This is a genomic window from Alloacidobacterium sp. (assembly GCF_035631355.1).
GTDB lineage: Bacteria > Acidobacteriota > Terriglobia > Terriglobales > Acidobacteriaceae > Alloacidobacterium.
Window position 1 is genome coordinate 57672 of the sequence record NZ_DASQIX010000076.1, and the last position, 51439, is coordinate 109110.

Here is a 51439-nt window from a genome sequence, read left to right on the forward strand (position 1 = left end):
CGTTCCGAATTTCTGCTTGAGGTGATTGACGAAACCGGTGAAGACGTCGCTATTGGCAGCGCCATAGGACGAGGTTTCGTTGTCGATCTGCCAGCCGATAACGTTGGGATTGTTCCTGTAGTGCTGGACGAGATTGCGAATGAGGCGTTCGGCGTAGAAACGATAAGTGGGGTTATCGGTGTCCATGTTCTGGCGCATGCCGTAGAAGGGCTTTGCGCCGCCGAGCGGCTGGGCGAGGACTTCTGGGTGCTCGTGGTACATCCATGTAGGGATGGAGTATGTGGGGGTACCCATAATGACCTTGATTCCGGCTTTGCCCATGGCGTCAACGACGCGATCCATCCATGCGTATTCGAAGTGGCCGTCTTCGGGTTCCCAGAGACTCCAGGTAGACTCGCCCATGCGGACAACGGTGATGCCTGCCTGCTTCATCAACGCCACGTCTTTGTCGAGGCGGTCCGGAAGTTCCGGAGGCATGTATTCGTTGTAATAGGCCGCGCCGTAGAGAACGTTTTCCCACGGCGCCGGGGAGTAAGGCTGCTCTTTGTCCGTAGGCTGATCTGTTGATTTGCTCGTGGACTGGGCAAGAGCGGTACAACTAACGAGAATGGCAACAGCGAAGACAGCGATGTTCTTCAATCGGCTAGGCATTTGGGTTTGTCCTCAGGGATACTGTTCCCGATTATCTATCACGAATCGCGTCCGTTCCGCCTAAGACGGCTCTTCTGCGAGAATTAAGTCGGGAAAATCTATGCCGGAACTTCCTGAAGTTGAGACGGTCGCCAATGGCGTGAATCAGCGCGTGCGGGGCGAACGAATTGAGTCAGTGTGGCTGGGGTCAAAGCCAGAGCCGTTCAAGACCGGGCCGTCAGAAATGGCGAAGATCCTGACCGGGCGGCGGATCGAGCGGGTTTACCGTATCGGAAAACATATTGTTTTCGATCTCGACGGAAACGATGCGCCGCAGTGGATTGTTCACCTCGGCATGACCGGGCGATTGCTGGTTTCCGCAGCTTCAGCGTCTGTTCCGCTGCATACCCACGCAATTTTGAAATTAACCACAGGACGCGAGCTGCGGTTTGTCGATCCGCGGCGCTTCGGGCGCTTGGCGCTGCAGAAGCGCGTGAATTCCAGCGGCTTTCAGGGGCCAGGCCATGAGCCATTAACTATTTCGATTGAACAATTTACATCTTTATTCCGGGGGCGGAAGACGACCATCAAGGCCGCCCTGCTGAACCAGAAGCTGTTGCATGGCGTAGGCAATATCTATGCCGATGAGAGCCTGTTTCGGGTCGGAATCCGGCCAACGCGCATGGCTGGCCGGCTGACACGGGAGCAGCTTGCGCGGTTGCGTTCAGCCCTGCAGGAGGTTATGCAACACGCCATTGCCATGGGCGGCTCATCTGTGTCCGATTATGTAGATGCCGACGGAGTCAAGGGCTACTTTCAGCTTGAGCACCGGGTCTACATGCGCGGAGGCCAGCCATGCCTGGTTTGCGGAACTTCGATCCGGAGAATCGTATTAGCAGGGCGGGGAACGCACTTCTGTCCCATGTGCCAGAAGTAAGTCTCAAGGCCTCGCAGCCTAAAAATGTATGAATTTGTGAAGACGGGCAGGCTCGAGTTTCCATAATCTGAAGAACTTCTGGGGCTAAGTTATTGATTATAAACAGCGGAACATGCGGCACAAGAATTGCATATTGATGAAGTGCCAGCGACGTACATGTTTCCGCGATTTGAACCGGAAGCATGGCAAGGACAGACCTCGGCCTCAGAGAGATGGAGCTAGATTGAGGCCCCACCCAGCCGAGGTCAATGCCCAGATGCCTCTTGGCGGACGGGCTTTTCAGGGAGGCCAGTGATTGGCCTTTGAAAGGCAGAACGGGCCGCCCAACATGGGCGGCCCATTCCGTTTAGGCCGCGGCCTTAAATTCCTGCATCTAACTACTTGCCAGACTCGTCAATAACGAGTAGTATTGTCTTTGCCTATCGAGCGGCTGATGCCGGAGTGAAAATTCGGAAAGTTCGCCGCATTTCTCGACAGTCAAGAATTCAACTGGCGCGTATCACCTGATGCAGGTTTGCCTTCGTATTGCGGAGCAATAGCGTAAGGTGAAACACCCGAAAGATAAGACAGTAGCGAGTTGAAAGTTCATATTATTGGACTCCGTGACACAGTGACAGGTCAGGACCTGGTTCCTCCCTCGACAACCTCGTTAGCCGAAGCCTGTGCAGGGGTATGAATCAACCAATTTCCCGGCAACCCGATCAGTAGAAAGCAGCAGCGGCTTTCGGCCGGAATCTCCGCTGTAATCAAGTCAACGCACCAGGAAGTGCAAGCATGACAACAGAGCAGAACCAGCCCCAGGCGCAGCCGCCTCAGGGGCAAGCGCCGCAGGGCCAGTCTCAAGGACAACCCCAGGGGCACCGCCGCAGGCGGCGCAGACGCAAGGGCGGAAAAGGCCAGCCGAATTCTCCTCAGATGAATGGCCAGGCGAGCCAGCAAAACCAGCCACAGGGACAAAAACAGAAATTCCCCAACCAGAACCGGCAGTTCCACAAAAACGGCAACGGGCAGGGCGGAGGCCGTCGCAAGAACAAGCAGCGGCGGCAGCAGGTTTTTGTTGGGCCTATGGACCACAGCTATCGCGCGGCGAATGGCAACGTGGCGGACGGGCCTCCTTCGACGATTGAGTACCGGAACGGCAATGCACATCCGAATGGATTTAATCCTGAGGCTGTGGTGGAAGCGCCACCAGCGCCTGTGCGCGAGGACGCGCCGACGCGAATCTTCTGCTTTATTGACGATCTGTTCTTCCTGGCCAAGATCCAGGAAACAGCGCGCAAGCTTGGCATAAAGGTCGGCTTTGTAAAGGCGGACAAGGACATCGTCTCCAGACTTGCGGACGTGCCGGAAGAGTCCAGGCCTTCGCTGATCGTCTTCGATCTAAACAATGCGAACGCCAAGCCGCTGACGCTGATTCCGAAGCTCAAGACGAAATTCAAGAAGGGAACCTCGATCATCGGCTTCCTTTCACATCTGCAAGGCGATCTGAAGGTGAAAGCGCTCGAAGCCGGATGCGACATGGTGATGCCGCGCTCCGCCTTCTCGCAGAATCTGCCCAACCTTCTGCGCCGCCACGGGCTGGACGAGGAGATGGAAGCCCTCGAAGCATAAAGATTCTTTCACTCCGGCAGGCGAGGGAAATCCGGGTGTTTTCAATGATCTGGATCAAGAGTGCATTCACAGGCCTCCTGGTAACGTTCATCGGGAGCTTCCTATGCCTTGTGGTATTTTTTAACCGCATCATCGGGCAGACCGCCTGCAAGGAATGCACTGTCGGTGTGAGCTTACCCGACCTGCTGCGCGATCCAGCAGCAATGACAATTTACATTGGCTTGTTTCTGGCTGGTTCCAGTGCCGCGTACTGGTATCTAAGGAAAACCGGCGCTTTGCCGATCTGGCGACAGGCGTACCGTAGATCGCGGTAAAGAGACTCCAGCGAGACAAAACAAGAAAACTTCTTGCGCTTCATCGGAAGCACCTCTAAAGCATCATTGAAAGACTTAACAGGTCTACCCCATCTTCCGAGTCGGTTTCAGTCTGTATGAGTAGACAATTTGTTCCGATAAAAAGTTAATGCTGAAGCCCACGCGTTGAACAAGGACCGGTTGCCGACATGTGGATGTTGTTAATCCTGGGTCTATTTATGTGAACAGGCGAGTGCATCAGCGATTTGGCACTCTTTGAAGCTCAGAAGGTAACTGATCGTTTTCGACACCTGCATAGAGGACCGATAGGACCCATCTGATCCTTAAGCCACGAGGATCTCAAAGAAGTCGAAAGCGTAAGTAAATTCATTTATCAGACAAACTCAGGCCCGCAATCAGAAGCGGCCTTTTTCATTGCCCCCCAACGCCTGGTATCTTGCCGAAGGCAAAGCAGATACATGGGCAAAGTTTGAATAACTGGAGTACAATTCCTGCTCGTATCGCGTGGCAGCTTGACTCCGGTTCTCGCAACGGCCATCGATGCCTTTACCGCTGAGTGGTCAAAACGAGGGTTGGAGATTCTGGCGCGCGCAATTTCCATTTTGCGAGGTCCCTATGCAAAAAGCGCGGAAAATGCTCCTGCCGTGTATGACCATCGCAGTACTGGGTCTGCTTGCGGGGTGCGAGCGCCATTCGCACTCGGAGATGTACTACCTGATTTCCAACAATTTGAAGCTGGGATACTGGCAGACGGCAGTGGAAGGATTTAACCAGGCTGTGGCTGAGTATCATGTGCAGTCGAAGGTGACCGGCCCCGATACTTACGATCCGCAGGCTGAACTGACCGCGCTCCAGCAGGCCATTGCCGCCAAGCCCGCGGGAATACTTATCTCCGTTGCGGATGCGACAATGTTCCAGTCGGAGATTGACGCGGGCATCGACGCGGGTATTCCGATCATCACGATGGACTCGGACGCGCCGCATAGCCACAGGCTGTATTTCATCGGCACGAACAACCTGCAGGCCGGGCGCCTGGGTGGACAACAGGTAGTGTCGAAACTGCCCGGTGGCAAAGGGAATGTTGTTTTCTTCTCCATGCCAGGACAGCCGAACCTCGATGAGCGCTTCAAGGGCTATCAGGAAGTTTTCGCCGATCATCCCGGAATTAAGACTGTGGAGGTAGTCGATATCAAGGGAGAATCGACAGCCGCCTTTGACAAAACGCAGCAATATATGACCCTGACTGGCGACAAGAAAATTGACGCATTCATCTGCCTGGAGGCTTCAGCCGGAAAAGACGTGGCCGCAGTGGTGCAGAATGCGAATGCGAAAGACCGCCTCATTGTGGCGATGGATGTTTCTCCTGACACGCTGAACCTGATTAAGAGCGGAGTAATTGCCGCAACCATCGCGCAGAAGCCTTACACCATGGGGTATATCGGATTAAAGGCCCTTGACCAGATTCACCACGACGGGCCTACGACGTTCCGCAGCGACTACAGCGTCGATACGTTTTCGCCATTTCCGTCTTTTGTAGATACGGGAACAGCGGTAGTCGATAAGGCAAATGTGGATTTGTTTATGAACTCGGCCGCGCAGGCGAAGAAGTAATTGCTCTAACCGGGAGGCCAATGCATCGGGCGTCCGCCCAGCAGATGCACATGCAGATGATGGACGGTCTGGCCGCCGTCTGCGCCAGTATTGACAACCGTTCGATAGCCGCCGCTGAGATTTTGTTCAGCGGCGAGTTTTTTTGCGACTGCATGCAGATTGCCCAGCAGAGCTATGTCGGCTGTATCTATTTCCGCAAGTGACGGGATGTGCTTCTTCGGGACAATCAGCAGATGTACGGGCGCCTTGGGATCAATGTCAGCGAAGGCGTAGGCGAGATCATCTTCATAGAGCTTCTTCGACGGGATGATTCCGGCAATAATTTTGCAGAAGATGCAGTCCATCCGGTCAGGATAACCCAGTGTGAGCAGGTCAGCGAATCAGCTTTGTTGCACGGCTTCCGTTAAAATTAAAGTAACGAGCCGATTCCGACCATGCGATTTCCTTTACGACATTTTGTCTTCGGGTTTCCTGCGATTCTAATAGCTGCGATTGCTCTCTCGGCCTTGCCGGTCATGGGACAGTTCGCCGGCCCATCTTCTGCCCCCACAACGCCGGTGCACAATGCGCGGGCTTTGCATCCTCCGGCGGGAGCGCGGGTTGCGATTTTTGAGTTTGAGGACATGGAGTGTCCTGATTGCGCGCGGGCAAACCCGCTGCTCAAAGAGGCTGCGGCAAAGTACAACATTCCGTGGGTGCGGCATGACTTCCCGCTGCCCTTCCACACATGGAGCTTCGATGCCGCGGTCGACGCGCGCTGGTTCGACACGAAATCAAAGAAGCTGGGCGATGATTTTCGTGATGCCGTCTTTGCGAACCAGACCAGTATTACGACGCAGGATCAGTTGCGCGCCTTTGCGCAGAAATTTGCTGCAGACCATAAGCTGGCATTTCCGTTCGTGGTCGATCCGCAGGGCAAGCTGGCGGCTGAAGTAAAAGCGGATTACGATCTCGGCCAAAGCATAGGAATCCAACACACGCCGACGATCTGGATTGTTACGAACAGGACGAGCGGTACGCCATTCGTTGAGGTAGTGGACCGCACACGCCTGTATGAGCTAATCGATCAGGCGCTGGCAGAAACGAAGGCCGAGCCAGCATCGCATCATGCGAATGGAAAATAGTTAGCTGAGGGGGAATTTAATCCGTGCCGTTGTACGAATACAGGTGTAAAGCCTGCGGGCATCAGTTTGAGAAGATTCAAAGCTTCAGCGCTCCGGAGGAGAAGATATGTCCGGTATGCGGAGGCGAGGTCGAACGGCTTTTGTCCGCGCCTGCCGTGCAGTTCAAAGGCTCGGGCTGGTATGTGACCGACTATGCCGCCAAGAGCGGGAGCAAGACCGCGCCTGCTACGGGATCAACAGATGGCAATGCAAGCAAGACTGAGGGCAAGCCGGCTGCTTCGAGTGAGGGCGGCGCGTCCGCATCAAAATCTGAATCGGCGTCTTCACCTTCGCCTGCCTCGAAAAAGAGCGAGTAGTAGCTATTGCTGCCTCATCAGCAACTGCAAAGGATCGTTTGGACTGCGCAGTTGCCGAATGAATGCCTCGGCCCTTTTGTAACCGCCTTCGATGCCGCGAAAGACTGCAACCTCATCCTGCAATTTGTAGTAGCGATCCGGAGTCTGGCTGGCGTGCGAGTAGCAGGCAGCGCGCTTTACGGGCTCCTGGTCGCTGATGTCGATGTAGTGTGTTGGAGCGAACTGCAGCGTGTCTTCGCCATTTGAAACTTCATAGTAGTAAAGCGCGAAATGCTGCTTCGAAGTTTTCCATGCGTCATAAGTCAGCATGGTAATGGCGCGGTGGTCGCGGTGATTGTCGATGGGCCACTGAGTGAAGACGAGATCCGGCTTCTCGGCATTAATCAATTTTGCGTATGACTCATAGTGGGCATTGTCGATGACGGCGTGTCCGTTTTCCTGGTCGGCATACAGTGGGCGTGCTTTGAGGATTTCACATGCCTTCTTTGCCTCCGCGATTCGCACCGCTGCTGGCGTGGGCGGCCAGGCTCCATTGTTCAGGTAGAGCAGAACCACTTCATGACCGAGGCTGGTAAGGTGGCTTATCGTGCCGCCACAGCCGTATTCGGGATCGCCGGGATGGCCGCCGCAGACGATGGCTTTCAGCTTGCGGTCGCTCTGCGAAGGCGTATTGCTGAATGCATTCGCCGGCGATGTTCCCAGAGCAATTGCGGAAGCGGTCGCGGTGGTCAGTAAATCCCGGCGCGTCACGTTTCTCAAGCTACACCTCTTCAGAGATTCAGTTTCTTAAAAATGGAGTCTGGCACAGAGCGGATGATGAACATGATGATCGCCCACATCGGCGGTACATAGGCAACATCTTTTCGCTTTTCGATTGCTTTCAGGATGCCTCGTCCCACTGTGGCTGGGTGCGCGAACAGAGCGCTCTGAGGCAAGTGCGCGGTCATGGGGGTAGAAACGAATCCTGGCTTGATGGTGAGAATGTGAACACCGCTGCGGTCGATGCGATTGCGAACGCCGTCGAGAAACGTGTTCAGCGCGGCCTTTGATGAGCCATAGACGTAGTTGCTCTTGCGCCCGCGGTCTCCGGCAACGGATGAGATGACGGCGAGCGTTCCCTGATGAGTTGACTCGAAATAATTTGCCAGCCAGGTAATGAGCGAGACGGCGGAAAGAAAGTTCGTACGGAGGATCGCTTCGGCTGCGGCATAGTCGGCCTGGGCCTGCTCCTGCGCGCCGAGGATGCCGTGGGCGATGAGCGCCAGGTCTATCGTTTCCAGCTTGGCGGCGGCTTCAGTCAACATGGCTTCGTGCGCGGCAGTGTCGTCGAGATCCATGACGTGGGGGAAGACTGCCCCCGCGCCGCGTGTTTGCAGGTCGCTGGCGACGGCTTTTAATTTCTCAGGATTGCGCGCGACTAGGTAGATGCGAGCGCCTTGCTCCGCAAGCGGGCGCATGACTCCGGCGGCGATGGCCGAAGTGGCGCCGAGAACCAAGACACGGCTGGGAAGTTTAGCCATGGGCTGTGACCCTTTGCCAAAAAGCTGAATCGAATGCCGGATCGATGTATCGGGAGAACGATTGCCACTGCGGATAGAAGGACTGAAACTGGCCGGCGGTCATGCGCGCGTCCTTTGCGGGATACATGCGGCCACTGTGCTCCTGCGCAATGTCTGCGAGGCGATGGAGCAGGTCGAAGCTGATGTCCGAGCGGATGGGGAAATCGAGGGCGAGCGTGATTCCTGGCATCGGGAATGAAAGCATTCCCGGCGATGGCGCATCGCCGAAGACCTTGATCACTGCAAGAAATGATGCAAGTCCGGACGCGGTGATGGTCTTGAGGATCTTAATGATGCCCATTTGCTGACCATCTTCCCATGGCAGCACGCATTGGAATTGCAGCAGTCCGCTCTTGCCATACATGCGGTTCCAGTGAAGGAGGCAGTCGAGTGGATAAAAGAACGGCTCGTAGTCGACGAGTGCATTTTTCTCTTTGCTCCACTGCCTGTTGTAGTAAAGCGTGTTGAAGAGACCGATGGAGAAGCGGTTGAGCGCGAACTCAGGGACATCGAGAGGAAGCATGAGCCACGGCTCTTTGCTGCGTTTGAGAGGCTCGGGTTGCTGGCTGTGGTCGCCCTGCATGAAGATGCCGCGGGCAAAGTTGTTGCCCGTCGCTATGCAGTCGATCCACGCAATGGTGTATTCAGAGTGCGCGGCGGCTTTGGAGAGCGCGACGAATTCATCGATGCCGACGAATTTGGTTCCCTTGTATTGAATTTTGCGGGAGACGATGGGGCGCAGGCGGACTTCTGCCCAGGTGATTAGACCAGTCAGGCCCATTCCGCCGACAGTTGCCGAGAACCAGTCGGCATTTTCGGTGGGGCTGCACTCGAAATGTGCGCCGTCAGAGCGGACCAGCTCAAAGCGCGGGACGTGGCAGCCGAACGTTCCGGCGATATGGTGGTTCTTGCCATGAATGTCATTGGCAATGGCTCCGCCTACGGTTACATACTTCGTTCCGGGTGTGACCGGCAGGAAGAATCCGCGCGGCACGGCGAAGTCGAGAATTTCCGCAAGGGTTGCGCCGGCTTCGCAGCGGAGGACGCCGGTTTCAGGATTGAAGTGGAGAAGGCGATCCATGCCCCGCGTTTTTAACAGGGTGCCGTGTTCGAGCAGGCAGACATCCCCATAGCTGCGTCCTGCGCCTACGGGGAGAATCTTCGTGGTGGGCGAATGCCGGAGGGGGAAATCTGTGGTCCAGTGGAGCGGGACCAGATCGGCTTCGAGTTTCGGATAGCGTCCCCAGGACTCAAACTTAGGCTGCGGATTGCGTGGCATTCTTCTCCATCGTAAAGGATGGGCAACTGTGCATTTTCAGAAGGCGGCGAATATGGCGATCGCGACAACGGCCAGTCCAATGAGCAGACTCATACGGTCCGTAACGGCGAAGATGACCGGATCTTCGTGCATTTCTCCGCGCGAGGCGAGCAACCAGACCCTGCTGATCCAGAGGAGCATAAAGGGTACGATGAGCCACATGCGAACGGGGTGATGGTAGAGTTTGGCGACATTGCTTCCGCTGATGTAGAGCGAAAAAACGACAATTGCTGCATAGCCGCTGGCTGTGCCGAAGCTGCGTAACTGCTCGATGTCGGCCACCAGGTACCCGCGTCCGTTGGACGGGACATGCCCGCGCTCGCGCAGGTTCTGCATCTCGCTGAACCGCTTGACCAGAGCAAGGCTGAAGAAGAGAAAGACTGAAAATCCTGCAAGCCATGTGGAAATGGGCGTCGCGGTGGCTGCTCCGCCAGCCAGTATGCGAACTGTATACAAGCCGGAGAGCACAATCACATCGACAAGAGCTACTTTCTTGAGCGCCAGTGAATAACTGAGAGTAACGACGATGTAGAGCGAAAGCCAGGCGAGAAATTTATCGGGCAAGAAGTATGTTCCCAGCAATCCCGCGGCGAGCAGGATGATGACCATGATGATTCCGGTTGAGGCCTGCAGGTCACCTGCGGCAAATGGACGCAGGCGCTTTGTCGCATGACGACGGTCGTTTTCGATATCGAGAAGGTCGTTGACGATGTAGGTCGCTGAGGCGCAGAAGCTGAAGCAGAAGAACCCGAAGATGGCATCAAGGATGAGCTGAAGCTTGAGCGCGTGGGCCAACAGCAATGGCACGAAGATCAGCACATTTTTTGCCCATTGATGCAGGCGGATTGCCTTTAGCAAGGACTTCCGCCGTGAGGAGCGATCTTCAAAATGCCTGTGGACTTTGATTTTGCGCGACTTGACCAGAGACCGCAGCGATGCGTTGGGATTGGCCAGCATTGCGGTACCTGCGTGTTCAAGCAGCAGTAGGTCGGGCCGCGCATTTCCTATGTAATCAAAATCTTCGCCGTTGAATTCCAACCTTAGACTGTCGAGTTTGTTGTCCCCAGTGAGGTTAGTACTGCCGTTACTGGCTAGGACGCCATCGAAGATTCCCAAATGAGCAGCGATTCTCTCAGCGAGGCGCGCGTCGGCGCCGGTGGTGAGATAGATGTGGCGACCTTGTCCCCGTTCCTGTTCGAGATATTCAAGGAGCGGACGATTGTAGGGGAGATGTGCTGCATCGAGCGAGACTATGCTGGCGACCTGCGCTTTGAATGCCGCCTTTCCATTGAGCAGTGAATGGAAGGTCCCAAGTGCGCTACGGGGATGCGCGCGCAGGAGCGTCAGCACGGAGTCGGCCAGCGTGTCGCTCTTAACCAGCGTACCGTCCAGGTCTACACACAATGGCCGCATCAGGTCGGAGCTAACCTGCGCATGGATCTGCGTCTGCTCGTGCAAATGGTTCTCCTGTCTCGATTATCGCCTGCGCATCGATGGATGCAAGCTTTTCCAGTGGCTTGCGCGAGCCCCCTGTATGGGGCACTTTGCCCTGCGTAATCTGGAAGCGGTAAAGTGTTCAACAGGAAACCTTTCGGCCCCTTCATCCGTCGGATAGATTACTGTCCGGAGCTGCCGCTCTGCGCCGATGAAAGCATTTAACATTTTCCTATTCAGGAAAGTATTGGAATCATATGTCGTCAACGCAAATCAGCCAGCCCCCAACGGGAGCGGCGCCTGTCAATCCACCGCCGCAGCCTAAGCGCCATCGTTTGCGCACCACCGTTATTTTTCTGGTGGCTGTAGCTGTTGTAGCTTTTTTTATCTGGCGCATTATCACGGCGAACGATCAGGCGAATAAGAAAGCGGCCCAGCAGGCTGCGGCCATGGCAAACCGTGCTGTTCCCGTCCAGGTGGTGACAGTACAGCAGAAGCAGATGCCGATTTATGTCACCGCTCTTGGCACGGTGACCCCCTATTACACGGTGACCGTAAAGGCGCGCGTCACTGGCGAGCTGACCCGGGTAAATTTCACGGAAGGGCAGGAGGTCAAGCAGGGCGAAGAGCTGATGACGATTGACCCGCGTCCTTATCAGGCGACATTGGATCAGGCGCGCGGGCAATTGGCGCGAGACCAGGCGCAACTGCACGATGCCGAGGCCGAATACAACCGTTACAAGGCCCTTTACGATCAGGGGGTGGTTTCCAAAGAGCAGCTTGATACGATGCAGGCTAACTTCGGCAATTACCAGGGCGCAATCAAGGCAGACCAGGCGGCCATCGACGCCGATGCCCTGAACGTGACGTATTGCCACATTACATCGCCGATTAACGGCAGGGTCGGCCTGCGCCTGGTCGATCCCGGCAACATTATTACCGCGAACACAACGAACCTGATCGTCGTCAATCAGTTCCAGCCTATTGCTGTTGTCTTTACCGTTCCCGAAGATCAGTTGTTCCGCATCTTCGAAAAAATGCGCGGGAGCAAGAGCCTGCAGGCTGAAGCTTTTGACCGCTCGGACACGGAACACATCGCGAGTGGACAACTGCTGACCGCAGACAACCAAATTGATACAACAACCGGCACGAACAAGCTGAAGGCTGTTTTCCAGAACACCGACGAGGTGCTCTTTCCCAATCAGTTTGTGAACATCCATCTGATTCTGGAGCAGCGGCCGAATGCCATTACTGTTCCGTCGGCTGCCATTCAGCACGGCACAGAAGGCGATTTTGTCTGGGTGGTGAAACCGGACAAGACGGTCGCCATCCAGCAAGTGAAGGTGGACCTGACGGAAGGCACCACGACGATTCTGGACGGCGGCGTTTCGCAGGGCACGTCAGTAGTGACTGATGGAGCCGACAAGCTGCGCGCGGGCATGAAGGTGGATGCCCGGTCGGCGACACGGAACAAGCCGGCGCAACAGCAGAGTGAAAGCAATAACGGAATGATGGGGCAGTAGGTCCCGGCATGAGTCCGTCAAGACCATTTATTCTCCGGCCTGTGGCGACGTCGCTGCTGATGGCGGCGATTCTGCTGGCGGGCTTTGTCGCTTACAGACAACTCCCTGTCTCGGCCCTGCCTGAAGTCGATTACCCCATCATTCAGGTGGTGACGTTCTATCCAGGCGCGAGTCCGGATGTGATGGCCTCCTCTGTCACTGCGCCGCTTGAGCGTCAGTTTGGACAGATGCCGGGCCTCAACCAGATGACTTCTACCAGCTCTCAGGGCGGATCGGTCATCACGCTGCAATTCAGCTTGGACGAGAACATCGACGTTGCCGAACAGGAAGTGCAGGCCGGCATCAATGCGGCACAGAGCTACCTGCCAACCGGTCTCCCGAACCCGCCCATCTACAGCAAGGTCAATCCCGCTGACCAGCCGATCCTGACACTGGCGCTGTCCTCAAAGACAATGCCATTACAAAAAATCGAAGACCTGGCTGACACGAACCTGGCACAGAAGATTTCGCAGGTCACGGGCGTAGGGTTGGTCTCGATTGCCGGCGGACAGAAGCCTGCGGTGCGCATCCAGGCAAATCCATCGCAGCTTGCCGCTTATGGCCTGAGCCTTGAGGACGTGCGCACGCAGGTTGCCGCCAACAACGTAGACCAGGCGAAGGGCACGCTGAACGGGCCGCGACAGGCTTACACAATCGGCGCCAATGACCAACTGCTGACCAGCGCTGATTATGGCCCAGTGGTGATCGCGTATCGCAATGGCGCGCCGGTACGCGTACAGGATGTAGCCAACGTCGTGGATGGCGCGGAGAACACGCTGCAGGCCGCATGGATGAACGAAGTGCCCGCGGTGATCGTGAACATTCAACGCCAGCCAGGCGCAAACATCATCGGCGTGGTTGACCGCATCGAGAAGCTGCTGCCTCAGTTAAAGGACAGCCTGCCCGCGTCGATTGACGTAGTAACCCTGACCGACCGCACCATCACCATCCGCTCTTCCGTGGAAGACGTGAAGCTGGAATTGATGCTGACCATTGCTCTCGTAGTGATGGTGATCTTCCTCTTCCTGCGCAATCTTGCCGCCACGATCATTCCCAGTGTTGCGGTGCCGCTTTCGCTGGTGGGCACTTTTGGCATCATGTACCTGCTGGGGTACAGCCTGAACAACCTGACATTGATGGCGCTGACGATCTCGACCGGGTTCGTTGTCGACGACGCCATCGTCATGATCGAGAACATCAGCCGATATCTTGAAGAAGGCGATTCGCCGCTTGAAGCCGCGCTCAAAGGCTCTGAGCAGATCGGCTTCACCATTGTTTCGTTGACGGTTTCGCTGATCGCCGTGCTGATTCCGCTGCTGTTTATGGGCGATGTTGTCGGACGGCTCTTCCGCGAATTCGCAATTACGCTGGCGGTCACGATTCTCGTTTCCGCTGTCGTTTCGCTCACGCTGACACCGATGATGTGCGCGAAAATTCTGCGTCACAAGGAAGCCGCGCAACAGGGCTGGTTCTATCGCTGGACTGAAGGCATTTTCGACCGTGTCATTGCTTTCTATGGGCGCACGCTGCAGGTTGTTCTGCGCTTCCGTTTCACCACGTTGATGGTGACCATCGGCACGCTGGTCTTCACCATCCTGCTCTACATCATGGTTCCAAAGGGGTTCTTCCCCATAGAAGACACAGGCGTTCTGCTCGGTATATCTGAAGCGCCGCAGACCGTGTCCTTCAACGAAATGGGACGCCGCCAGCAGGCACTCGCCCATGTGATTCTGCAAGACCCCGATGTCGAAAGCCTGTCGTCATTTATCGGAGTGGATGGCGTAAACACCACGATGAACAGCGGGCGCATCCAGATCAATCTGAAGCCGCTGGCGCAGCGCAAGAGCAGGGCTGAGGACATCATCCAGCGCCTGCAGCCGCAGCTGGCCAAAGTGGAAGGCATCACTCTTTATCTGCAGGCGCTGCAGGATTTGACGGTCGCCGACACCGTGAGCCGGACGCAATATCAGTACACGCTTGAAGACGCAAACGGCAGTGAGTTGAGCGCCTGGGTGCCACGCATCGTGGCCGAGTTGCAGAAACAGCCTGAGCTTCGTGAGGTCGCGAGCGACCTGCAGGACCAGGGCCTGGAGACGGACATCGATATAGACCGCGATACGGCATCGCGTCTCGGCGTTTCCATGTCCTCCATCGACAACACGCTGTATGACGCATTCGGGCAGCGGCAGATATCCACCATGTTCACGCAGCTCAACCAGTATCACGTTGTGCTGGAAGTGCAGCCGGAGTTTCAGCGCACGGCGGACGATCTGAGTAAGATTTATGTTCCATCGTCGACGGGAACGCAGGTCCCGTTGAGCGCATTCGTAAAGGTTACGCAGAGCCATACGCCACTGGCGGTCAACCATCTGGGTCAGTTTCCGGTGGCAACCATATCATTCAATGTTGCTCCCGGCTCGTCACTGGGAGATGCGGTCAAGGTTATCAACCGCGTCGAGCAGCAGATGGGTATGCCCATCAGCATCAACGCCAGCTTCCAGGGGACGGCAGCCGCTTTCCAGGCCTCGTTGAGCAATGAGCCTATTTTGATTCTGGCCGCGCTGATCACGGTTTACATTGTGCTGGGCGTTCTTTACGAGAGCTACATTCACCCCATCACAATTCTTTCAACGCTCCCGTCAGCAGGCGTCGGCGCGATTCTGGCTCTGATCATGTTCAAGCTCGACCTCAACGTGATAGGCATTATCGGCATTATTCTGCTGATTGGCATCGTGAAAAAGAACGCCATCATGATGATCGACTTTGCCATCGAGGCCGAGCGTAAGGAAGGCAAATCGCCGGATGATGCCATCTACCAGGCGTGCCTGCTTCGGTTCCGGCCCATCATGATGACAACAATGGCGGCGCTGCTCGGCGGCCTGCCTCTGGCGTTGGGCACGGGGATGGGCGCGGAGCTTCGCAGGCCGCTGGGCATTACCATCGTGGGCGGATTGATCTTCTCGCAGGTGCTCACGCTTTACACCACACCTGTTGTCTACCTCTATTTTGATCGTCTTGCGCAGCGGCTCTCACGCCGCCGCGAAGGACGCATGATTGAGGAGCGCGCGGTCCACGCGGATTGAGGGCTGACTCATGCATCTTTCCGCGCCATTTATCCGCCGCCCGGTAGCCACTTCGCTGCTGAGTCTCGCCCTGCTGCTTGGCGGAGCGGTGGGCTACACATTGCTGCCGGTAGCGTCTCTGCCGGAAGTTGAGTTCCCAACAATCTCTGTGTATGGCGGTCTGCCCGGCAGTAGTCCGGAGACGGCGGCATCGTCGATTGCAACACCGTTGGAGCGGCAGTTCGGAAGAATCGCGGGCATCACCGAGATGACGTCTTCGAGCTCGCTTGGCGGCAGTTCAGTCACGATGCAGTTTGATCTGTCGCGCGACATCAACGCCGCTGCGCGTGACGTGCAGGCGGCTATCAATGCGGCCCGCAGCCAATTGCCCGCTGATCTTCCATCGAATCCGTCGTACCGGAAAGTGAACCCGGCGGACGCGCCGATCATGATCATCGCGTTGACCTCCGACGTTCTGTCGAAGGGCCAGATGTACGATGCCGCGGATTCGATCCTGGCACAGAAGATTTCGCAAATTTCAGGCGTGGGGCAGGTATTCGTAGGCGGAAGCGCCCAGCCAGCTGTGCGTGCTGAACTGAATCCCATGCAATTGAGTTCCTATGGTATGGGGCTTGAGGCCGTGCGCACCGCGCTCGGGGCGGTCAACTTCAATTCGGCTAAAGGCTATCTCAAGGCCGGCGGCCGGCTTTCGACGATTGCCGACAATGACCAGCTGATGCACGCGAGCGAATACGCGCCGCTCATCGTCGGCTATAACTCCACAACTGGCGCGGCGGTCCGGCTCTCCGATCTTGGAGAAGTGGTTGACTCGGTTTCCGACGTTCACACTGCCGGTCTAGCGAATGGCAAGCCAGCTGTTCTGATCATCGTCTTCAAAGTGCCTGGGGCGAACATTATTGACACCATCGACCGCGTGTATGCGGACATCCCCGCACTTAAGGCGTCGATTTCTCCGCTCATCGATTTTCACGTCGTGCTGGACCGTACCACCACGATTCGCGCCGCCGTGTTTGATGTTGAGATTTCGCTGCTCATCAGCATCATACTGGTTGTGCTGGTGGTGTTTCTCTTCCTGAGAAATATCTGGGCGACGCTCATTCCCAGCGTGGCCGTCCCTCTCTCGTTGGTGGGGACCTTCGGCATCATCTACCTGATGGGCTACTCGCTCGACAACTTGTCACTGATGGCGCTGACCATCTCGACCGGGTTTGTGGTGGACGACGCGATTGTTGTCATCGAGAACATCACGCGTTATCTCGAAGTCGGCATGTCTCCTTATGAGGCGGCCATGAAGGGTTCGCGGGAGATCGGATTTACCGTACTTTCGATGAGCACTTCGCTTATCGCGGTATTTATTCCCATTCTCCTCATGGGCGGCATTGTCGGGCGCCTCTTCCGGGAATTTGCCGTAACACTCAGCGTAGCCATCGCCGTCTCGCTACTGGTTTCACTCACAACGACGCCGATGATGTGCGCGAAATTCCTGAAACCGCACAATCAGGAGAAGCATGGGCGGATCTACAACGCCAGCGAACGCTTCTTTGACGGTATGCTCACCCTCTACGATCATGGCCTGCGCTGGGTGCTTGCGCATAAAGTTCCTGTGCTGCTCATCACAATCGGAACTTTCTTTCTGAATATCTATCTTTTCGTTCTCGTCCCGAAAGGGTTCTTCCCGCAGCAGGACACGGGCCGCCTGTCCGGCTCGGCGCGCGCTTCGCAGGACATTTCCTTTGAGGCGATGCAGATAAAACAGGCCGAACTTGCGCAAATTGTGCAGGAAGACCCTGGTGTGCAATCGGTGATGGCATTTGCCGGCGGCAGCGGCGGCGGCGCCACGACAAATGTTGGCCGTATGTTCATCACGCTCAAACCGCTCAGCGAGCGGCATAACGTCTCCGCCGATGAAATTATTAACCGGCTGCGTCCCAAACTTGCGCACGTACCAGGCATGACTCTCTTTCTTCAGGCCTCACAGGAAATCAGGGTGGGAGGGCGGTCGAGCGACGCGGAATACCAGTACACGCTGGAAGACGAGAACATTGAAGAATTAAACGAGTGGGCGCCGAAGCTTCTCGAAAAAATGCGTACCATGCCCGAATTGCGCGATGCCTCGACCGACCAGCAGGATCAGGGGCTTGCTGCCAATCTGGTCGTGGACAGGGATACGGCCGCACGTCTTGGCATCTCGCCACAGCTGATTGACAACGTGCTGTATGACGCCTTCGGCCAGCGTGAAGTATCGACGATGTACACGTCGCTGAATCAGTACCACGTAGTGATGGAAGTGGCGCCCCAGTATCAGCGCGACCCGGATTCGTTGAAGAGCATCTATGTGAAATCGAGCAACGGTACAAACGTTCCGCTTACGGCAGTCACGAAGTATCAATCTGCACGTACAGCGCTCGCGGTTAATCACCAGGGGCAGTTCCCTGCTGTCACTCTGACTTTCAATCTCGCTCCGGGCATTTCGTTGGGTCAGGCAGTGACAGCGCTGCAGAGCGCCGAGGCCGATATGGGCATGCCCAGCACCGTTCACCCCAGCTTCCAGGGAACGGCGCAGGCCTTTCAATCATCGCTGGCCAGCGAGCCATTTCTTATCCTGACGGCCTTGGCCACGGTGTACATCGTGCTGGGCATGCTTTACGAAAGCTACATCCATCCCATCACGATTCTTTCCACGCTGCCTTCAGCGGGTGTTGGCGCGATCCTCGCCCTCCTGGTCACGCACACGGACCTCAGTGTCATTGCCGTGATTGGGATAATTCTGCTGATCGGCATCGTGAAAAAGAATGCGATCCTGATGATTGATTTCGCGCTTTCGCAAGAGCGCAATGAGGGCAAGAGCAGCGAAGACGCCATTTATGAAGCATGCCTGCTGCGCTTCCGGCCAATTATGATGACCACCATGGCGGCGCTGCTCGGCGGCCTTCCGCTGGCCCTGATGACAGGAACCGGATCGGAACTGCGGCGTCCGCTGGGCATCACCATCGTCGGCGGGTTGATCGTTTCGCAGATGCTGACGCTCTTCACCACGCCGGTGGTTTATCTCTTCTTCGACAAGTTACAACTGCGTGTGCAGCGCTTTGGCAAGCGCTTTGAAAAAGGCGAGACCACACCCTCGCGGCACGCTCCGGCGACCGGCGACTAAGCGGCCTGCGCTTGCTGTCGCGCGGGAACCAAGCAGATACTGAATTTATCGCCAATGACAGATGAACAGTCTCAACAACACACTGGTCTTTCCTGGGGAATGATGCTTGCCATTTTGTTCGGAGCGATTCTGGTTGCGGCCGGCATCGCTTTCTGGGCGGTCTATCCCTTCTTCCATCAGCATCCGCGCTAGGATGCCTGCTGCGCGCGGTCTGCCAGCAAAATGGGAATTCCATCTTCAATCGGATACCGGCGCTGACACTGGAGACAGAGAATCTGAGTGTCTTCTGCCGTCAGCTTGCCGTGACATACAGGACAGGCCAGCATGGCGAGCATGTCTGGAGAAAATCCCTCGACTTTCATGTCAACAGTGTACGCATCCTTTACCATGAGTTTTAACAAACCCTCTAAGATCACTTGCATAGCAACTAGTGAAGCGGAGCCCGTTTCTATAATGAGTAGACGAGGTAAAAGTCGATGCATCTAGCATATTTCGTGAACGTGACCTGTCCAAAATGCGGATTCGCAAATGAAGGGGTCGAAGATCTTCCCGCCCCAACCACGCAAGATGTGTATTTTAGATGGGGGAATTGTAAGGCAGAGATACCAAGGCCCATTGCGACGCCGAAGCCCGAGAACTAAATGATGCCTAGATCGCACGTCGCGTCTGAGTAAATGCTCGTCGAAACTGCGGACTAACAAAGCAGTGGTGAAACGCAATTCCTCCCGCGAACCGCTACGCTTTCGGTACAACCATAGGCATCCTTTACCATGAGCAGAGATGACAACACCACGCATACTCAATGGAAATGCAATTGCCGCGCAGATCAAAGCAGAAGTTGCTGCGGAAGTGGAGCAACTGGCTGCGCAGGGCATTCGCCCCGGACTGGCGGCGGTGCTGGTGGGCAATGTACCTGCTTCTGAAATTTATGTGCGCAGCAAGGTCCGCACTAGCGGACAGCTCGGCATTTATTCCGACTTGATTACGCCTCCGGACACGGTGACGACGGAAGAGATGCTGGAACTGGTTGCACAGTTGAATGCGCGTGAGGACATTGACGGCATCCTCATCCAGCTTCCGCTGCCGAAGCAGGTGAACGCGAAGCTGCTGCTTGAGGCGGTTTCTCCGGCGAAGGATGTTGACGGGTTTCATCCGGTAAATGTGGGACGCCTGCAGGCAGGCCAGCCGGCGCTGGCTCCTTGCACTCCGGCGGGCATGATCCAGATGCTCAAGCGCAGCAATCTGCCGATTGCGGGGAAGAATGCGGTCGTGATTGGACGCAGCGACATCGTCGGCAAGCCGATTTCGATTCTGCTGCTGCATGAGAACGCGACGGTCACCATCTGCCACAGCAAGACGCGCGACCTGGGCAGCTATACGCGCAATGCAGACATTCTGGTGGCGGCCATTGGCAGGCCGGGATACGTGACGCCTGATCTGGTGAAGCCGGGCGCGACGATTCTCGATGTCGGAATCAATCGCATCACATCGCGCGAAGAGTTCGACAAGTATTTCGCCGGCGACAAGAAGCGCGAGGAAACGTTTGTGCTGAAGGGATCGACGATTGTCGGCGATGTGCATCCGGAGGCGTTCAAAATCGCGGGCGCATACACGCCGGTCCCCGGCGGAGTGGGACCTCTGACCATTGCCATGCTGATGGCGAACACGGTGCGCGCGGCCAAGCTGCGGCGCGGGTTGGCAGTCTGAGACGCCGATGTTGCGTGTTGGGCTTACAGGCGGATTAGGCAGCGGCAAGAGCACTGTCGCGCAGATGTTTGCCGCGCGCGGCGTTCATGTCATCTCCGCAGACGAGGTGGGCCGCAGGCTGATGCAACCGGGGGAGGAAGTATTCCGCCAGATTATCGAGCACTTCGGACCAGAAGTGGTTCGCACTGACGGCATGCTGAATCGCGTGCGGCTGGCTGATCTCGCCTTCCGCCAAGGCAGGCTGGATGAGCTGAACAGGATCGTGCATCCCGCTGTGATCACCGCGCAGGAGAAGTGGGCTGATGAGTTGTTTGCCGGCGATCCGGATGCAATTGCGATGATCGAGTCTGCATTGATCTTTGAGGCCGGAGCTTCCGGCAGCGTACCGGGCTGGCGCGACCGCTTTGATCGGGTTGTGCTGGTGACTGCTCCTGACGAGTTGAAGATCGAACGTTTCCTGAAGCGGCTTGATGACGCAGCACAGATGAGCGCAGAGCAACTGACAACTCTGGAACAGGATGCGCGCTCACGTCTTGCCGCACAGATTTCCGACAGAGAAAAAATTCCTCATTCCGACTTTGTCATCGACAACGGCGGAACATTGGAAGCAACGCAGCGACAGGTGGACGAGGTCTTCGCCAGCCTACAGCGAGCAGCGAAATCGCTAAAATAGAAGCAGTGCAACAGCACTAAGTTAAACGGATACCGAATGATTTTTCGCAGGATTGTTTTAGTGCTTGTGCTGGTCGGGGGCTTCTGGCTGGTCATCAACCGGACCCGGTCGGCAAACCAGTTTCAACACGCGATTGCCCCCAGTTCGCTGCATTTGACCGAAGCGCATGCCGCGCCGGAATACGACTCCGAAGAGTTGAACAACATCTCGGTTTATAAACGGGCGCTGCCGTCGGTTGTGAACATTACCTCATCGGCGGTTTCCTACACTTTTTTTTGGGGTGCCGTGCCGCAGCAGGGGCAGGGTTCGGGGTTCATCCTGAATAAAGAAGGCCAGATTCTCACCAACTACCATGTCATCGCGGGCGCCCAGCAGGTGGAGGTGACCACCTATGACAAGCACCGCTACAAGGCGCGCATCATTGGCAAGGACCAGCATCATGACCTGGCGTTGTTGCAGATCAATGCGCCTAACCTTGTCCCGGCTGTGCTTGCCGACTCGCGCAATCTGGTTGTGGGGCAGAAGGTCTATGCCATTGGCAACCCGTTCGGCCTGAGCGGCACTATGACAACCGGCATCATCAGCGCGATGCGTTCGATTCGCGGACCGACAGGCGATCTGATCGACAATGCCATTCAGACGGACGCTGCCATCAATCCCGGTAATTCGGGCGGGCCGCTGCTGAACTCGCGTGGCGAAGTCATTGGTATCACTTCGCTGATTGCCACGAACCCGAACCAGGACGTGGAGCAGAACGCTGGCATCGGGTTCGCCATTCCTATTGATACGGCAAAAGCAGTGTTGGGCGACTTTGCGCGTTATGGCCGTGTGCGGCGACCGTCACTGGGCATTCTTTCTTATCCCATCGGGCCCGATCTCGCGGACCAGATGGGGCTTGCCGCCGATTATGGCGTGCTGATCCAGCGCGTTTTACCCGGCGGACCTGCAGAGCAGGCCGGACTGCGCGGCGGGAACCAGACTGCTTATCTCGGCAATATGCAGATTTACCTCGGCGGCGATCTGATTGTCGGCATTGATGACCAGCAGGTGACCAGCACGCAGGATATCGACAACATCATGGACCATCACCAGGTGGGCGATACCGTGACCATCACGTTCTTCCGCGGACGCCGCAAGATGACAACGCGTCTGACGCTTGGCGAAGCGGGCGAACGCACAGCATAGGCAGTTTATGACGCCGTACGATCAGCTCGATATTACGAAGCTCCGCATTTTGGATGGCGGCATGGCCACCGAACTTGAGCGGCACGGATGCAATATCAGTGGTCCGCTGTGGTCTGCCCATGTATTCGCGGACAGTCCTTGGACCATCGAAGATGTTCATCTCAACTATCTGGAAGCGGGGGCCGATTGCATCCTTACCGCCAGCTATCAGGTGTCGGCAATGGGCTATGCCGAACTTGGACAGCCGCCGGAAGCCGCTGCAGATGCGCTGCGGCAGTCCGTCGATCTGGCGGTCACCGCGCGTGAACGCTATCGCAAAGTGTCCTCGCGTCCAGTCTGGATTGGCGTTTCACTGGGACCTTACGGCGCTGTCTTGCACAACGGATCGGAATACCACGGTAACTATGATGTCAGCTTTGCTGATCTGGTCCGCTTTCACGCGGAAAGGCTGGCAGTCATTGAAACGACAGAAGCTGATTTCGTTGCACTCGAATCTGTGCCCTCGCTCGAAGAAGCGGAAGCCATCGTCGAGGCACTGCATCAACATCCAGACGTTCACGGCTGGGCTTCCTTTACCTGCAAGGATGAAGAACATGTCTCGCACGGAGAGCAATTGGCGCGCTGCGCGGAATTTCTCGACAAGCAAAAACAGATCATCGCCGTGGGCGTCAACTGCACGCAGCCGAGGCTCATTCTGCCGCTCATTGGCGAGTTGAAGCGTGCGACGCGGAAGCCCCTCGTCGTCTACCCCAACTCAGGCGAAGGTTGGGACGCGGAGCATCACTGCTGGACTGGGGCATCCGACGCAGGAGACTTTGGCAGACTTGCACGCGAATGGGCCGAGGCCGGAGCGCAGATTATCGGCGGTTGCTGCCGCACCAGGCCGGGGCACATTCGCGCCATTCGAGAAAGCCTGTCAGAAATCCCCGCAGCGCATTGATGGCTTTTTAAGCCCCGGCGTAAGCATTCTTCAGTGCATTAATATCAATCTTGACCATCCTCAGCATGGCCTTCATGACGCGCTGCGATTTATCCGGGTCAGGATCGCTGAGCATCTCTCCCAAGATCCTGGGAATGATCTGCCACGATAGCCCATACTTGTCAGTAAGCCAGCCACAACGGTCTTCATTCCCGCCTGCAGAAAGCTTTGCCCACAGTTCATCCACTTCCTGCTGCGTTTCGCAATCCACGAAGAGTGATATAGCGGGAGAGAACTTGAAAAGCGGGCCACCATTGAGCGCCATAAATTGCTGCCCTTCCAACTCAAATGTAACGGACATGACGGAGCCCTTTGGTTCGGGTCCGGCATCTCTAGACCTGCTGACCTGTTTGATTCTTGAGTTCTTGAAGATGGAGACATAGAAGTGCATTGCCTCCTCTGCTTTGTCATCGAACCATAAGAATGGCGTGATCTTCTGCATGCGCTTTCCCCTCGGATGATTTGCTTCTCGAAGCTCTGATGCTTTGAGGCGGATTTCGGAATGCCTTCTGGGCCGTTCTAATATCTACTCCACCATGCGACAATAAAGGAGTAGCCGCCATGAAATCTTCGTCTGTCCCTGTAGCTCCACAGGCTGTCTCTGTCACCCCTGAGCTTCTGGCCCAGCACAGTATTACATCAGAGGAATACGAGCGCATCCTGACCGCTTTAGGGCGCACTCCGAGCCTTACGGAGCTGGGCATTTACTCCGTCATGTGGAGCGAGCATTGCTCCTACAAGTCTTCACGGGTGCATCTGCGGCGGCTGCCAACCAGGAGCGACCGCGTGGTGCAGGGACCAGGCGAGAACGCCGGCATTATCGACGTGGGCGATGGCTGGGCCTGCGCCTTCAAAATTGAATCGCACAACCATCCTTCGTATATTGAGCCGTTTCAGGGAGCGGCCACCGGCGTTGGCGGCATTTTGCGCGACATCTTTACTATGGGCGCGCGTCCGCTGGCGGTGATGGATTCGCTTCGCTTCGGTCCGATCACGGAAGACGAAAACACTCCGCGGGAGATCGTGCATAAAAACCACTCCATTGTTGAAGGGGTGGTGCATGGTATTGCCGGATACGGTAATTGCTTCGGCGTGCCGAATCTTGGCGGCGAGACACGCTTCGAAGAGTGCTATTCGGGCAATCCGCTGGTCAATGCCTTTGCGCTTGGCCTTGTCCGGCGGGACGAAATTTTCTACGCGAAGGCCACAGGCGTTGGCAATCCGGTGATTTACGTTGGCGCAAAGACCGGGCGGGACGGCATCCACGGGGCGACCATGGCCAGCGAGGAGTTCAAGGAAGGCTCGGAGCAGAAGCGGCCAAATGTGCAGGTGGGCGATCCGTTCATGGAAAAGCTGCTGCTGGAAGCCTGTCTGGAAGCGATGAAGACCGGAGCCATTGTCGGCATTCAGGACATGGGCGCTGCCGGACTGACCTGCTCTACCTGCGAAATGGGCGCGCGCGGCGGCGTTGGGCTCGAAGTCGAACTGGACAATGTGCCGCAGCGCGAGACCGGCATGAGCGCCTACGAGATCATGTTGAGCGAATCGCAGGAGCGCATGCTGCTTGTCGCCGACAAGGGACGCGAGCAGGAGGTGCTGGACGTTTTCGCGAAGTGGGGACTGGACGCGACCATCGTTGGCACCGTAGTTCCGGAACCGCGATTGCGCATCCTGCACCATGGCGAGCTGGTGGCGGACATTCCGAACCAGTCGCTTACCGATGATGCTCCGGTATATCACCGTCCGGTGGGCGAGTGGAAAGCGCGGGTATCTGCTGAACCGACTCGCAGTGCGCTCGATAAGCTGAATTACGAAGACAGGACCTCGACGCGCGACTATACCGATGATCTGCGCCAGTTGCTGGCCTCCTCAAACATCTGCTCCAAGCGTTGGGTGCATGAGCAGTACGACTCGATGGTGCAGACCAACACGGTGCAAGGGCCGGGAGGCGAGGGCGGCGTAATGCGCATCAAGGGCACCAGGCGCGGCTTGTCTATGGCCCTTGATGGCAATGGCCGCTGGTGTTATCTCGACCCGAAGCTCGGCGCGAAACATGCGGTCGCCGAGACGGCGCGCAAAGTCGCCTGCACGGGAGCTACACCGATTGCAGCGACGAATTGCCTGAACTTCGGCAATCCGGAAAAGCCTGAAATCATGGCGCAGTTGTCAGCTGCTATCGACGGTATTGCGGAAGCCTGTACGGCACTTAGCACTCCCATCACGGGAGGCAATGTGTCTCTCTATAACGAAACGCGCGGCGAAGGCATTTATCCGACGCCAGTGCTCGGAATCGTCGGCCTGCTCGAAGAGGTGACGAAGACTGTTTCAAGCTCTTTCCAGAAAGAGGGCGATATCGTCCTTGCGATCGGCCCGACGAGACTGTCCACGATTGAAGAGCGCCTGCGAGAATTTGGCTCCTCTGAATACGCCAAAACCATTCTTGGTGAGCTATGGGGTACTCCACCTATGCTCGACCTTGATGTGGAAGCATCTTTGCACAAATGTCTGGCAGAACTTGCAGATGCCGGATTGCTCCATTCCGCGCGCGATATCTCAGATGGCGGTATCACAGTAACGCTTGCAGAGAGCGCCTTCGGCAATGGCATTGGCGTAAGCGCGCATCTTGAGGAAGGCTCCGATCTTCCACTCACATGGCAGCTTTTTGGTGAAACGGCGACGCAGGTGGTAGTCAGTTGCGACGCAGGAGCCGCGAAGAAAATAGAGCAGGTTATCGGCAAGTATCCGGAACTGACCGTGAAGTACATCGGCGAAACAGAGAAGAATTTTTTCCGCATCCAGGTAAACGGCAGAACAGTGATTGACGAAAGCGTTCAAGGATTGCAGCATATATGGGCCAATGCTCTTGAAGCGAAGCTCTACGATGAGGTGCTCGCGTGAGCCGTTTGCTGATCGAAGGCGTTCCCGGAGAAGAAACTCGGGTGCCCCATCCTGAGCGAACGCGAAGAGTGGGAGAAGACGATAAGCTTCGCGAAGAGTGCGGCGTCATGGCCATCCATGGGCATCCGGAAGCAGCGCGTCAGGCGTATCTCGGACTTTACGCTTTGCAGCATCGCGGACAGGAGTCCGCGGGAATTGCCTCTGCTGACGGCACGAATCTTTCGAACATCAAGGGCATGGGTCTTGTCTCCGATATCTTTACCGAAGAGGTGCTGGCAAAGCTCAATGGAGATATGGCCATTGGGCATACGCGCTACTCAACAACAGGAGATTCGGCGCTGCTCAATGCGCAGCCGATTCGCGTTGACTCCACTAAGGGCCTCATCGCCATTGCCCACAATGGCAATCTTGTAAATCTCGGCAATGTGCGGGCAAAGCTCGAACGCGAAGGCGCGTTCTTCCAGACCACGAGCGACTCGGAGATTATCGTTCAGCTAATCGCGCACTCGAAAGAAGGCACGCTGGTTGACGCTATCGCTGATTCACTGCGGCAGGTAGATGGCGCATTCTCCATCGTGATGATGACGCGCGACCGCATCTTTGCCGCGCGCGATCCTCGCGGCTTCCGTCCGCTCTCAATGGGCAGGATCGAAAACCCTGACGGGCCGGACACGATTGTCTTTGCTTCGGAGACATGCGCCTTCGATCTACTGCGCGCCAAATTTGAGCGCGACGTGCAACCAGGCGAACTCGTCATGGTCACGCGCGACGGCGTGACCTCGCGGCAGTATTCAACTGGTGTGCCGCAATCAAGCTGTATCTTCGAGCACGTCTATTTCGCGCGGCCTGACAGCAAAATCTTTAACCGCTGGGTGCAGGAGAGCCGCGAGGAGATGGGTCGTCAACTGGTACGCGAGTCGCACGTCGAGGCCGATCTTGTCGTTCCTGTTCCGGACAGCGGCGTGACTGCGGCAATCGGCTATGCCGCTGAAAGCGGGCTGCCTTTCCGGTTCGGGCTGATCCGCAACCACTATGTCGGCCGCACATTTATCGAACCGGAGCAGCGCGTGCGCGACTTCGGCGTGAAGCTCAAGCTGAATCCCGTACGCAATCTGCTGGAAGGCAAACGCATCATCCTGATTGACGACTCGATCATTCGCGGAACGACTAGCCGCAAGATCGTGCGCATGGTGCGCTCGGCGGGCGCAAAGGAAGTGCATCTGCGCATCAGTTGCCCTCCGACCATCTCGCCCTGCTTTTATGGCGTAGACACGCCGCGCAAGCAGGAGCTGATTGCGGCCAACAACTCGATTGAAGAAATTCGCCAATTCATTGAAGCCGACTCGCTGGCTTATTTGTCACTGGAAGGGTTACAAAAGGCATGTGACGGCGGCGAGGGTAATCACTTTTGTGTGGCTTGCTATACGGGCGAGTATCCGACGCAATGGATTGACGTGAAAGACATCCTCCCCGCGGCAGTAGCGCAATAATCGCACAACCTGCATCATCTCGATTGCTTCCCACTTACGAGAGGTGTGCCATGCCGACAAAAAAGAAATCGAGTTCCCGCAAGTACGGAAAGGCGGCTTCGAAGTCCGTGGAGCGCGAGATGCGTGCCATGAAGCAAGGCAAGCTGAAGAGCGGCCGCAGCGGAAAGAAAGTCACGAGTCGCAAACAGGCCATTGCCATTGGCTTGTCGGAAGCGCGCAAGTCTGGCGCGAAGGTCCCGAAAAAGAAGAGTGCTACGAAAAAGAAGAGCACAAAAAAGAAGATCTCCAGGAAGAAGTCTTCCAGCAAAAAATAGATTGTCCTTGGCGGCTGTGAGCGCGGCGCTGAAAAGCTGAAAAATATCGCGCAACTTCTCATCACAGGCGGGGTCTGGAAGAGCAGCGTTGTCGTTCCGCGGCGCAAAACTATATCTCGGCAACATTCTGCGGCGTTGGCGTTGTTCAATCGATTCGAGATGGCTGCTGGTCTTTCTTCAGGTTCCGGGGAAAGGGTGGTTTCACGGTCACACATAGTTTGCGTCGACGGCGCGAGACGTGTGCGCGTGGGAAATACCCGGCTTGCGCAGCCATATTCATTTGATTGAGATTGCATCGCCATCGGCGGGTCATGTGCGGAAAGAGAAGACCCACCCATGTCCTCCACATCTCACGACAAATTTGCATTTTCTCTTGTGCCAGTTGCGCTGATTGCTCTTCTGGTTAGCGGTTGCGGCACTACCAGTAGCGGCTCCTCTTCAAATACCACCTCTTCTTCAATTCCTTCGGCCCCGGCATTCATTATCGGCACGGATGCCCCTCTGGCAGGCGTTGTTTCCTTTGCGGTGCAGGTCCAGAGCGTGGACGCGATTGATGTAAACGGCAATCAGGTGCCTTTGCTCAGCGGCTCGCCGACAGTTGATTTCGCGCGTTACAACGGTCTGCAGACTCTGCTCGATATGAACGACGTGCCGGTCGGGACCTATAACAGCATCGCGGTGACGCTGGGCAGCGCAACCATCGGATACCTGCAGACGCAATCCGGCGCCGCGCCCACGATTCAGACGATGCCCGCGATGTTGACGCAGGCAACGTTCACCACTCAGCTCAAATCGCCTTTGGTAGTCGCCCAGTCAGAGCCTGTCGGCATCCATCTCGATTTCGATCTCAGGCAATCGATTCAGGTAGACAGCACCGGACAAATTACGGGACACGTGACGCCGACATTCGATATCAAAGCCATCACTCCCAGCGACCCAGGCGCGTATATCGATGAATTTGATACCGGCGTCGTGAGCGTGAACGCTTCAGAGCAATCGTTCGTGATTCAGGGTTCACACGGACGGCAGTTCACTGTGAACGTGAATGGGCAGACTGAGTGGGACAACAATGAAAGCATAAGCAGCCTGACCACCAGCAGTATTGTGCAGATTTCCGGCACGCTGGACCGCGCTGATTCCACAATCGACGCCGATGAAGTGGCAATCTTGTCGCAGGACGGCTTCTACGCCGCCGGCCAAATCACATACGTGCAACCGCCATCGGGCACAGCCTCGAGCTTTGATCTCTATGTGCGCGGCCTGCTTCCAACATCGACGGGACTGTCTATCGGCCAGATTGCGCAAATCAATCTGAGCGGCAGTGAGAAGTATTTCATTTACTGGATGCACAACCCTTTGACACAATTCCTGTTCAACTCCGGCGCGCTGGTTCCGGGGCAGCATGTGTCCGTCGGAGGTCCGGCAAGCGGAGCTTCAAATCCACAGGCGGTCACGGTGAAACGCGTGGTATTGCGGCACTGGGGTTATGTGGGAACTGTCGTTCCGGGAAGCATCAACGACAGCAATCACACCTTCCAGATGAACGTGAAGGGGTTCGCAGGATTGCTGGTGCCCGGTACGGTGACGGTGTTTATCGCGGACGGCACACACTTCCGCGATGGGTTGACCAAGCTTGACGACGTAAGCTCATTGAACAGAATCAGGGTGGTTGGCCTGCTGATCAAGGACCCGTTCTCCGGGAACCTGGTATTACTGGCTCACTATGTAGACGATCTGGATTCCTGAACTTAGCCTCAATTGCGGCGGCGAGGGGGCGACAAATGCCGTTCCCTCGTTTGCTTTTTGTGGCCAGACGGTTCGCTTTTTGCGGCTAATTTGCGCTAAAATCCTTAGCCAAAGGCCGGGTCTACCCGGACACCACACCGTGCCGCCTTTCAGCCGAAAGGCGAGATGGCTGCGGGCCCCCAGTTCTGGGCGTGCCTGGCCGGATGCAATTGGTTCATTGCATCTTGAGGAGGCAGTCATGGTAGACCTTCGTTCCTCGCTGACTTCACGCACATTCGCCGGGCTGGCCCTTGCTTCCCTTACATGCGTATTTACTCTACAGCCCATGGCGCAAACGCCGGCCTTCATGGCATTAGGCAGCTATGCCCAACAGCCTCCAATGAAAGCTGTGGACGAAACACCGCATTTTGCGATTACGCCCGAGGTGCAGGGCGACATACTGATGGCGCACCAGCGTTACGTTGCCGCGCTTGATGCTTACCGGCAGGCGCCGCTCGATTCAGCCGTGTTATGGAACAAGATGGGCATCGCCAACCACCATATGTTCAATTTGCGAGATGCGCAGAAAGATTATGAAAAGGCCATCAAGCTGAATCCCAAGTATTCTGAAGCGTGGAATAACATGGGTGCGGTTTATTACGGACAAAAGCTCTTCCACGAATCAGAAAGGGCTTACAAGAAAGCCATTAAGCTGAACCCTAAGTCAGCGATGTTCTACAGTAACCTGGGCACAGCCTATCTGGCGGAAGGTAAAACCAAGAAAGGCGCTGAATGCTATCGCACGGCGCTGTCGCTCGATCCCAATGTCTTTGAAAGCGACCCCGCTGCAAGGATTGCCGAAACCGGACCTACACATGAGATCGCAACCCTCAATTATCTGCTGGCCAAAGTCTATGCCGAAGCGGGCAGAAAGACTGAAGCGCTGGTATACCTGCGAAAAGCGATCGATGAAGGGTTCACCGACCGTAAAAAAATCCTTGACGACAAAGAATTTGCGATCCTTCATGATGTACCCGAATTTCAGCAATTGATGTCGGACAAACGCCAGTAGCTTCTCGAATTGCATTCGCCCAAAGCATTTCTCCACCTTTTGATGGAGTGTGTTCCCCCCTGTTGGGTGTGTATATTCCTGTTAAACGCACTACATGCCCATTCCTCGCCATTTCTGGAGCATCTGCTGCACCGGACTGCTTCTTCTGGCAGGCCACCCCGCTGCCGGGCTCGATCCAAACTATCCGCTCCGGCATTATGGCTACCAGTCATGGCAGACCGATGATGGCCTGCCCGAGAACACCGTCCATGCCGTATTGCAAACGCGCGACGGCCATCTCTGGTTCGCAACTGAAGACGGGCTTGTGCGTTTTGACGGCGCGCAATTCGCCATTTTCGACAAGAAAAACACTCCGCAGCTTGGCAGCAACCTGATTTACAGCCTCTTTCAAGATCGACAAGGCGCTCTGTGGATCGGCGCTTCCGGCGGCCTTACCCGGTTTCAAAATGGCGTGTTCAAACTGTTCACGACAAGCGAAGGACTCCCTGCCAATTCAGTCTGGTCTGTATATCAGAGTCGCGACGGGCGTCTGTGGGCGCTGACCACGTCAGGTCTGGGCAAATTTATCGATGGACATTTTCAGCCGATTGAATTTCCGCAAGGATTGTCAGCTACGAGCGCGATTGCCGAATCTTCTGACGGTTCGCTATGGGTGAATTCCGGAAACAGCCTGCTGAAGATCGGTCCCGGCAGTGGCGCTGTTACAACAGCCATCGCGGGAGGAGAGCCGATCCAGGCACTGGCCTCAGATGCTTCTGGCCGCATATGGATCGGGACACATGCCCGATTGAGGGTCATTTCTTCCAGCGGTGGGCCAACTGAGTTTCATCTGTCCAACGGGTCGGGTGCAGACATTACCTGCCTGCACAGCACATCGGACGGTCATCTCTGGATCGGCACGGCAAACGGGCTTGATGAGTATGATGGCAAAACGACGCGCACCTTTACTGAGCACGATGGATTGCCGGGAAACCGCATCACGAGCTTGTTTGAGGATCGCGAACATGCTGTATGGGCGATTACAGATCGCGGGGCCGCCCGCGTCTTTGGCGGTCATATTTCCGCTCTCACTCCTAAAGAAGGCCTTTCGAGCAGTCTGGTGCTGGCTTTCTATGAAGACCGCGAAGGCAGTGTATGGCTTGGCATGGATTCAGGCGGCGTTGCCGTCCTGCGTGATCGAAAATTCACAACATACACGACGCAGGACGGATTAACAGACGACCTGGTGCGATCTGTTTTTGAGGACCATCGTGGTGAAATGCTGGTGGGTACCAACAATGGCGGCGTCAGCAAGCTTGCGAATGGAAAATTTTCGACGCTGACTACCGCCAGCAACCTGTCGAGCAACGTGGCCCTTGCTTTGGCCGACGATGCAAGCGGCGGCATCTGGATCGGAACCCCTGATGGCCTCAATCGCGTGAGAGGAAACCAGGACACGGTATTCACTTCTGCCGACGGACTCGCCGACGATTTTGTCCGCTCACTCTACACCGACCGCAACGGAGCTCTCTGGGTCGGCACCCGTCATGGGCTGTCCCTCTATCAGAACGGAAAATTTACTTCGTATTCCGCGATGGACGGCCTGGGCAGCGACTTGGTAGGCGCTGTGATTGAGGACCGGGACAACAGCTACTGGATTGGGACGCTCGGCGGCCTTACCCACTATGCGAATGGCAGCTTCACGAACTACACCACGCGGCAGGGGCTTTCGAGCAACGTAATCACCGCGCTTTATCAGGATGCGGATGGAACTCTCTGGATCGGCACGAATGGCGGCGGACTGAATGCGAGAATCAACGGTAAATTTGTGAATTTCCTGGCGGCGAAAGCATTGCCGCAGGACATCTACGGAATCCTCGATGACAGCAATGGAAACCTCTGGCTTGGATCGAGTAAGGGTGTTTTTCGCGTCAGCAAAAAGCAGTTTCACGCCATGGCGGCAGGTCAAGCTGGATCAATTTCTCCCGATGTCTATGGCACCGCGGACGGGATGCGCATCAGCGAGTGCAGCAGCGGCGGCCACCCCGCGGCATGGAAAGCGAAGGATGGGACGTTGTGGTTTGCAACGCTGCGCGGAGCTGCCACCGTCGATCCCGCGCACATGCCGGTGAACCATGTACCTCCGCTGGTGGCCATTGAGCAGGTGTCAGTGGACGATGCTGTGCTGCCGATGCAAAGCGAAACGAAAATTGCGCCCGGACACACGCGTATCGCGTTTCAATATGCGGGGTTGAGCTTCGTTGCACCACAGAAAGTCCGTTTCCGTTACAAACTTGACGGGCTGGACCGAGATTGGGTGGACGCAGGTTCGCGCCGTGTGGCCTTCTATACCAACATTCCTCCCGGACGCCACACCTTTCATGTGATGGCCTACAACAATGACGGCGTATGGAGCGAGCAGGATGCCGCCTTCAGCTTCCAGCTTCTCCCGCGCTTCTATCAGACATACTGGTTTTACCTTCTGCTTGCGGCATGCGCATCGCTCCTGGCTTATGCCATTTACCAGTGGCGAGTGCGGACTGTCGAAGCGCAGTTCAGCGCTGTATTGGCTGAGCGCAGCCGCATCGCGCGTGAGATTCATGACACATTGGCGCAGGGCTTTGTCGCCGTCTCGGTGCAGTTGGAGGTGGTAGCGCGGCTGCTGACTACTTCTACTGACGCGGCAAAGGATCATCTGGAGCAGGCGCGCGCATTGACGCGCGAGTGCATCGCTGAGGCCCGCAGTTCGATCTGGAACCTGCGCTCACAAGGAACTACGCAGAACGATCTGGCTTCAGCTCTTACTCGTTCCGCCGAACGGATTACGGCAAGCAGCGGCGTGAAGGCACGCGTGCAGGTGAGTGGAACATTCCGCCCCATTGACGCGCGTGTTGAAGCGGAGATGCTGCGCATCGGCCAGGAAGCGATCACAAATGTCGTGCGCCATGCGCAGGCCCGGACTGCCAATATCACCTTGTTATTTGAGGACAAGTTGCTGCGCATGACCATTCAAGACGACGGTCATGGCTTTGATGGTGATCCCAACGAGCTTTTAAAGAACGGACATTTTGGACTGACAGGTATGTGCGAGCGCGCGGAACAGATCGGCGCGCGCTTCACCGTTGTGAGCGCAAAGGACAAGGGAACAGAAATCCAGGTTGAAGTCGCAATTTGAAAAGGAGCGTATGGCTGAATTGATTCAGATTATGGTGGTGGATGACCATCACATTGTGCGGCAGGGGCTGGTTGCCCTGATCGCGACGCTCCCCGACATGAAAGTCGTCGCTGAGGCGGCAGACGGTGTGCAGGCTGTGGAGCTATACCGCAAGCATAGCCCAGACATTACGCTGATGGACCTTCGCTTGCCTAACAAAAATGGGGTTGATGCGATTACCGAGATCCGCCATGAATTTCCTGCCGCGCGCATCATTGTGCTGACGACATTCGATGGCGATGAAGACATTTATCGCGCTCTGCAAGCCGGGGCCAAGGGATATCTGCTGAAGGGCATGAACGCGGACGAACTGACCGACGCAATACGCACTGTTCATGCTGGCAAAACGCGCATTCCCGCGGTGGTGGCCGAGCGTCTCGCCGAGCGCATGGGCGGCCCATCGCTCACCATTCGCGAACTGGACGTGCTGAAGCGGATTGTGGCTGGACGCAGCAATAAGGAAATCGCCGGAGAGTTATTCATCTCCGAAGCGACGGTGAAAACGCATATCAACAGCATTCTCAGCAAACTGGGAGTGAACGACAGAACGCAGGCCGCAACCACGGCCCTGCAACGGGGGATTGTTCACCTTGACTGAAATCAGAACCACAATCACGAAGCTGTTTTTTTTACTTTTGTTCATGACAGCTGTTGTCGGGATATCGGCCCAGGAGACCAAGAGCGGGGCGTGGCGTATTGCTACAGACTCAGAATTGAAGGCGTTGATCCCACCCCGCGCGCCGGTCATTCAGGAGCGCATCGAAACAGAATTGCGGACGGCTTCTGGGATCACCGATGGCAAGGGAAAATATGTTGCCGGCGTGGTTTTGATTACGGCTGGATATTCCGCTGAAGGCAAGTACTCGCACTTCTTCATCGCCCAGACGCCGATGAAAATTGGCGATTTCCAACTGAATGCGGGCGAGTACCTGATCGGCTGGAAACACAATACTGAAGATTCGCTCGCCGTCAGCTTCTATGAAGCCGCCAGCGGAAAGCCTGTCGGCAGCGTGGAAGCGGTCAGAAACGCGTCGATAACGCGAGTTGAGTCATTCCGCATCTGGCCCCCGGGAGACAAGTCCCTGATTCAGATCGGGCGGTTCACGTTCTCCTATCAGATAGGAAATTGAAGCGGATGTGGTGCGGGTGTCCCAGGTCTCGATTTTGAGACCTGGGATCGATCTGTTGATTTACTGCTGAGGCAGGACCAGCACTTCTACCCCTGACGCTGCACCCTGATCGTGAAAGACCGTCTCGGTTGCTTTCTTGAAGTCTGCTGGCATCGCATGGGGAATGTCAGTAAAGGTTTGCGGATTACGGTCCACCAGCGGGAACCATGAGCTCTGCACCTGCACCATGATGCAGTGTCCCTTGCGGAAGGTGTGATTGAGGTCGGGCATGGTGAAATCCACGTCCGTCATTTTTCCCGGAACCATGGCTTCGGGCTTCTCCCAACTGTTGCGGAACTTTGCGCGCATCGGCTCGCCGCGTAGTAGTTGCTGATAGCCACCCATGCGCAGCGGAGGCGCATCCAGAACGCGCTTGCCCGGATGGCTGTCTTCCTCCGGATCAGGATAGTCATTGGGATACACGTCGATCAGCTTGACCACAAAATCAGAATCTGTGCCTGTGGTTGCTATTTTTAGTTTGGGAGAAATAGGTCCGGCAATCGTCACATCTTCCGTCAACGGATCAGTCTGATAGACAAGTACGTCAGTTCGTGTCGCGGCAAAGCGCTGGTCATCGACCATATAGCGCTGCGGCACAGTGTCGGTCGTGTATCCGACGAACGGAACCGGATGGGCTGGATCGCTAACGTATTCATCTGAGGATTCTTTCGCGGCAGGCGGATCAAAAGAGAGCTTGCCGTCCGAGTGGAAATAGAGCATCTTCGGCTTTGCCTGCGGCGGAGGCCACGAATCATAAGTCCGCCAGACATTGGTTCCTGTCTCGAAGACGTAAGCCTTCGGCATTGGCGAGCCTTTGCCCTTCAGGTAGTACTCGAAAAACGGGAACTGAATGTTTTTACGGAAGAATTCGGCCGTCTTCGCGTTAAACTCCGCGTCGCCAAGATGGTCACCATCGCTGCGCGCCCATCCGCCGTGCACCCATGGGCCTTCCACCAGCGTCGTGGGCGTTTCGGGATTGAACTTGTTGATCGCGTAGAAGGTCTTATATGGGCCTGAAAGGTCTTCCGCGTCGAACCATCCGCCGACGACCAGCACAGCGCACTTCACGTTCTTCATGTGTGGCGCGAGATCGCGCGCCTTCCAATAGTCGTCGTAGGTGGTGTGATAAAGCTGGTCGTTGAAGAGAGGGTTCGAACCCTTCAGATATTTCTTGTCAAGGTTTTCCGTCGGGCCGGCCTGCAAGTAGAAGTCATAGGCGTTAGGAGTGCCCATGCTGAAGGGAACCTCACGCTTCGGCAATGAAGGCTCGGCAAATGGCTTGAAGAAAGTGTAGAAGCCGAAGTTGGCATCCAGCATGAATGCGCCGCCGTGATAGGCGTCGTCACCCATGAAGAGGTCGGTCATGGGCGCTTGCGGCGATGCTGCCTTCAGCGCTGGATGAGAGTCAATAATGCTGGCCGATGTGTAAAAGCCCGGATAGGAAATTCCCCAGATGCCTGCCTTGCCATTGTTGTTCGGCACGTGCTTCAACAGGAACTCGAGCGTGTCATACATATCGGAGCTGTCATCCACGTCCTGCGGTGACTTCTTGTCGTCGATGTGCGGGTGCATCTCGACGAACTTTCCCTCGGACATATAGCGCCCACGCACGTCCTGGTAAACGAATATATAGCCGGCCTTCTCGAATTCGTCGGATGGCCCAAGGTTCTTCTTGTATTGATCTTCGCCATAAGGGGCAACGCTATAGGGCGTGCGGTCGATCAGGAACGGGTAGCTCTGCGATGTGTCCTTTGGCACATAAACAGACGTGAACAGATGCACGCCGTCGCGCATTGGAATGCGGTATTCGTGCTTGGTGTAATGGGCCTTGACGTAATCTTCTTCGGGAGTAGCAGGCTTTTCCTGCGCCGTTGCTTGAATAGAAAGCGTGATGAGAGCAAGGCACAGCAAAATTAAGTGAGTCAAACGGGCTTTCTTCATGACACCTCGGTGATGGACGAATCGGAAAAAGACAGTCTAACGGATAACTAGCTGACAGCCCAGAACGGATGAAAAAACACACTTGGCGCAATATAACGCTCTACAGCCTGTTTTCATAGACGTAGAGTTGGATGTTTAGGATAAGGCCGCGCATGCATGATCCGCGACCATGGAACAGCAAATCCTATCGCGCTAAATGAACCACCTGGGAGTCGCCTTGAACCAGCAGATCATTCTCGTTTCCAGAGATGAGAGCCTCATTGCGGCTAGGCTTCGCGGGGAGATTCTCAGAACCGCGGGTTTTCGAACAACATATGCAGAGAGTCTGGGTCGAGCTGTCTCCCTGACCTTTTCCATGCAGCCCGACCTAATCATTTTGGAGCAATCGTTCTCCGAACGTGAAAGGTCCGCATTCATCGACTGTATACACGGTTGCTATCCCAATATCCCCGTGCTCTACCTTCAATATGGCGTAGCGCGTCCAAGTCTGCTCATCAATGCTTGCAAGAGGATCTTAACGACGCAGGCGGGAGATCCAACAGTTCATACTGTTTCCAGGATTACTCCAAAGATGGCTTAAATCATGCCACATTCATATTCAGCCAGTATGGAATACAATCCCCATTTCGTGATTAGAGGGAACCAGGACGGAAGCTCCGATAGCATTTGCCTCCTATGCTTCCACAGCTGGAACTGCATCGTCTCGAGCAGAATTGTCAAGATTGGAACGTTCCCACAGATGCCATGTTGCTCATCTCCCGCCTCAAAGCGCGCTCCCTGCAATCGATCGCGGGGAGCGCGGCGATGACGATCGGCGTACATAATCAAAACTGGTGCCGCATGAACGGCAACCGTAAAATTCGCATTGTACTTGCTGACGATCACGAAGTAATTCTGAATCGTGTGCGCGGAGCGCTTGACCATGACTTTGAAGTTGTGGCCGCTGTAAGCAATGGGCAAGATGCGGTGTCGGAGGTGCAGCGCCTCGACCCTGACGTCCTTGTGACCGATATCTCCATGCCCATTCTCGACGGACTACAGGCAGTCCACCAATTGCGCGGGATCAACTGCCGGACCAGAGTCGTGTTTCTGACTGTACATGCGGACAACTATTTTGTTGCTGCTGCATTTTCCGCTGGGGCTTCTGGTTACGTCACCAAGTCACGCGTTTTAACTGACCTCATCCCGGCTATCCGCGAAGCTGTCCAGGGACGAACCTATGTCTCGCAGTCAATAAAGCTGTAGATCACGTCCAAGTGTTCTCAAAAGCGCCTCTAAAGCACAAAAACCGCGCTAATTTCTTTCATTTTTGGCATAAATTGCGGCTGAAATTGCGCAAAAAAGCGGCGCTTTATGGCTTTCGCGGGCCGCCCAGTCGAAAACGGTTGGCCTGTTCGAATTCATCGCGCAGCTCAGCGGTCTTCAGATGCTCGCGCAGGTGTGTTAGCCGCTGTTCCAGAGCCAGCAAGGTTGCTGCAACCGCTTCTGTGTTTGTGTGCGCAATGTCGCGCCACATGGAGTATGGACTCGCGCCGAGCCGTGTCATCTCCCGCAACGCGCGGCCGCCAATGGCGCGCAGTTCTTCATCGTGGGGGAATGTATCTTCAAGTAGAGCGCTCAACGCCGTCGAGACAAACTGCGGCAGATGGCTCACCCATGCACAGAGTTCGTCGTGCCTCACAGGATCGAGGTCGACAGTTCGGCTGCCAAACTTCTGCGCCCACGCACGCCATTCTGTCGCTTTCGCGCGTGCTTCCGGCGATATGCCGGAATCGTTCGCACATTCAGTAAACAGCCATACCGCACCGCGGAAAATCTCATCATCGGCATTGGCCGCCCCGCTCACTTCGCGACCCGCCATGGGATGTCCGGGAAGAAATCCCGCCTTGCCTGGCTGGTTGTAGAGTCCAGCAGCGCGCTCGCAGAGAATGCGCTTAACGCTGCCAACATCGGTGACAAGTTGATGTGGCTGCAGAATTGGAGCCAGTTGTTCCAGCCATTCCAGAATGCTGAATACCGGACCGCTGAGCAGGACCACGTCGCTCTGTTCCGCTGCCGTTTCCGGGTCATTGGCAATCTCGGTAATTGCTTCGCGGCCTAGAGCGATAGCGGCCTGGACGACCTCACGGTCCCAACCGAGAATGGTCCCGGTAAATCCGTTCCGGCGCAGCGCCATTCCCACTGACGTGCCAATCAGTCCTGTGCCGAGAATGGCAATGCGCTCGATGGGCATAACTTACTCGATGGTCCTTTCGACAGCGAAAGCAATCACCCTCAGCTCCTGCATCAGTTTGGCGAACTGCTCGGGATAGAGCGTCTGCGCGCCGTCGGAAACGGCCTTTTCAGGATTAGGATGGACTTCAATCAGCAGACCGTCCGCGCCTGCTGCAACTGCGGCGCGCGCCATGGCCGGGACTTTATCACGAAGACCTACGCCATGCGAGGGGTCGCCGAGAATCGGCAGATGTGAAAGCTTCTTGATGACCGGGATCGCAGAGATGTCCATCGTATTGCGTGTATAAGTTTCAAATGTGCGAATACCACGTTCGCAGAGCATCACTTCGTAATTGCCGCCGGAGAGAATATATTCCGCTGAGAGCAGCAACTCTTCAATCGTGGCTGCAATGCCGCGCTTGAGAAGCACCGGCTTGCGCACCTGCCCCAGCTCACGCAGCAGATTGAAATTCTGCATGTTGCGCGCACCTACCTGGAAGACGTCAACGTAAGGCATCATCAGCTCAATCTGTGAAATCTCCATCACTTCGCTGATGATCAGCAGTCCGGTCGCGTCGCCCACTTCGCGCAACAGCTTAAGTCCTTCGAGTCCCATTCCTTGGAAGGAGTAAGGGGAGCTGCGTGGCTTAAAAGCGCCTCCGCGGAGGAATTTGGCACCTGCAGCCTTCACCTTTTCAGCGGCGGCAAAGATCTGCTCGCGGCTTTCCACTGAACACGGTCCAGCCATTACGACAACTTCTTTGTTGCCTACGGTAACTCCGTTGGGAAAGCGAATGACTGTGCCTTCCGGGCGAAACCCGCGGCCTGCAAGCTTGTATGGCGACGAGATGCGATGAGCGTCAGCTACGCCATCCAGCACCTGGAAATCTTTTACGTCGAAAGCCGTCGGCGTTCCCACCCCGGCAAGGATGGTCTGTACAGCGCCGGTAGTGCGATGGACTTTGAAGCCCAGTTCCAGAAGGCGCTCCGTTACATGCTGTATCTGTTCCTCGGACGCATGCTCCTGCATGGCAACGATCATGATTACTTTCCTGTCTCCCCTGCGCGCGCGTTCTGCCCTTGGGCGGACGCCGATTTTTCTGAAGCCAATTCCTCCGTTTGCAGCGCCCGCATTACATCAATAATGCGCTCGTAGATATGCACCAGCTCAATGTCAGGCAGGGGGCCCTTGTTGGCTGCGCGCACACGGTCGAAGATGATGCGCTCACGGTTCGGTTCATACACGGGCAGATGGGTGGCCTCTTTCAGCTTGCCGATGGCATGAGCCGCAACGGCGCGCTCGCTGAGGAGCGCCACGATCTGCAGGTCGATTGCGTCGATTTTTCTGCGCCAGTCTTCAATGTCCATGTATGCCCTTCCATCGAGCGCATATTATGCGCCTGTGCGGAGTTGAATTGCCTGGAAATTCTGAAGCGGAATTAATGGGCCAGCGCCACAGGTTGACGCAGACCCCTGATAAATCGCCCGATTGAATTTGGCGCTTCTTGCGGCGTGGATTTTTCAATCAAGGCAACGATCGCGCTGCCGATGGCCGCCGCATCCGCGAACTCGCCCACGGTCGCGAAGTGTTCCGCATTCGAGATGCCGAAGCCGACCGCGATAGGCAAATCAGTAAATTTGCGCAGCCTCTTGACCAGTTGTTCAGCATCAGAAGCAAGTTTCTGCTGCGTGCCCGTGATGCCGGTGCGCGAGATAGCGTAGACGAATCCCTTTGAAGCTTGTGCGATACGCTGCAGGCGCTCGTCCGGGCTGGTGGGCGCGGCCAGAAAGATGGGAGCGATGCTATGGCGACGCAGTTGCTCCAGGTATTCGTCTGCTTCCTCGACAATCATGTCGGTGATGAGCACGCCATCCACACCTGCTTCCTTCGCGGTAGCGCAGAAGCGCTCAAGTCCGAAGCGCAGAACAGGATTGAAATAGGAAAAGATAACAAGCCCTACGCTGGGACGCTCGCGGCGGACGTCGGCAGCCAAAGCGAGAACATCTGACAGCTTTGTGCTATTCTTCACGGCGCGTTCGCTGGCGCGCTGAATCACCGGGCCGTCGGCAAGCGGATCACTGAAGGGCACACCCAACTCAAGCACGTCCGCGCCCGCGTCAATCGCGGCGAGGGCAATCTCGCGCGTGGTTGGCAAATCCGGGTCGCCAGCCGTCAGATAGACTACCAGTCCCGGCTTGCTGTTGAAACGAATCGGCATGACTTATGCGCCCTTGAGCTTCAGTTCGCGCGCGAGTATGCCCATGTCTTTGTCGCCGCGTCCTGAGAGATTGACTATTAGTATGTCATGCCGCGCCAGCGTTGGCGCGAGCCGGATGCACTCGGCAACTGCGTGCGCACTTTCAAGCGCGGGCAGAATGCCTTCCGTGCGCGCCAGCGTTACAGTTGCGTTCAGCGCTTCCGCGTCCGTGGCCGATGTATATTCGGCGCGTCCGGTGTCATGCAGCATCGCGTGTTCCGGACCTATCGACGCATAGTCGAGTCCGGCGGAGACAGAATGTGTCAGCGCAATCTGACCGGCTTCATCCTGAAGTACATAGGAATAGGTTCCCTGCAGCACACCGGGCGATCCGCCCTGAAAACGCGCGGCGTGCTCGCCAAGCGCCGTGCCGCGTCCACCGGCTTCTACGCCTATCAACCGGACATCCTTGTCTGCAATGAACTCATAGAATGCGCCGATAGCATTTGATCCGCCGCCCACGCAGGCAATGATCGCATTTGGCAGACGGCCTTCCTTTTCGAGAATCTGCTTACGCGCCTCTTTGCTGATAACGCGATGAAAATCACGCACCATCATCGGATACGGGTGCGCGCCCAGCACGCTGCCCAGCAGATAATGCGTCGTGCGGACGTTCGTGACCCAGTCACGCATCGCTTCGTTGATGGCATCTTTCAGTGTCTTCGATCCGGAACTGACGCCGCGCACTTCAGCGCCCAGCAGTCTCATGCGATAGACATTCAGCTCCTGCCGCCGCATGTCTTCTTCGCCCATGTAGACAACACATTCGAGTCCGAAGAGTGCACAGACGGTCGCTGTCGCTACTCCATGCTGCCCCGCTCCGGTTTCAGCAATGATGCGCTTCTTGCCCATGCGCCGCGCGAGCAGACCTTGTCCGATGCAGTTGTTGATCTTGTGCGCGCCGGTGTGCAGCAGGTCTTCGCGTTTAAAGTAAATTTTCGCGCCGCCAAGCTGTTCCGTCAGACGAGATGCGAAGTAAAGCGGCGTCGGGCGTCCCGCATAGTCACGCAGCAGCAAATCCAGCTCCGCATGAAAAGCGGGATCGGCCTGTGCCTCCGCGTAGGCGTGATCGAGTTCTTCAAGCGCGGCCATCAGAGTTTCCGGCACGTAGCGTCCACCATACGCGCCGAAACGGCCGATTACATTCGTAGCTGGTTGTGTCGCCGTGCTCATAAACACCCTCCTATGCAGCTTACGTTGTCATCGTGGTGAGGCCGTGATCTCATCTGCTGCCGCCTTTGCCGAATTGACAAATGCTTTCACTCGGAACGGGTTTTTTTTGCCTGGAGCGGATTCGACGCCGCTCGATACATCCACGCCCCATGGCTGTAGAGTGTGAACCGCCGCGGCCACGTTCTCCGGGCTCAATCCACCTGCTGCAACTAACCGAAGCTGCGATTCCCGAAAACTGCGTCGCGCGGTCTGCCAGTTAAACTGAATCCCGGTTCCGCCAACCATCGTGGCCGTGCGCGAATCCACCAGCACACCGTCAATACTCAGATCAGCCTGCGCTGCCTTCAACTGCGCTCCCAGGTCACCGGCATAGTGAATCACACGCAGAATCTTCAGCGCATCCCCGAAACGCTCCCGCAATTTCGGAGCTAACAACGGATCGCGGCTGGCATGCAGTTGTACCCCAGTCAACCCGCCTTTCTCAACCGCGCGCACGATCTGTTCAAAATCCCAATTGACAAACACGCCATATTTTTCCAGCGTCTCGGGCAGATGTGGCGTAATTGTCCTCACCTGTTCCATCGTTACGCGCCGCGGGCTTTCCGCAAACACAAAGCCGATGGCGTCGGCGCCAACTTCAGCCGCCACCAGAGCGTCTTCGAGATTTGTGTTGCCGCAAATCTTGATCCACATGGCATTACACCCGCGCAGCCGCAGGATGAAGCAGTTGTGCAAGCGCCGCGCCCGGCGATGGCTGCCGCATCAGCGATTCGCCAATAAGAAACGCATGATATCCAGCCGCGCGCAGGCGTTTTATATCGTCTGCTGTATGAATGCCGCTCTCGGCCACCCGCACTGCATCGGCTGGCATATTTTCAGCAAGATCGATTGCGTTTTCCAACCGCACTTCAAATGTCTTCAGATTGCGGTTGTTTACTCCATACGCTTCACACCCTAGATCGCGTGCCCGCGCCAACTCTTCGGCTGAATGCGCTTCGCACAAAACATCAAGGTCATAACGACGAGCGGCGTTTTTGAGGGTCCTCAACTCAGAATCCGTCAGCGCCGCGACAATCAGCAGGATCGCATCCGCGCCATGCGCCCGTGCTTCCACCATCTGGTATTCATCCACCATGAAATCCTTGCGCAGGCAGGGAATCGTAACCGCGACAGATGCAATTTCCAGGTTCATGAGGCTTCCCTGGAAGAAAGGCGCATCGGTCAGCACCGACAAAGCCGCCGCCCCCGCCCCCGCCAGTTCCACAGCGAGACTGCGAGGATCAAAATCTGCACGGATCAGCCCTTTCGATGGCGAAGCCTTCTTCAGCTCCGCAATAATCGCGGGCGCTTCCTGTGCCTTTTCCCGCAAAGCTCGCGCAAATCCTCGCGGCGTGTGCCGCGTAGCGCGCTGCTCCAGTTCGCGCAGAGACACGCGCTGCTTGCGCTCGGCAACCGTAGCGCGGGTCTGAGCGAGAATGCGTTCGAGATGCACGGTAAATACTAGTATAACTTTTGACAGAGGATTTCCTTTAATGCCCAGGTTCTCTGTCGCGCATATGCGCTGCGCTCTTCTTCTGAACGCATTCCTGCTGACAACCACGTTCGTTGCCTTCGCCGCCGCACCCATCACCATCACGGCTGATCTTTCTGAAGCGCCGCGCAAATTGTGGCATGCGGACCTCACGATCCCGGTCCAGCCCGGAGCGCTCACACTCACTGCGGTTAAATGGGTCCCCGGCAACCATCGCCCCACAGGGCCCATCAGCGACCTGACGGGAATCGTCTTTCGCGCAAATGGCCAGGCGCTGCCGTGGCGCCGCGACGATGTAGATCTCTACGCCTTTCACCTGACGATACCGCAAGGCGTCTCGACCCTCGAAGTCCACGTTGACGCCATTGTGACCGCGCGCGTTTCCGACAAGCTGGCCATGCTGGAATGGGAAAAATTTCTGCTCTATCCCGCCGGCATCCCTGTCCGGGAAATCCAGATTCAGCCGTCGGTCAAGGTCCCCGCGGGTTGGGGCGTGGGCACCGCGCTTTCACCGACCGGCACTGATGGGAACACTACGCACTTCGCGCCTCTCACCGTCGAGATGCTCGAAGACTCGCCCGTTCTCACCGGCAAGTATTTTAAGGAAATCCCGCTGGCGCCAGACATCACACCGAAGCACTTTCTTGACGTGGCCGGCGACGCGCCTGAAGACGTTGATCTGCGCCCGCAATTCCTGACCGCGATCAACAACCTCGTTCATGAAGCTGCGGCCATGTACAGCTCCCATCACTACAACAGCTATCACTTCCTGCTCACGCTATCCGACTATGCCGGCGGCGAAGGCCTCGAGCACCACCAGTCTTCAGACAACGGAGTAGGCGAAAAAGGCTATGCCGACGACGAGCATGCGATGCTGGAAGCCGACCTCCTTCCGCACGAGTTCACGCATTCGTGGAATGGCAAATACCGCCGTCCCGAAGGCTTGGCCACGCCGGACTATGCCACCCCTATGCAGGGGAAATTGCTCTGGGTCTATGAAGGCATGACGCAGTATCTCGGCAACGTGCTGGCGGCACGATCGGGCTTCCTCACGCCGGAGCAGTACCGCGAATCGCTTGCCCTTGTCGCAGCGACCTATGACAATCGCCCTGGCCGCACCTGGCGCAATACTGAAGACACAGCGGTTGCAGCATCCATCCTGCGCGGCGGCAATCCCGCGTGGTCGAACTGGCGGCGCGGACAGGACTACTACGACGAAGGCGAACTGCTCTGGCTCGACGTAGACACGACGATCCGCCAGATGACCCACGACAAGAAGTCCCTGCACGATTTTTGCGTGCTCTTTTTGGGTAAAGGCAGCAATACCGGGCCCATGGTTGTGCCCTACGACTTCGATGAGCTGGTGAAGACGCTCAATGAAGTCGTGCCCAATGACTGGGCAAGCTTCCTGCATGAACGCATCACTACGCTGAGCCCGCACGCCAACCTGGCCGGCATCGAACACGGCGGCTATAAGCTCGTCTATACCGATAAGCCGACAAGCTACGAGCGCGCGCAACTGTCGATCAGAGGCAATGTCGACGCGTGGTTCTCCGTCGGATTGCATCTGCGCCATGACGGAACGATTTCAGACGTGCGCGTCTATTCCGCTGCGGACGAGGCGAAGCTCGCGCCGGGCGAGAAAGTGATTGCCGTGAATGGACGCATTTTCTCAACCGATGACTTCCGTGACGCCATCAAGCAGGCGAAAGGCAGCTCCGAGCCAATCCACCTGATCGTCCAATCGGATACATATATCTACCCAATCGATGTGAACTATCACGACGGCGAGAAGTATCCCGAATTGCAGCGGGTAGAAGGCACGCCCGCGCTGCTGGACGACATCACCAAGCCCATGACAGCCGTGCAGCCGATTGCGGCAAAGAAATAGATTGCGGATATGAATGAGCTGAAATTATTGTAGGTTTGAGTTGTGCCCCGTCGACAAGGATAAGGATGCAGGTACGTACAGAAATTACACCGGACGAATTGACACAAGCGATAAGGCTAAACCGTAGCAGGATGTATTGGCCGAAAGTCTTCTTAGCTAACTGGTATGCAACTCTCTTACTTATTGTAATTTTATCGGCCGAAGGAGCGCGATTAATTGCCGGTAAGCCCATCCAACCTGCCTCGTTAGGCCTGCTACTGATCCCAGCTTTCTTGCTCTGGCTCTATTGGTTTCGTACGCAGGGTGCTGTGCGAAAAGCCGCTTTAGAGCTGAGCGATACAAAGGGCTCTGCATCCATCGATGGGAAAGGAATCTCCGCAAGCTTTTCTACAGGGGCGACCAGCTTTATGCCATGGAGTGAATATAGTGGCTGGAAAGAAGGGGAGGAGGTTTTCACTTTAACGAAAGGAAAGTCGTTCCGCGTTTTTACAAAGCGTGGCCTTGACGAAGCCGAATTGGAGCAACTGCGAGGGATTTTTCGCACTCAGATTAGCTAGTTATTTAACAGGGCTTTCGCTCAGCTTCACGAGCTGATACTAAACGGGCTCAGTGCTATGAGCAGAGACTTTTTAGCTATACAACCCGCTAGTAGAATCAATAAGGTGAGATTTATTTATTTGGTGCCGAAGAAGGGACTCGAACCCCCACACCCTTGCGAGTACATGGACCTGAACCATGCGCGTCTGCCAATTCCGCCACTTCGGCACGGGAAGAAGTCCAGCGCGAACGGCTGGACGAGCAGCAATTTTTAGATTACTTTGCCGCTAAAATTGTGTCAACGCAACTGCCGGGGCGCTGATTGTCGCCCCTCACTGCGCTAATTTCCCCGCAGGATCCGCCATGACCGACCATGAAAAACCGCAAATGATTCCATCAGCCCAGGCGCTCGAATTGCGCCGGCTATCCCACGATCTGAGCAATGCCCTTGAGGTGATCCTGCAGACAAGCTACCTGCTTGGCATGGTGAATCTGGATGAGAATGCGCGAAAGTGGCAGCAGATGCTGGACGATGGCGTGAAACAGGCGACGAGCATCAATCGCGAGATGCGCGATTACATTCGCTCCCACAGTGAAAACGCCACAGCCTGAGCTGTGGCGTCGTTGCGGATACGAATTCAGACCAGCTTAACGTCAAGCGTAATCTCCGTGTTTCCCTTGAAGAGGCGTGAGATCGGGCAGCCGTTCTTGGCATTCTGGGCGGCCGTCTCAAAAGCTGATTCGCTTGCGCCGGGCACTTTGGCGTGCGTTTTAAGATGGATAGCGGTGATGGTAAAGCCCTCATCCGTTTTCTCGAACTTGACCGAGGCAGACGTCTCAAGCGATTCAGGCGTCAGGTTTGCATTGCTCAACTGGGCGCTCAGCGCCATGGTGAAGCAGCCGGCGTGGGCCGCTGCAATCAGTTCCTCGGGGTTGGTGCCGATGCCGTTCTCAAAACGGGTGCTGAAGGAATACTGCGTTTCTTTCAAAACGCCGCTCTGCGATGAAATCACGCCCTTGCCGTCTTTCAGTCCGCCCTTCCAGACGGCGCTCGCTGTACGTTCCATGATTGCTCCTTTCACTCAGAAGGAAATTAGTGCGCTTTTATGTGCGTCGTAATTTCTTCGATGCAGCTTCGAGCATATCAATCCATACTGCGAGCGTCGAATGTGCGTCTTTGGTTCATAAAACGGAAGGCGCTGTCATCTTTGATGAATTTTCTGTAACCTTGCCGTGTGTATCCGCAGTTGCCGGAACCCGAAGCACACGTTACTGAGCCCCAGGCACAGAGTGACCCGATGCAGCATCATTCTGTCTATTGCCCCAACTGCTCGACGCAGTTGACGGCGTACCGCTGCAAGCTCATCTGCGAGTGCTGCGGCTATTACCTCAGTTGTGCGGACTACTACTGAGATAAAGCCTCAGCCACTTTGCGGCGCAACTGCTCGTTCTTGTCCAGCAGTTCTACGATTAACGTTTGCAGGTGCAGGTTTCTGGCCTCAAGCTCTGCGATCTGGTCCTTCAGGCTCATGCCTGCATCTTCCTGAACAGGCTGCGGTTCAAATGGACTCAACTTGCTTGGCGGCAGCATCGATAATCTCCGCAATTTTGCTTATCTGCTCCTTGGTTAGGTCTCCCTGCGCGAAACGCAACTTGAGCGCGAGCTTGAAATTGTGCATGGCCCGCATGATCTGCGGCGAACGTCCTCGGCCAAAAGCGGTGCCAACCTTCTCGATGCGGGCAAAGATAGCATCCACCAGCGGCTTATTGGCTTTCAGTTCCTCCTGGCCTGCTTCGGTGATAGCGTAGAGCTTCTTCCCGCCTTCAGTTGATGTGACAGTGGCAAAGCCCTCTTCCTCCAGCATGGTCAGCGTTGGATAGACCACGCCGGGGCTAGGCGCATAGACGCCAGACAGGCGCTCGCCGATGGCCTTGATGATTTCGTAGCCGTAGCTCGGCTTCTCGGCGATTAATTTCAGGATCACAAAGCGAAGGTCACCGGTGTCAAACAGCCGTCCGCCAAATTCGCCGCCGAAGCGGTGCCCCTGGCGCCCCCAGGCCTCGCCCATTTCGCCGAACCAGCCATGGCGTCCGCGAAAGTGTTTCCAGTACCGCGGCCCGCAGGCTGCATATCCTTCGTGTTCACTGCATTTTTGTTGAAACATAAACAATCCTCTTTAGACTTTCTAAGATATATCTAAAAATATATCGGATATTCTGCACTGTCAAGCTATTTTAGATATATCTAAATAAAGCAGGGCAACCGCTGCAATGTGACCATACTTCTCAAAGAAGATGATGGAGCGAATTGATTATTGGCGTGGATTTACAGGCGGCTTGATTGCTGGAGTGGCAATCGGAGCGTGGATTTATTTTTCTCCTCGCGTAAGCAAGGAAGTAGATGATTTAAAAGAACTTGCGGAGAAAGAGCCAGGCAAATTTTCTCTGGATCGTGAAGCTCAGAAGATAGTCCATTCGCAATCCATGTGAGCTCTATCCCAGCTGCCGCCCGGATTTCAGGCTGACCGTCCTGCGTGACTCGGTCTTCTGGGCGTTGTCATGCTCGACCAACTCTCCGCTAAGCAGGTAGTAGCCGTCTTCCTCGCGTGTTTTGCCAGAGCCGCGGACTATGGTTCCCTGAAACGAATACCAGACGCCGTGAATTTGCCGTGTGGTGAATTTCAGATCCTGTCTTTGAAGCGAGGTCTTGTCGAAGAAGAAGGTCAGTGGTGTCCCGTTGTCGCTTTCCTCATCGCCTCGACGTGAGACGTAGCCGCTCAACTCGCCAAACTGCATGGTGATTTGAATCAGTTCACCCGGACGGCCCAGCATGTATTCACCGGAGGCGTCCTCGGGAATCAAAGAATTCGTCTTGCCCTGCCGCACAACCACGGGATGGTCGGTCGTGCTGGGATCGCCGCGATGGTGCAGCGCCGGCTGCGTGGTGCTTTGCGCGCGCCCGCCAAAAGCGAAGAGAAGCAGCAGGGCCATGACAACAACGCCATGCCGTAACTGCCGCTTCATCTTGCCTCCTTAACAGGACCTAATTACCCTTCTTGCGGGCCGCTTCAAACTCGTCGCCCGGCTGCCATCCGATTGTATGCGTCAGCGACGAGGCTTCCCACCCAAGAATGAACCCGAATTGCGCCATCTTTGCATCGCCACGGAAGTCCATGTCCGGCCTGTATTCGTCAGAGGGCTGATGGTAGCGATGGGCGGTGAAGTCTTCCATCTGTTGTTTGCCCCATTCGGGTGGATGGCCCTCGAAAGTGGTTCCCTGACCGATGGAGAACGCAGGTATGCCAACTCGGGCGAAGCTGAAATGGTCGGAACGGTAATAGTGTCCCGCGCCGGGGAACTGATCTGGCTCAATGGCCAGGTTGAAAGCCTTCGCTGTCTTCTCCACTTCAGGGTAGAAAGTTGTGCGCTCAGCTCCGCCGAGTTCTGTTGCCGTGGGAATGCCGATGGGGTTCAGCATGTCGTAGTTCAGGTCGAGAGTGATCTGCGATGCGGGAACCGGTGGGTGCATGCCGAGCCATTGCGAGCCGAGCAGTCCCTGCTCTTCGGCAGTAACCGAGGCGAAGTAGATGCTGTGCGGCGGCTTCGTTTCGGAGAAAGCCCGCGCAAGCTCCAGCAGGATGCCGCAACCGGTGCCATTATCCGCCGCTCCGTTGTAAATCTGGTCGCCCTTCGCGTCAGGATCGATGCCGAGATGGTCGTAGTGCGCCGAGTAGAGGACAGCTTGTCCCGATTGCGCGCCGGGAACCTCGCCGATTACATTGTCGGATTCGTAGTGACGAACCTTGCTGGCAATATGCGCTTTGAAGCGTACCGGCAATTCAACTGCGTGGAAACCGCGCTTGCCGGCGGAATCGATGACGGCATCGACGTTGCCCAGTCCCGCGGCGGTCAGCAGTTTCTGGGCTACGTCGTGCTGGATCCAGCTTGCCGCCTGCAGCGTTGCTGTCGGATCGCCCTGCAGATACGACTTTTCAATGGCCTGTGAGTCGCGAACAACGTGCCACGGATAGCTGGCCAGGTCTTCGCGGTGGATGATGAGCACGCCGAGTGCGCCTTTGCGCGATGCTTCTTCATACTTGTAAGTCCAGCGGCCGTAGTAGGTCATCGTTTTGCCCTTGAAGAAGCTCTCATCTGTTGAAGGCGGCTCGTTCACAATCACCAGCAGGACTTTGCCCTTCACGTCGACGCCTGCGTAGTCATTCCAGTGATATTCGGGCGCGTCGATGCCGTATCCGACGAAGACGATGGGCGCGTCTATCTCAGCGGACGCTGTTCCGGTCTGGTCTTTGGTGACATAGTCTTCGCTGTACGTGAGAGGGATCGGCTGACCGTTTTGCGGAACGAAGGACGCCGTCGTCTGGTCTTCGACGGTGTGCACGGCATAGAGCGGTACTTTCTGAAAGTACGTCCCGTTATCGCCTGCGGGCTTCAGTCCGTCGAGCGCGAACTGCGTCGCGATGTATTCGGCGGCGAGCTGCCCTCCGCGCAAACCGGGCCCACGGCCTTCCAGCAGATCGCTTGCAAGGAAACGGACATGCGCGCGTATCTTCTCGGGGTCGATGCTGTCGGCAGCATTACGCGCGGCGTCGGGAACTCCGGGAATGACGGGAACCTGGGCCTGACCCGCAGCAACTGCTGCGGAGAGGATTGTAATGACGCAGATCAGATGAAGAGATCGAGCCAAAGACTGAGTCATGGATGCTCCTTGGAAGCGACGAAAACAGCGTGGGCTTTCTCGATAACCGTAGAAATAACTATTCTGCTACAGAATGGCTACG

Annotated in this window: 47 protein-coding genes and 1 tRNA gene (1 of these 48 running past the window's edge); 26 read left to right on the forward strand and 22 right to left on the reverse strand. The window is 56.2% G+C overall.

The window, feature by feature from the left end:
• A protein-coding gene (locus tag VEV40_RS14430) for a beta-galactosidase (RefSeq protein ID WP_324833293.1) crosses the window boundary here: on the reverse strand, positions 1–651 show its beginning. The gene continues 1521 nt to the left of window position 1, outside the view; the window shows 651 of its 2172 coding nt (coding positions 1–651); the start codon lies at positions 649–651; its stop codon lies off the left edge, out of view.
• Positions 652–751: 100 nt separating this feature from the next.
• Between VEV40_RS14430 and mutM the strand changes: the two genes are divergently transcribed.
• The 3 genes from mutM to VEV40_RS14445 all read left to right on the forward strand — a co-directional run bounded on the left by mutM (position 752) and on the right by VEV40_RS14445 (position 5103).
• Positions 752–1567, forward strand: a complete 816-nt coding sequence (gene mutM, locus VEV40_RS14435) for a bifunctional DNA-formamidopyrimidine glycosylase/DNA-(apurinic or apyrimidinic site) lyase (protein ID WP_324833295.1) — start codon at positions 752–754, stop codon at positions 1565–1567.
• Positions 1568–2341: 774 nt separating this feature from the next.
• Complete coding sequence (locus VEV40_RS14440) at positions 2342–3178, forward strand: response regulator (RefSeq protein WP_324833297.1); 837 nt, start codon at positions 2342–2344, stop codon at positions 3176–3178.
• Positions 3179–4140: 962 nt separating this feature from the next.
• Positions 4141–5103 (forward strand): substrate-binding domain-containing protein, encoded by a 963-nt coding sequence (locus VEV40_RS14445; protein WP_324833299.1) that lies wholly within the window; start codon positions 4141–4143, stop codon positions 5101–5103.
• A gap of 5 nt (positions 5104–5108) precedes the next feature.
• On the opposite strand, the gene VEV40_RS14450 is transcribed toward VEV40_RS14445, so the two are convergent.
• Positions 5109–5447, reverse strand: a complete 339-nt coding sequence (locus tag VEV40_RS14450; RefSeq protein WP_324833301.1) for a histidine triad nucleotide-binding protein — start codon at positions 5445–5447, stop codon at positions 5109–5111.
• 90 nt (positions 5448–5537) lie between these two features.
• Between VEV40_RS14450 and VEV40_RS14455 the strand changes: the two genes are divergently transcribed.
• Together VEV40_RS14455 and VEV40_RS14460 are read left to right on the forward strand one after the other, a co-directional pair.
• Positions 5538–6227, forward strand: a complete 690-nt coding sequence (locus VEV40_RS14455; RefSeq protein WP_324833303.1) for a DsbA family protein — start codon at positions 5538–5540, stop codon at positions 6225–6227.
• Positions 6228–6250: 23 nt separating this feature from the next.
• Positions 6251–6583 (forward strand): zinc ribbon domain-containing protein, encoded by a 333-nt coding sequence (locus VEV40_RS14460; protein ID WP_324833305.1) that lies wholly within the window; start codon positions 6251–6253, stop codon positions 6581–6583.
• Positions 6584–6586: 3 nt separating this feature from the next.
• Here VEV40_RS14460 and VEV40_RS14465 read toward each other — a convergent pair whose 3' ends face one another.
• The 4 genes from VEV40_RS14465 to VEV40_RS14480 are packed head-to-tail and all read right to left on the reverse strand — an operon-like array spanning position 6587 to position 10918.
• Positions 6587–7333, reverse strand: coding sequence for a PIG-L family deacetylase (locus VEV40_RS14465; RefSeq protein WP_324833364.1), 747 nt, complete (start codon positions 7331–7333; stop codon positions 6587–6589).
• Between the two features lie 20 nt (positions 7334–7353).
• Positions 7354–8103 (reverse strand): SDR family oxidoreductase, encoded by a 750-nt coding sequence (locus tag VEV40_RS14470; protein WP_324833307.1) that lies wholly within the window; start codon positions 8101–8103, stop codon positions 7354–7356.
• Positions 8096–9421, reverse strand: a complete 1326-nt coding sequence (locus VEV40_RS14475) for an FAD-binding oxidoreductase (RefSeq protein WP_324833309.1) — start codon at positions 9419–9421, stop codon at positions 8096–8098. The genes VEV40_RS14470 and VEV40_RS14475 overlap by 8 nt, the downstream gene beginning before the upstream one ends.
• Before the next feature lie 36 nt (positions 9422–9457).
• Positions 9458–10918, reverse strand: coding sequence for a UbiA family prenyltransferase (locus VEV40_RS14480; protein WP_324833311.1), 1461 nt, complete (start codon positions 10916–10918; stop codon positions 9458–9460).
• 233 nt (positions 10919–11151) lie between these two features.
• Here VEV40_RS14480 and VEV40_RS14485 point away from each other — a divergent pair, with 233 nt between their 5' ends.
• From VEV40_RS14485 to VEV40_RS14500, 4 genes are read left to right on the forward strand one after another with little or no spacing between them, the layout of a single operon-like run.
• Positions 11152–12417 carry an MdtA/MuxA family multidrug efflux RND transporter periplasmic adaptor subunit gene (locus tag VEV40_RS14485; protein ID WP_324833313.1) on the forward strand — a complete coding sequence of 422 codons (1266 nt, stop codon included), beginning with the start codon at positions 11152–11154 and terminating at the stop codon, positions 12415–12417.
• An 8-nt stretch (positions 12418–12425) separates the two neighbouring features.
• Complete coding sequence (locus VEV40_RS14490; RefSeq protein WP_324833315.1) at positions 12426–15539, forward strand: MdtB/MuxB family multidrug efflux RND transporter permease subunit; 3114 nt, start codon at positions 12426–12428, stop codon at positions 15537–15539.
• 10 nt (positions 15540–15549) lie between these two features.
• Complete coding sequence (locus VEV40_RS14495; protein ID WP_324833316.1) at positions 15550–18690, forward strand: multidrug efflux RND transporter permease subunit; 3141 nt, start codon at positions 15550–15552, stop codon at positions 18688–18690.
• Positions 18691–18744: 54 nt separating this feature from the next.
• Complete coding sequence (locus tag VEV40_RS14500) at positions 18745–18882, forward strand: hypothetical protein (RefSeq protein WP_324833317.1); 138 nt, start codon at positions 18745–18747, stop codon at positions 18880–18882.
• On the opposite strand, the gene VEV40_RS14505 is transcribed toward VEV40_RS14500, so the two are convergent.
• Positions 18879–19052 (reverse strand): Trm112 family protein, encoded by a 174-nt coding sequence (locus VEV40_RS14505; protein ID WP_324833318.1) that lies wholly within the window; start codon positions 19050–19052, stop codon positions 18879–18881. The two genes, VEV40_RS14500 and VEV40_RS14505, sit on opposite strands and share 4 nt — an antisense overlap.
• Before the next feature lie 418 nt (positions 19053–19470).
• Between VEV40_RS14505 and VEV40_RS14510 the strand changes: the two genes are divergently transcribed.
• Genes VEV40_RS14510 through mmuM form a run of 4 tightly spaced genes read left to right on the forward strand, consistent with a single transcriptional unit; the run spans position 19471 to position 23195 of the window.
• The gene (locus VEV40_RS14510) at positions 19471–20397 is read left to right on the forward strand and encodes a bifunctional 5,10-methylenetetrahydrofolate dehydrogenase/5,10-methenyltetrahydrofolate cyclohydrolase (protein WP_324833320.1); all 927 of its coding nucleotides are present in this window, start codon (positions 19471–19473) and stop codon (positions 20395–20397) included.
• A 7-nt stretch (positions 20398–20404) separates the two neighbouring features.
• The gene (coaE, locus tag VEV40_RS14515) at positions 20405–21070 is read left to right on the forward strand and encodes a dephospho-CoA kinase (protein ID WP_324833321.1); all 666 of its coding nucleotides are present in this window, start codon (positions 20405–20407) and stop codon (positions 21068–21070) included.
• Positions 21071–21106: 36 nt separating this feature from the next.
• A complete protein-coding gene (locus VEV40_RS14520; protein WP_324833322.1) occupies positions 21107–22255 on the forward strand; it encodes a S1C family serine protease in 1149 nt (382 codons plus the stop codon).
• 7 nt (positions 22256–22262) lie between these two features.
• Positions 22263–23195: a homocysteine S-methyltransferase gene (gene mmuM, locus VEV40_RS14525; RefSeq protein ID WP_324833323.1), complete on the forward strand. Its 933-nt coding sequence runs from the start codon at positions 22263–22265 to the stop codon at positions 23193–23195.
• A gap of 7 nt (positions 23196–23202) precedes the next feature.
• Here the strand turns inward: mmuM and VEV40_RS14530 are convergent, their stop codons facing one another.
• Positions 23203–23676 (reverse strand): VOC family protein, encoded by a 474-nt coding sequence (locus VEV40_RS14530; RefSeq protein ID WP_324833325.1) that lies wholly within the window; start codon positions 23674–23676, stop codon positions 23203–23205.
• Positions 23677–23795: 119 nt separating this feature from the next.
• Between VEV40_RS14530 and purL the strand changes: the two genes are divergently transcribed.
• The 8 genes from purL to VEV40_RS14570 all read left to right on the forward strand — a co-directional run bounded on the left by purL (position 23796) and on the right by VEV40_RS14570 (position 35056).
• Positions 23796–26132 carry a phosphoribosylformylglycinamidine synthase subunit PurL gene (gene purL / locus VEV40_RS14535; RefSeq protein ID WP_324833326.1) on the forward strand — a complete coding sequence of 779 codons (2337 nt, stop codon included), beginning with the start codon at positions 23796–23798 and terminating at the stop codon, positions 26130–26132.
• Positions 26133–26239: 107 nt separating this feature from the next.
• On the forward strand, positions 26240–27622 hold the full coding sequence (gene purF, locus VEV40_RS14540) for an amidophosphoribosyltransferase (RefSeq protein WP_324833365.1): 1383 nt from the start codon (positions 26240–26242) through the stop codon (positions 27620–27622).
• Between the two features lie 50 nt (positions 27623–27672).
• The gene (locus VEV40_RS14545; protein ID WP_324833327.1) at positions 27673–27936 is read left to right on the forward strand and encodes a DUF6496 domain-containing protein; all 264 of its coding nucleotides are present in this window, start codon (positions 27673–27675) and stop codon (positions 27934–27936) included.
• 336 nt (positions 27937–28272) lie between these two features.
• A complete protein-coding gene (locus tag VEV40_RS14550; protein ID WP_324833329.1) occupies positions 28273–29682 on the forward strand; it encodes a DUF4382 domain-containing protein in 1410 nt (469 codons plus the stop codon).
• 238 nt (positions 29683–29920) lie between these two features.
• The gene (locus VEV40_RS14555) at positions 29921–30733 is read left to right on the forward strand and encodes a tetratricopeptide repeat protein (protein WP_324833330.1); all 813 of its coding nucleotides are present in this window, start codon (positions 29921–29923) and stop codon (positions 30731–30733) included.
• A gap of 94 nt (positions 30734–30827) precedes the next feature.
• The gene (locus VEV40_RS14560) at positions 30828–33887 is read left to right on the forward strand and encodes a sensor histidine kinase (RefSeq protein WP_324833332.1); all 3060 of its coding nucleotides are present in this window, start codon (positions 30828–30830) and stop codon (positions 33885–33887) included.
• A gap of 10 nt (positions 33888–33897) precedes the next feature.
• Positions 33898–34524, forward strand: a complete 627-nt coding sequence (locus VEV40_RS14565) for a response regulator transcription factor (protein ID WP_324833334.1) — start codon at positions 33898–33900, stop codon at positions 34522–34524.
• Positions 34525–34567: 43 nt separating this feature from the next.
• Positions 34568–35056, forward strand: coding sequence for a hypothetical protein (locus VEV40_RS14570; protein ID WP_324833336.1), 489 nt, complete (start codon positions 34568–34570; stop codon positions 35054–35056).
• 60 nt (positions 35057–35116) lie between these two features.
• Here the strand turns inward: VEV40_RS14570 and VEV40_RS14575 are convergent, their stop codons facing one another.
• Positions 35117–37036, reverse strand: a complete 1920-nt coding sequence (locus VEV40_RS14575; protein ID WP_324833338.1) for a CocE/NonD family hydrolase — start codon at positions 37034–37036, stop codon at positions 35117–35119.
• A 675-nt stretch (positions 37037–37711) separates the two neighbouring features.
• Here VEV40_RS14575 and VEV40_RS14580 point away from each other — a divergent pair.
• Complete coding sequence (locus VEV40_RS14580) at positions 37712–38281, forward strand: response regulator transcription factor (RefSeq protein ID WP_324833340.1); 570 nt, start codon at positions 37712–37714, stop codon at positions 38279–38281.
• 106 nt (positions 38282–38387) lie between these two features.
• Here VEV40_RS14580 and VEV40_RS14585 read toward each other — a convergent pair whose 3' ends face one another.
• The 7 genes from VEV40_RS14585 to trpC form a co-directional block, all read right to left on the reverse strand.
• Complete coding sequence (locus tag VEV40_RS14585; protein ID WP_324833342.1) at positions 38388–39269, reverse strand: prephenate dehydrogenase; 882 nt, start codon at positions 39267–39269, stop codon at positions 38388–38390.
• A gap of 3 nt (positions 39270–39272) precedes the next feature.
• Positions 39273–40292, reverse strand: a complete 1020-nt coding sequence (aroF, locus tag VEV40_RS14590; protein WP_324833343.1) for a 3-deoxy-7-phosphoheptulonate synthase — start codon at positions 40290–40292, stop codon at positions 39273–39275.
• A 2-nt stretch (positions 40293–40294) separates the two neighbouring features.
• Complete coding sequence (locus VEV40_RS14595; RefSeq protein WP_324833344.1) at positions 40295–40618, reverse strand: chorismate mutase; 324 nt, start codon at positions 40616–40618, stop codon at positions 40295–40297.
• Positions 40619–40689: 71 nt separating this feature from the next.
• A complete protein-coding gene (trpA, locus tag VEV40_RS14600; RefSeq protein ID WP_324833345.1) occupies positions 40690–41469 on the reverse strand; it encodes a tryptophan synthase subunit alpha in 780 nt (259 codons plus the stop codon).
• 3 nt (positions 41470–41472) lie between these two features.
• Complete coding sequence (gene trpB / locus VEV40_RS14605; RefSeq protein WP_324833347.1) at positions 41473–42681, reverse strand: tryptophan synthase subunit beta; 1209 nt, start codon at positions 42679–42681, stop codon at positions 41473–41475.
• Positions 42682–42708: 27 nt separating this feature from the next.
• Positions 42709–43374 (reverse strand): phosphoribosylanthranilate isomerase, encoded by a 666-nt coding sequence (locus tag VEV40_RS14610; protein WP_324833349.1) that lies wholly within the window; start codon positions 43372–43374, stop codon positions 42709–42711.
• A gap of 4 nt (positions 43375–43378) precedes the next feature.
• On the reverse strand, positions 43379–44173 hold the full coding sequence (gene trpC, locus VEV40_RS14615) for an indole-3-glycerol phosphate synthase TrpC (protein WP_324833350.1): 795 nt from the start codon (positions 44171–44173) through the stop codon (positions 43379–43381).
• A 40-nt stretch (positions 44174–44213) separates the two neighbouring features.
• Between trpC and VEV40_RS14620 the strand changes: the two genes are divergently transcribed.
• The gene (locus VEV40_RS14620; RefSeq protein WP_324833351.1) at positions 44214–46103 is read left to right on the forward strand and encodes a M61 family peptidase; all 1890 of its coding nucleotides are present in this window, start codon (positions 44214–44216) and stop codon (positions 46101–46103) included.
• Positions 46104–46168: 65 nt separating this feature from the next.
• Positions 46169–46660 (forward strand): YcxB family protein, encoded by a 492-nt coding sequence (locus tag VEV40_RS14625; RefSeq protein ID WP_324833352.1) that lies wholly within the window; start codon positions 46169–46171, stop codon positions 46658–46660.
• A gap of 121 nt (positions 46661–46781) precedes the next feature.
• On the opposite strand, the gene VEV40_RS14630 is transcribed toward VEV40_RS14625, so the two are convergent.
• Positions 46782–46868 (reverse strand) — tRNA-Leu (locus tag VEV40_RS14630).
• A gap of 135 nt (positions 46869–47003) precedes the next feature.
• Here VEV40_RS14630 and VEV40_RS14635 point away from each other — a divergent pair.
• Positions 47004–47252: a hypothetical protein gene (locus tag VEV40_RS14635; RefSeq protein ID WP_324833353.1), complete on the forward strand. Its 249-nt coding sequence runs from the start codon at positions 47004–47006 to the stop codon at positions 47250–47252.
• 26 nt (positions 47253–47278) lie between these two features.
• On the opposite strand, the gene VEV40_RS14640 is transcribed toward VEV40_RS14635, so the two are convergent.
• The 3 genes from VEV40_RS14640 to VEV40_RS14650 form a co-directional block, all read right to left on the reverse strand.
• Positions 47279–47707, reverse strand: a complete 429-nt coding sequence (locus VEV40_RS14640; RefSeq protein WP_324833354.1) for an OsmC family protein — start codon at positions 47705–47707, stop codon at positions 47279–47281.
• 338 nt (positions 47708–48045) lie between these two features.
• Positions 48046–48171: a hypothetical protein gene (locus VEV40_RS14645; RefSeq protein WP_324833356.1), complete on the reverse strand. Its 126-nt coding sequence runs from the start codon at positions 48169–48171 to the stop codon at positions 48046–48048.
• 28 nt (positions 48172–48199) lie between these two features.
• Positions 48200–48805, reverse strand: a complete 606-nt coding sequence (locus VEV40_RS14650) for a PadR family transcriptional regulator (RefSeq protein ID WP_324833357.1) — start codon at positions 48803–48805, stop codon at positions 48200–48202.
• Positions 48806–48935: 130 nt separating this feature from the next.
• Between VEV40_RS14650 and VEV40_RS14655 the strand changes: the two genes are divergently transcribed.
• Positions 48936–49130 carry a hypothetical protein gene (locus tag VEV40_RS14655; RefSeq protein ID WP_324833358.1) on the forward strand — a complete coding sequence of 65 codons (195 nt, stop codon included), beginning with the start codon at positions 48936–48938 and terminating at the stop codon, positions 49128–49130.
• Positions 49131–49133: 3 nt separating this feature from the next.
• Here VEV40_RS14655 and VEV40_RS14660 read toward each other — a convergent pair whose 3' ends face one another.
• Both VEV40_RS14660 and VEV40_RS14665 read right to left on the reverse strand, forming a co-directional pair.
• Positions 49134–49664, reverse strand: coding sequence for a hypothetical protein (locus tag VEV40_RS14660; RefSeq protein ID WP_324833359.1), 531 nt, complete (start codon positions 49662–49664; stop codon positions 49134–49136).
• A gap of 19 nt (positions 49665–49683) precedes the next feature.
• Entirely contained in the window at positions 49684–51357 is a 1674-nt protein-coding gene (locus tag VEV40_RS14665; RefSeq protein WP_324833361.1) for a M28 family peptidase, read from the reverse strand.
• Positions 51358–51439: the final 82 nt, after the last annotated feature.

What these genes read in the sequence shown, in the direction of transcription:
- coaE (WP_324833321.1), top strand. Translation starts at nt 20,405, where the DNA reads ATGTTGCGTGTTGGGCTTACAGGCGGATTAGGCAGCGGCAAGAGCACT.
- VEV40_RS14450 (WP_324833301.1), bottom strand. Translation starts at nt 5,447, where the DNA reads ATGGACTGCATCTTCTGCAAAATTATTGCCGGAATCATCCCGTCGAAG.
- VEV40_RS14610 (WP_324833349.1), bottom strand. Translation starts at nt 43,374, where the DNA reads ATGTGGATCAAGATTTGCGGCAACACAAATCTCGAAGACGCTCTGGTG.
- VEV40_RS14475 (WP_324833309.1), bottom strand. Translation starts at nt 9,421, where the DNA reads ATGCCACGCAATCCGCAGCCTAAGTTTGAGTCCTGGGGACGCTATCCG.
- VEV40_RS14545 (WP_324833327.1), top strand. Translation starts at nt 27,673, where the DNA reads ATGCCGACAAAAAAGAAATCGAGTTCCCGCAAGTACGGAAAGGCGGCT.
- VEV40_RS14655 (WP_324833358.1), top strand. Translation starts at nt 48,936, where the DNA reads ATGATGGAGCGAATTGATTATTGGCGTGGATTTACAGGCGGCTTGATT.
- VEV40_RS14510 (WP_324833320.1), top strand. Translation starts at nt 19,471, where the DNA reads ATGACAACACCACGCATACTCAATGGAAATGCAATTGCCGCGCAGATC.
- VEV40_RS14645 (WP_324833356.1), bottom strand. Translation starts at nt 48,171, where the DNA reads ATGAGCCTGAAGGACCAGATCGCAGAGCTTGAGGCCAGAAACCTGCAC.
- VEV40_RS14560 (WP_324833332.1), top strand. Translation starts at nt 30,828, where the DNA reads ATGCCCATTCCTCGCCATTTCTGGAGCATCTGCTGCACCGGACTGCTT.
- VEV40_RS14500 (WP_324833317.1), top strand. Translation starts at nt 18,745, where the DNA reads ATGACAGATGAACAGTCTCAACAACACACTGGTCTTTCCTGGGGAATG.
- VEV40_RS14495 (WP_324833316.1), top strand. Translation starts at nt 15,550, where the DNA reads ATGCATCTTTCCGCGCCATTTATCCGCCGCCCGGTAGCCACTTCGCTG.
- VEV40_RS14520 (WP_324833322.1), top strand. Translation starts at nt 21,107, where the DNA reads ATGATTTTTCGCAGGATTGTTTTAGTGCTTGTGCTGGTCGGGGGCTTC.
- trpB (WP_324833347.1), bottom strand. Translation starts at nt 42,681, where the DNA reads ATGAGCACGGCGACACAACCAGCTACGAATGTAATCGGCCGTTTCGGC.
- VEV40_RS14485 (WP_324833313.1), top strand. Translation starts at nt 11,152, where the DNA reads ATGTCGTCAACGCAAATCAGCCAGCCCCCAACGGGAGCGGCGCCTGTC.
- VEV40_RS14625 (WP_324833352.1), top strand. Translation starts at nt 46,169, where the DNA reads ATGCAGGTACGTACAGAAATTACACCGGACGAATTGACACAAGCGATA.
- VEV40_RS14585 (WP_324833342.1), bottom strand. Translation starts at nt 39,269, where the DNA reads ATGCCCATCGAGCGCATTGCCATTCTCGGCACAGGACTGATTGGCACG.
- VEV40_RS14570 (WP_324833336.1), top strand. Translation starts at nt 34,568, where the DNA reads ATGACAGCTGTTGTCGGGATATCGGCCCAGGAGACCAAGAGCGGGGCG.
- VEV40_RS14490 (WP_324833315.1), top strand. Translation starts at nt 12,426, where the DNA reads ATGAGTCCGTCAAGACCATTTATTCTCCGGCCTGTGGCGACGTCGCTG.
- VEV40_RS14440 (WP_324833297.1), top strand. Translation starts at nt 2,342, where the DNA reads ATGACAACAGAGCAGAACCAGCCCCAGGCGCAGCCGCCTCAGGGGCAA.
- VEV40_RS14595 (WP_324833344.1), bottom strand. Translation starts at nt 40,618, where the DNA reads ATGGACATTGAAGACTGGCGCAGAAAAATCGACGCAATCGACCTGCAG.
- VEV40_RS14665 (WP_324833361.1), bottom strand. Translation starts at nt 51,357, where the DNA reads ATGACTCAGTCTTTGGCTCGATCTCTTCATCTGATCTGCGTCATTACA.
- mutM (WP_324833295.1), top strand. Translation starts at nt 752, where the DNA reads ATGCCGGAACTTCCTGAAGTTGAGACGGTCGCCAATGGCGTGAATCAG.
- aroF (WP_324833343.1), bottom strand. Translation starts at nt 40,292, where the DNA reads ATGATCGTTGCCATGCAGGAGCATGCGTCCGAGGAACAGATACAGCAT.
- VEV40_RS14550 (WP_324833329.1), top strand. Translation starts at nt 28,273, where the DNA reads ATGTCCTCCACATCTCACGACAAATTTGCATTTTCTCTTGTGCCAGTT.
- VEV40_RS14445 (WP_324833299.1), top strand. Translation starts at nt 4,141, where the DNA reads ATGACCATCGCAGTACTGGGTCTGCTTGCGGGGTGCGAGCGCCATTCG.
- VEV40_RS14455 (WP_324833303.1), top strand. Translation starts at nt 5,538, where the DNA reads ATGCGATTTCCTTTACGACATTTTGTCTTCGGGTTTCCTGCGATTCTA.
- VEV40_RS14640 (WP_324833354.1), bottom strand. Translation starts at nt 47,707, where the DNA reads ATGGAACGTACAGCGAGCGCCGTCTGGAAGGGCGGACTGAAAGACGGC.
- VEV40_RS14565 (WP_324833334.1), top strand. Translation starts at nt 33,898, where the DNA reads ATGGCTGAATTGATTCAGATTATGGTGGTGGATGACCATCACATTGTG.
- VEV40_RS14555 (WP_324833330.1), top strand. Translation starts at nt 29,921, where the DNA reads ATGGTAGACCTTCGTTCCTCGCTGACTTCACGCACATTCGCCGGGCTG.
- VEV40_RS14580 (WP_324833340.1), top strand. Translation starts at nt 37,712, where the DNA reads ATGCTTCCACAGCTGGAACTGCATCGTCTCGAGCAGAATTGTCAAGAT.
- VEV40_RS14620 (WP_324833351.1), top strand. Translation starts at nt 44,214, where the DNA reads ATGCCCAGGTTCTCTGTCGCGCATATGCGCTGCGCTCTTCTTCTGAAC.
- VEV40_RS14635 (WP_324833353.1), top strand. Translation starts at nt 47,004, where the DNA reads ATGACCGACCATGAAAAACCGCAAATGATTCCATCAGCCCAGGCGCTC.
- mmuM (WP_324833323.1), top strand. Translation starts at nt 22,263, where the DNA reads ATGACGCCGTACGATCAGCTCGATATTACGAAGCTCCGCATTTTGGAT.
- VEV40_RS14530 (WP_324833325.1), bottom strand. Translation starts at nt 23,676, where the DNA reads ATGCAGAAGATCACGCCATTCTTATGGTTCGATGACAAAGCAGAGGAG.
- purF (WP_324833365.1), top strand. Translation starts at nt 26,240, where the DNA reads ATGGCCATCCATGGGCATCCGGAAGCAGCGCGTCAGGCGTATCTCGGA.
- VEV40_RS14505 (WP_324833318.1), bottom strand. Translation starts at nt 19,052, where the DNA reads ATGAAAGTCGAGGGATTTTCTCCAGACATGCTCGCCATGCTGGCCTGT.
- trpA (WP_324833345.1), bottom strand. Translation starts at nt 41,469, where the DNA reads ATGCCGATTCGTTTCAACAGCAAGCCGGGACTGGTAGTCTATCTGACG.
- VEV40_RS14470 (WP_324833307.1), bottom strand. Translation starts at nt 8,103, where the DNA reads ATGGCTAAACTTCCCAGCCGTGTCTTGGTTCTCGGCGCCACTTCGGCC.
- VEV40_RS14650 (WP_324833357.1), bottom strand. Translation starts at nt 48,805, where the DNA reads ATGTTTCAACAAAAATGCAGTGAACACGAAGGATATGCAGCCTGCGGG.
- VEV40_RS14660 (WP_324833359.1), bottom strand. Translation starts at nt 49,664, where the DNA reads ATGAAGCGGCAGTTACGGCATGGCGTTGTTGTCATGGCCCTGCTGCTT.
- purL (WP_324833326.1), top strand. Translation starts at nt 23,796, where the DNA reads ATGAAATCTTCGTCTGTCCCTGTAGCTCCACAGGCTGTCTCTGTCACC.
- VEV40_RS14575 (WP_324833338.1), bottom strand. Translation starts at nt 37,036, where the DNA reads ATGAAGAAAGCCCGTTTGACTCACTTAATTTTGCTGTGCCTTGCTCTC.